The organism is Streptomyces sp. ISL-1 (assembly GCF_018614585.1).
GTDB classification, from domain to species: Bacteria; Actinomycetota; Actinomycetes; order Streptomycetales; family Streptomycetaceae; genus Streptomyces; species Streptomyces maoxianensis.
Genome location: NZ_JAGGOI010000011.1, coordinates 1 through 56,699 on the forward strand (window position 1 = coordinate 1; position 56,699 = coordinate 56,699).

The following is a 56,699-nucleotide window of genomic DNA, read 5'->3' on the forward strand; positions in this document are numbered from 1 at the left end:
CGATCGACATCCCGCCCACCACAGTGGTCATCCGCAGCTTCAGCGACCGGGCATACGGAGTCAGCGCGTCGGTGACCTGCTGCGCAAGCTCCCGCGTGGGAACCAGGACCAGAGCCAGCGGCTGACGCGGCTCCGCCCGCCGGCCCGCGGTACGCGCCAGCAGCGCCAGACCGAAAGCGAGGGTCTTGCCCGACCCCGTACGGCCGCGGCCCAGCACGTCCCGGCCTGCCAGCGTGTTCGGCAGGGTTGCGGCCTGGATCGGGAACGGTACAGTCACGCCCTCGATGCGCAGCGCCGCCAGCAGGGGCGCGGGCATGTCCAGATCGGCGAATGCCTCGACGGCGGGGAGGGCCGGGGTGATGGTGACGGGCAGGGCGAATTCGCCCTGCAGCGCGGCGGGACGGCGTCCGTAGCCGCCGGAGCGGCTGGGGGCACCCGAGCGGCCCTGGGCGCCTTGGCGTCCCTGCGACTGCGAACGGAAGCCGCCGCCCCTGCCGGATCCGGCGGTGCCGCCGTTGCGGGTGCGGGAGTAGCGGTCGTTCGTGCGAGCTGTGCGGTTCATGCAAAACCTTCCTCGATGCGGCACGCATCCAGGAATTCTCGGCAGCAATGAGCGGCGTTGAGAATTGCAAGAACGAGCCGAAGTGAGAACGAAGACGAAGTCCGGGCCGTCGCAAAGGCGGGGCCGACACGTCAGAATGACTGGCAAGCGCCGGAGTGGCTGGGATGCCGAATCATGGAGGATTGGGCGGACCTGTGTCCGGCGCGAGCCGTGGGGAATATGTCCGCCGTGCGATGAGAAAAAGTACTGCCGCTCGCCGCAGGGTGAACCAGCTGCGGCTGTGGCCAAAATCTGGAAAAGCAAGGAGCTGGGACCCGCACCCCAAGGTACGGGCCCCAGCTACCTACGTCGTGCGTGTCAGCGTCAGGCGGGAACGATGTTCTCGGCCTGCGGGCCCTTCTGGCCCTGCGTGACGTCGAAGTTCACCTTCTGGCCCTCCTGCAGCTCACGGAAGCCCTGGGCGGCGATGTTCGAGTAGTGGGCGAAGACGTCAGCGCCGCCACCATCCTGCTCGATGAAGCCGAAACCCTTTTCCGCGTTGAACCACTTCACGGTGCCAGTAGCCATGTCATATCTCCTTGGGGCAGTGCTCGGTGCCCGCACTGTGCGAGCTCCGCGTCGCCGCGATGATTGCCCCGTCCGGAAAACATCCGGAAATACAGAAGTGCTCGCTCCGGCGGTTACGTCGGCACGGGCACTTGAAGTCTTTGGGAACCACAACTGCAACTGAGAACAACGGTAGCACGGCGCAAGCAGCTGGGCGCGGCGAGTAATATCACTCAGCCCGCCGCGCCATAAACCCTCATCGAGCATGGCCCGAATATCTATGCCTGTGACAATAGATATTCGAGTGCGCGGAGATCATCTGAGCGGAACGGGCTGCGATGCGACGTGGCGTCGGGTACGCGAAAGCGCCCTGTTCGCCGGGCGGGCGGGCGAACGCCGGGCCTGTCCGGGCGTCCCGTGGCCCGGGGCGAGACTTCGCCGATGCTCAGGCATCAGTCAGGAGGCGGCGGCTCCGCCCGAGTCTGCTGTGGGCCGGCGCAGTTCCTCGTTGATTCGCAGGGCTTCCTCGAGCTGGTCTTCCAGAATGACGATGCGGCAGGCTGCGTCGACCGGCGTGCCGCCGTCGACCAGTTCGCGTGCGCGGGCGGCGATGCGCAGTTGGTAGCGGGAGTAACGGCGATGGCCGCCTTCGGACCGCAACGGGGTGATCAGCCGGGCTTCGCCGACGGCCCGGAGGAAGCCGGGCGTAGCGCCGATCATCTCGGCGGCTCGCCCCATTGTGTAGGCGGGGTAGTCGTCATCATCGAATCGATCGGCGGCGTTTGGCGGGGTTTCTGGGGGCATTTGCACCTCTGTCTGGAACGCGTCGAGGGGCCCCGGTGCGTACACACCGGGGCCCCGAGGGGTATCAACACCATCTGCCGGCGCTGCGCGCTGGCTTTCGTATTCCGCGCGTCCGAACCTGAGGCCGGAAGTGCGGGGATCGCGGATGCGTGACCGGGGACCACCTTCCAATCGGGGCCTGCGGCACCCGGGCGAACTGGCACTTCGCCCGGGCGATCCTGATGGCGTCTGCTCCTCTCTGTTCATCGGGTTGTACTGCTCTGAAACTTTGCGATGCTGCACGGCGGTCCCGAGGACCGCCCGGCCCGGCCACCAGACCTGGGATCTTCTTGCACCTCCTGACCCCAGCACTCCATGCCCGTGCCGTTAATGCTCGCGCCGGTTCATGTCCGGCGCGGATCGCTGACTTCGTCGGCTACAGAAGAAACCCTAACCATGCGACGGCGCAATTTCTACCTCTGACACGACAGATTTTTCGAGTCCAGGAGTGAAAATATCTCTGCACTTGCCGCAGCTCTCCGCAGCCGGGGCCACCGCTTCGCGACGTGCTCCCGCTGCGGGCTGCCAGGTCAGGGCCTGTCGAACCCGCTCGACGCGGTTTTTGGGGACCCGGACATCGGTCGACGCGAGGCGCATCAGGCTGTGCAGCCGCGGCGCCTGGAGCGAGTCGTGGCTTGCTGCAGCCCGGATGGCGCGCCTCAGGCCGGCTTCCCGGCTGTGGCTGAGGAAGCGGCGGAGCCTTGACTTGCTTCAGCCGATCAGGCCGCCGCTGCAGCCAACCGGCGCAGCCTGATCGTTCAGACAGGTCTGGAAACCGGGGCGCTGGGGCGGCCCGGAACTTCTGGCGGGAGAAGGCCAGGTCGTCGACCCGTGAATGAACCCGGCGGGCCGGACCGGCTCGGACGGGCGGACGTCCGGCTCGGCGGGATCCGCTCGAGAAACGGCCTCGAGCGGGGGCAGTGTTCCCCCGCTACCGCCACCCGTCCAGGCCGTGCGCACTGCGCAGGTTTCGCACAACCGTTGTGAGGCGGCGGCAGGCGGTACGTAACTACTAGCTACTGCTACTGCGCGGCGAGTTCACGCACCGTGGCCATGTCGCTGAACGCCAGCAGCTGTTCGCCGACGATCTGGTACGGCTCACTCCCCTTTCCGGCGACGAGGACGATGTCGTCCCCTCCGGCGGCCGAGAGAGCGAAGGCGATGGCCTTGCGGCGGTCCGCGCACCGCTCGAAGCGGGTGCCGGTCGCCAGCACGCCGGGAGTGATCTGGTCCAGGATCGCCTCTGGGTCTTCATGGCGCGGGTTGTCGGAGGTGAGCACAACCAGGTCGGAGAGAGTCCCGGCGATCTCCCCCATCTGTGCCCGCTTGGTGGTGTCCCTGTCGCCCCCGCAGCCGAAGACGGTGATGACCTCTCCGGTGGCGAATTCGCGGATGGCGGTGAGGACCTTCTCCAGAGAGTCGGGGGAGTGGGCGTAATCCACGATCACCGACGTGCCGCGGGCGGTCTGGAATCGTTCGAACCGCCCAGGGACGGGCGGCATCTGGGCGAGCGCGGCGACCAGTCCGGCAAGGTCGTGTCCCAGAAGGTGGCAGGCCGCCACGGTGGCCAGCGCGTTGGCCACCGAGAACCGTCCCGGTACGGGGATCGCCGCCGGGTACTTCTGTCCGGCGTGCTGGAGGGTGAAGCGCGTACCGAAGGCGTCCATGCTCAGGTCGCTCGCCCGGTAGTCGGCCTCGGCGTCGAGGGCGTAGGTCGTGACCGCGCCGGGCATCATCGCGCCGATTCCCGCTCCCACCGGGTCGTCCGCATTGACGACCGCGCGCCGGCACAGCCCCTGGAACAGGCGGAGCTTGGCATCCCGGTAGTTCTCCATGGTGCCGTGGTCGTCCAGGTGGTCCTGGGTGAGGTTGGTGAAGATGCCGACGTCGATGAAGGCGTGGTCCACCCGGTGGGTCAGCAGGCCCATCGACGTGGCCTCCAGGACTACGGTGCTCACCTCGCGGTCGCGCATGTGTCCCAGCAGGTACTGGAAGTCGGGTGACTCCGGTGTGGTCAGCACTGATCTCGGCATGGGGATCAGTTCATCGCCGATCCGGCTGCCGGCTGTCCCGATCACGCCCACCCGCGCGCGTTCGGCGATCCGCAGCACGGACTCGACCATGTACGACACAGAGGTCTTCCCGTTGGTGCCGGTGACGGCCACCATGTTCATCTCGCGCCCGGGCTCCCCGTAATAGCGGGAGGTGACGACCGCGGCCGCCCTACGTGTATCGGGGACCCGTACGACGCACATTCCGGCTTCCGCTGCCCGCAGCGCCGTCGGCAGGTCGGCCATCGACGCGTCGACGAGTACTGCCACGGCGCCGCGCGCCATGGCGGGGCCGACGGCTTCAGGGCCGCCTTCATCGTGACCGGGCACCGCGATGAACAGGGACCCCGGCATGACGCGGTGGGCGTCGAAGCATGTTCCCGCGGTGATGCGCGTCTCCGCATCGCCCAGAAGGACCTCGTGGTCGTGCCCGGCCAGCAATTCGCTCAACTTCACAGAGGGTCCTCTCGGGGTGCGGACAGGCCGGATGTCGGTCGTCGCCGGAACGCGGCGACGGCGCGTCGAGCAGCCGCGGGAGTGGTGCAGGGATGCGGGGGTGGTGAGGGGTAGGCAGTGGCCCGGGTGATTCCAGGAAGCCGGAAGAACCGCAGAAAGATCAGGAAGGAAGCGGCGGCGAGTGGTGCCGGAAGGCTCCGCGGGCGCAGAAGAGGACGGGGCCCGGTCCGTCAGGAAGTGGTTAGCCGTGGCCGTGCAACGCGCGGCAGCGAGTCCTGGGCGCGGTGGGGCACAGCGCGCGGGGGGCCCCTCGCAGGCACTCCCTCATCGCTTGTATGCAACCCATGGGTGGAGTGTACGTCGCACTGAGCGGCCCCGATCCCGCCCGCGGGCAACGTGCGCGCAAGCGCACCGTCGCGACTTTCGGCCCCTGCTCTTCGCGAGCCCTGCGGCCGACTGCCCACGGCGGGGGAGCGGTTCCTCCGTAAGGGGATCACGAGCAGGCGTGCACTCCGGCGCGCAGACCGCGGGCTGCCCTGATGGTCACGTCGGTACGGATGGATCTTGCGAGCGGTTTGAATATTTATGTGTGAGATGTCATAGTTTTGCTATGCGTAGCCCTCTACCCGAGGAACATGACTTGATGACCACTGGAGCCCACCCCCACGCTCCTGCCCCCCACGCTCCTGCCCCCCACGCGAACATCGACCTGGCTCGCTACTGCGACGAGTGCCGCGGCTGGGGGAGCGTGGTGAACGACGGCCGCTACGAGCTCTGCCCCGTCTGCCAGACCCCTGAGTGACTGACCGACCCTTACCGGGTTACCGCTGCCGGGTTGGCGGGGGCGGAGTAGGGCCGGGCTGCGGGCCGTAGGCGTTCAGGAAGCGGTCGCGGAAGGTGTCCATCCGCCATACCGGGGCCTTCGGACCGGGCTTCAGGCCGTCGTGCCACCCCCAGCCGGAGATCCGGTCCAGCACGGCCGGGTCGTGGGCGACGATCGCGATGGGGACGTCCCGGCCGGCGTTGTCGCCGGTGACGATCGGGGCGGGTTGGTGGTCGCCGAGGAAGACGAGCACCGTGTTCTTGTCGCCGTACTTCTCCACGTAGGAGATGAGGCTGTTCAGCGAGTACTCGATGGAGCGCCGGTACTCGGTGCGCACCTGGCTGGGGTCCTTCCACACCTCTTTGGGGTCCTTGCCCGCCTTGTTGATGGCGTCGTAGACCGAGCCGTCACCGAGCTCGTCCCAGCCGATCATCTTGGGGATGGGCGCCCATGGGTTGTGGCTGGAGACGAGGATGATCTCCGCCATCAACGGCCCGCGCCCCGGCTTGCCGTTCTCGAGGCGTTCGAAGGCCGACAGGCTGTACTGGTCGGGCACGGGCGCCCAGCTGAAGTTCGGGCCGTTGTACCCGAGGTGCCGGGAGTCGTAGATGTTGCTGAGGCCGTAGAACCGCCCCTCCGGCCAGGCACGGGTGACGCCCGGCATGATGCCGACCGTCCGCCATGCGTTGGCGCGCTGGAAGGCGCCGGTGAGGCTCAGGCGGTCGCTCGAGGTGACGCTGGTGTAGCGCTCCTGGTTCTTGATCCACAAGCCCGACATCAAAGTGGAGTGGGCCAGCCAGCTGCCGCCGCCCGCAGTCGGTGAGGTGAGGAAAGCGCTCCGGGAGGAGAACCCGGCCGCCCGCAGCCGGCTGTTCCCGTCCGCGAGCACAGCGCCGACCTGCGACGCCATCGCCGGGTCCTGGACCGCGCTGCGGCCGTAACTCTCGATGAAGGCGAAGATGACGTCCTTGCCGCGCAGCCCGGTCAGTAGCCGGTCGGCCGGGGTGTCGCGGAAGTCGTCGACGGCGGCCTCCTTCGCGAACTCCCGCTCGTCCTTCAGGCCCGCGTGCACCTGGCGCGCACGGTCCTGGACGAGCGTGGCCGTGCTCCTGGCAGCGACCGGCACGCCGGCGATCTGCACGCCGAGCGCCACGCAGGTGATCCAGGCGGTCGCGAGTACCACGGTGGTACGGGTCGCCGCGGTGCTGTGCCCCACCATGAGGCGGCTCAGCCGGACGACCGCCAGCGTCATGAGGAGGAGCAGGGCGAGGACGAGGACCACGACCCCGATCACGGCACCGATCGCGCCGGCCTCGCCGACCGAGTCCCTCAGGAACGCACCGGCGTCGTCGAACAGGATCCAGTCGAGCACCGGGTCGAAGGGTCGGTCGAGAGCCGAGTAGAAGCCCATGTCGAGGAAGTTCAGGATGGTCAGCAGGCCGAGGAGGACGCCGAAGAGCACCGCCACCACGCGCCTCGCCCTGGGCGGCAGTACGAGCAGGACGGCGGCGCCGAATATCCCCTCCACCGGGATGCGCGCGAACGCGCTGGGCGTAAGGCGGGAGAGTTCGTTCGGCAGGAGGAGGGCGAAGAGCACAAGCACGGCGGCCAGGGCAGTGGTCACCCGCGCCACGACCCGTGCCGCGGCCGGGTGTTGGTCCCGCCAGCCGCTTCCGGTGACGGCCTCGTCCGGTTCGCCACTGGTGGCGTCACCCGCGCCGGCTTCCTCCCGGACGGCGGTGCCGTCACTTGCGGCGGCGTTCTGACCCGCGGTGGTCTCGTCCGTACTGTGCTCCGGTGGGCCGTCCGGGGTCAGGCCCTCCTCCGTGGTCGCCTTGTCCGTATTCGGCAGCTGACGAGAGCGCGTCCAGAGCGACAACCCGAAGGTCCTTCCGTGCGAAGCCCGGTGGTGGCAAGGCGGACCGGGCCCGGAGGTCGGATCCGCCGCCTATCTGTACGGCTTGCCGACGGCTTCAGTTCAATCACCAGGGTCTTGCCGCGCGGGAAGCGTACGCCGGTGGTGGTGAACTGGTTTGGCAGGGTCGGCTTTTGGGCGGGAACTCGCTCGGTGGCCTGACACTACGGCGCCGCTTCCGGGCATGCTGGAACTTCACTGCCAGGTGCTCCATGGCCTCGACCAGTCCCGGGTTCTGCCCGTCTGCACGGTGGTCCCGGTCGGCGAAAGCTACGAGAGACTGCAACTGCTGTCCGTGATCGGCGACCAGTCCCTCAAAGCCTGGATGGGTGCTCTTGCGGCCGGCGTGCCCAAGTCGCCTCAGCTCACGCGTCTCTCAAGCATGTCGGAAACTCGGTTGCTCTCTCTGAACGCCGCTGTCAGGGTCCTTCTCCATGCCTTCCTTGCCTTCCTTCTCCGCGCATGACGGGACGACGCTTGCCTACCGCGTGTTCGGAGAAGGCCCTCCCGTGGTCTGCCTTCCCGGCGGACCGATGCAGGACTCCCTGTACCTCGGAGACCTCGGCGGCCTCTCCGCCCACCGACAGTTGATCATGCTGGACCTTCGGGGAACCGGCGAGTCGGCGATACCGGAGGACGCTGCCTCCTACCGCTGCGACCGACTCGTCGACGACGTGGACTGCCTGCGCGAGCACCTCGGCCTGGACCGGATGGACCTGCTGGCGCACTCCGCCGGGGCGAATCTGGCCGCGCTGTATGTGGGGCAACGTCCGGAACGCGTCGGCAAGCTCGCGCTGATCACGCCGAGCGTGATGGCCGTCGGCATCACGATCACAGGAGACGTCCGGCGCGGGACGGCGCAGCTCCGCCGGGACGAGCCGTGGTTCCCGACGGCGTCCGCGGCCCTGGAAGCGATCGTCGCCGGCAAGGCAACCACCGACTCCTTCCAGGCCGTCGCCCCGTTCTTCTATGGCTGCTGGGACGAGGCGGCTCGGGCCCATCGGGCCGCGGAGGACGGGCAGAAGAACAAGGAGGCCGCGGCTGTCTTCGGTGCCGAGGGTGCTTTCGACCCGGACACCACCCGTGCGGCGCTCGCACGGTTCGCGTCGCAGGTCCTCCTGCTGGCCGGGGAGGTCGATCTGAATTCTCCACCTCGCGCGGTGGCCGAGTTCGCTGAGCTGTTTCCGCACGCCAAGCTGGTCATTCAGCCCCGGGCCGGGCACTTCCCGTGGCTCGACGATCCCGACGGGTTCGTGGCGACAACCGCGGCGTACCTGGAATGAACGACCGCCCGGTCGCCTGGCCAACGCTGCGGGTGATCAGGCCGCTCGCGCGAGCGAGGGCGTCGTCACGGCCAACGGCGGGGCGGTATCTCGTCCAGGAAGAAGGTCCCCCCGGGCTGTGAACCGCAGCCGCCCTCGATGGGTTTGAGGCTTGTGCCCCCGTTTCGCCGCAAGCGTCCAGGAAGCAGTGAGCCCTGCTCACACGACCGGCTGTCCGACGCCCAGCATGTTCCCCTCGCTGTCGCGGAACCAGGCGCCGCGTTCACCCCTTGCCCCCTTGCTCGGGTAGTTCCCGTCGATCTCGGCGATCCCGTCCCTGGTCCGCAGCCCGGGCAGGTCGACCTCCTCGAACACCACACCGCGCCGTTCGAGTTCCGACACGACCGCCTCGATGTCGTCGACCTCCCACCCCATCTGAGTGAAGGTGCCGGGTGACTCTCCCGCGGACTGGAACAGGGCGAAGTCCGCGCCTCCGCAGCGATACAGCAGCCCACCGGGCCGCTCGTCGACCGGCTCGAGACCGAGCTGTTCGGAGTAGAACCGCCGGGCTCGGTCCAGGTCCTGGGCGGGGAGCCTGGTCGCCACGCGCGCGTTGTCCAAAATGCCTTTGTCGTCTGCGTTCATATCCTTACTGTGCCGTGAGCAATGGCGAAAGCGCTGGAAGCGAAGGGGCGCGTGCCACGATCTTTGGCCCCTTGAAGGGGTTGCGAGTGAAGGCCGCTCGCTTGGAGCTGCGACTACCCGACGAAGACGGGCCGGCGGAGCCGGCCGACCTGGTGGCGCGGGAAGTTCATCTGCCGGGCGGCAGGCCGTTCCTGACGCCCTGGACGGAAATACCTCCTGCCTGGCGAGCACGAAACTTGGTGCGAAGCCACTGGCGCCGATTCGGCGCATGGACCCCTGAGGACTGGGCGCTCGAACTCGCGGTCTTCGGGTCTGGCGACCATTAATCGAAGTGATGGGAATTCATGTTCATGTCCCAGGTCGCCCACCTGGTGACCGTGCTCAGCTACGAAGCCACGGGTGGGTGCAGGCTCGCACGTCCGCATATCGCCTGAGGTCGCCGAGCTCAACGACGGTGCTATGCCGGGTTCTACCGTTACGCACCGCCTCAACTTCGGTGGCGTCCACGGCAACCAGAGTTCCTGGATTTCAGCCCTTGGGGCTGTCTGTGCTCATTGGCGGAGTCGGCGAGTGTTGTCGAGCACCTCGCCCGCGTCGGCCGTTCGAAGTCCATAGGTGAGTGGGAATTGATTCATGACCGGCAGTTTCCGTACGAGCGGCGGCTCGCCCCGAGAAGCCCCATTTGTCACTAAACGGACATAAGTAACGTAAAGGGTTCATTAATGTATGAAATTTCGACCTCGGGGTGGGTTGCAGGGCATCCACTTGGCCCGCCAGGGGCCACTGGGCCCACGGCTTTGACCGAGTCGGCGCTCCAGAAATGCAAGCTGTGCCCGAAAGTGCCCAGCATGGGCAATTCCATCTCCATGCTCCCTGATGTCCGAATTAACGATACTTGCGCTGATTAGATCCCTCTCGCTCACCGTCCCAAAGCACCCCGTTCCCCCTCATCTGCGGTGATGTGCGTCACGTCTGCGGCGATAGGTGGATGGCGCTGCCGAGCTCAGTCCCGTTCTACAGAAAGCCAGTTGATTTCCCGCCCGGCGTGGACGACGGCACTTTCCCCGGCCGGAGCTTCCTCTCGGATTGCGCTGTTGAATTCGGGTCTTGTTCCATCCCACCCATTTCGATTACGGTCACCGTTAATCCGGGTGGACCGCCGAATCCTGCCGCTATCCGGAAACCGCACTCACACACGTACGGCAGGAGCGGGGGACCCAGGAACGCTGCCGATCCGGAAATCCGGAACGGCTCGGGGTGAAGTCGCATTCACACTGCGGCCGGCCATCTCCAGGCCGAACCCGACAGCTCACCTCGCAGGCGACGGAGAGGAAATCGTCATGCCCGCAAAGGGTAAGCACCGTCGCCCCAAGTCCAGTTCGCTCACCCGGGGTCTCATTGCCGCGGGTACGGGTGGAGCCGCACTCGTCCTGCCGGTGATCGGCGCAACCGCTGCCGGCGCGGCGCAGACGGCGACGCAGCCCGTTCTCGCCAAAAAGGCCGTGGCACCTGCTTTCGCGGCCACCACGCCAGTCCTCGCGAAGAAGGCCAAGCCCACGACCTACACCGTTGTCGGGGGCGACTCCCTTTACCGGATCGCAGTCGATCACACCCTGAGCGGCGGCTGGAAGAAGCTGTACAAGGACAACCGGCTGGCCGTTGGTGACAACCCGGCGCTGATTCATCCCGGCCTCAAGCTGACGGTCGGTAAGAAGGCCGAGGCAAAGGCGCCGGCGGCGTCCGCCGACCGCCCGTCGTCATCGGCTTCCGCCAAGGCGTCGCCCTCTTCCGACCGGGCCGACCGCTCGAAGCGGCAGAACACACCGTCGAGCGACAACGTGGCCGCCGCCCCGAAGCCCGCGGCCTATTCCAATGACCTCGACGGCTGGATCAAGGAGTCGCTCGACGTCATGGCCAAGCACGGCATACCCGGCACCTACGACGGCATCCACCGAAACATCATGCGCGAGTCCTCGGGCAACCCGCTGGCCATCAACAACTGGGACTCCAACGCAGTGGCCGGAACCCCGTCCAAGGGACTCCTTCAGGTCATCGAGCCAACATTCCTGGCCTATCACGTGCCCGGCACGGCGATGGACAGCTATGACCCAGTCGCGAACATCACCGCCGCGTGCAACTACGCCGCCGACAAGTACGGCTCGATCGACAATGTAAACGGCCCTTACTGACAGGCGCTCCCCGCGGTAGCGCATTGCTGCTCTCGTCTCGATGCCGTGAAACTGACGCCTGGATTGCTGGATGGTGCGGCGGCTCGATGCAGTCGACCGGGCGTGTTTCGGGGGCGCGGCGAAATGAAGGCATCAACAGCCCTATGGACCAGAGCCGATAGGGCACCCCCAGGGTCGTACGCTCAGCGCACGACCCTGGGGGGTTTGTGCCCTACGGGAGAGCGTTACGGTGCTGGGCTTGAGGTGCGACGGGCGTTGGCACACCTCACACCTCCAGTCGACGGCATCGATCAGAGCCGCGCGCTCGCGGGCGACGAGTGCCGCGAACTTCCCCGTACCGCACCCCAGATCCAGCACGCGCAGGCTCGCGATGTCGCCAAGGACCTCAAGGCCCGGGCCTGTACCCCACAACCCGAAGTCGAGCCGCTCCGGATCCGGGACGAGCGTTCCGCGCTGCAGATGGTGCGTTCCGTAGGCGGTCCACGCCTCGGCGTTCTCCTGCTCGCTGTCCACGTTCACGGTGCCCCCCTTGTCGTCGGAAGGGATGCCCGGACCCGCATGGCCACGAACCACCCCGAGCAATCGGGCGGGGACCGCTCCGAAGCGCCGGAGGAATGACGTGGGCACCGCGTGGCCGCGCGGGGCGGAGCGGGTGTTTCTTCGCGTCGGAGTGGCTCCGGTGTGCGTTCCTGTGACCACGGGTGTCAGGATGGAGCCATGAGTAACGTGTTCTTCGACATCACCATCAACGACGAGCCCGCCGGCCGGATCGTCTTCGCGCTGTTCGATGACGTGGTCCCCAAGACCGCCAAGAACTTCCGCGAGCTCGCCACGGGCGAGCACGGCTTCGGCTACGAGGGCTCCTCCTTCCACCGTGTCATCCCGGATTTCATGCTCCAGGGCGGCGACTTCACCGCCGGTAACGGCACGGGCGGCAAGAGCATCTACGGCGAGAAGTTCGCCGACGAGAACTTCCAGATCAAGCACACCAAGCCGGGCCTGCTGTCCATGGCCAACGCGGGCCCGAACACCAACGGCTCGCAGTTCTTCATCACCACCGTCGTCACCGACTGGCTGGACAACAAGCACGTCGTCTTCGGCGAGGTAGTCGAGGGCCTGGACGTCGTGAGGCAGATCGAGGGCCTGGGCTCGCGTAACGGTGCCACCAAGGCGAAGGTCACGATCGCCAAGTCGGGCGTCGTCGAGGGCTGATTCCGTCCGCGCGGCGTCCGCCGCGCGACGTCCGGGGCCGGGCGAACCGTCTCTGCGACGGGCGCCCGGCCTTTGGCGTACCACCGCGAGCCGCCGTCCGCGGCCCGTTGCGGTCAGTGCGCGGCTGACTCCGGCCGGTGCCGCAGCTGCTGCCGGACGATGTCGTTATCGCCGCGCGCGGGAAGATCAGGTTGTGGCTCCAGCCCCGTCGCCGTCCGACAGTAGGGCCAGGAGCTGTTTCGTGTGGCCGGGCAGCTCCACTCCTGCGAGGCCGGTGATGAGGTCCCTCAGCGGCACGGGCTGATCGACCAGGACTGCTGCAGGTAGCGGCGCAGGGCCTGGGGGAGATGTACTTCCGCGCCAACAACACCCGCGCCCAGGGCCTGAGCGTGGAGTTCACCGGCGTGGAGGATCTCGACGTCTCGCTGCAGTTCAGGACCGTTTCCAGCGGAACGCCTCGTCTCTGTGCCTGAGCGCCCCATCTGGCGGCATTCGCAAACTGAAGCGCTCAGCCCGCGCCGCCGGCATGCGGCAATGCGGCACATGCCGGTTCCGGCTGAGCCTCACCGATGCGCCCATGGGCCGTAGAACGCCGAGCCCTGCGGTCCTGACCTGCCGCGGCTCGATCGCTCAGCCGCGAGATGGAGTGCTCAGTCAGGCTGGCGTGGGGCGCCTCGGCGAGTTTGGGCCAGCCACTCCTGTGCCGGCTCGGCGTCGCCGTATTCGTCGTGCCAGTTCCACCATTCGTACGGTGGGGTTTGGGGATAGCCCTCGGGCGAGTCCTCCCATGACTCCTGCCGCCCGAGCGCGGTGATGTCGAGGTAGCTCCAGCTGCCCCCCATCGCTTCGTCGCCACGGGCGTTGACGAAGTAGGTGCGGAACACACGGTCGCCATCGCGGATGAATGCGTTCGTGCCGTGCCACTCGTCCACACCGAAGTCGACGTCGAAATCGTCGGTGACGGTGTACCAGGGCATCGTCCAGCCCATCCGCGCCTTCACACGCTCGATCTCCGGCTGCGGCGCGCGCGACACGAAGACGAAAGTGGTGTCGCGGGCGTTCAGATGGGCGAGGTGGCCGACGTGGTCGGCCACCATGGAGCAGCCGCGGCAGGCGTGGTCGGGCCAGCCGAACACGCCGGGCTCGAAGAAGGCGCGGTAGATGATCAGCTGACGACGACTCTCGAACAGGTCGAGCAGACTCGCCTTACCCTCGGGTCCCTCGAACTCGTACTCCTTCTCCACCGCCAGCCACGGCATCCGGCGACGCTTGGCGGCCATTGCGTCGCGGGCGCGAGTCAACTTCTTCTCTTCCACGAGCAGCTGCTGGCGCGCAGCCTCCCACTCTTGCAGCGAAACGATCGGGGGTGTCTTCATCGTGAGGTTCACCTTCCAGTTCGGTCCGAGCTCATGGGCCAGGCCAGGGGTGTGAGCTGGGCGCCGCTCAGCAGGACCCCCTGCGTCCAGGGTCGGCCGTCACCGACACGGGCGCACGCCTATGCGCGATAAATCAAACATAAGTTCAAATAAATGCATGGCTCCGACGTGGTGCACTGTGACGCCGACCGATAGTTGGCCATCGCCCCGTTTCGACTGCCCAAGACAGGCCCAAGCGCCTGTCGCAGGCTCGGCCGCTCGTCTTAGTTCGGTGACCCGCGTCACACCCGGCTCCTGTCAGCAATCGGGGCGCCGTCTCGTTCAAAGGGCACGCGAACGAGACAGGAGCAACGCCATGAAGCACCGCATCGTCGTACTCGGCGCCGGATATGCCGGGGCCTTCGCCGCCGGAAACCTGGTTCGCCGGCTCTCCCCCGCCGACACCGAGATCACCGTCGTCAACGCCGTGCCCGACTTCGTTGAGCGGATGAGGCTCCACCAGCTCGCGATCGGCCAGGACCTCGCGTTCCGCAAGCTCGCCGACGTATTCGCGGGCACCGGGGTGCGGCTGCGCCTGGCGCGCGTCACCGGCGTCGACCCCGAGCGCCGGACCGTCGCCGTGACCGGCGAGGACGGCGACGGCGAGCTCGCGTACGACACGCTTCTCTACGCGCTCGGCAGCTCCGTAGCCCACCATGGCGTCCCCGGCGTGGCCGAGTACGCCTTCGATGTGACCGGCCGGTCCTCGGCGCTGCGTCTGCGCGAGCGCCTGGCCGGCCTGGGCGAGGGCGGCACCGTGCTGGTCGTCGGTGAGGGGCTGACCGGCATCGAGACCGCCACCGAGTTCGCCGAGTCCCGGCCCGACCTCTCGGTCGCACTCGCCGCCCGCGGCGAGCTGGGCGCCTGGCTCTCCCCGAAGGCCCGCCGTCACCTGCGCCAGGCCTTCGACCGGCTCGGCATCACCGTCCACGAGCACACCGGCATCGAAGCCGTCGGGCCGACACGGGCGATCGCCGACCGCGTCAACGGGTCGTCCATCCCGGCCGACGTGACCGTGTGGTCGGCCGGGTTCGCCGTGCACCCCATCGCGGCCGCCAGCGGCCTGGAGGTCGCCGAGACCGGCCAGATCGTCGTCGACCGCACCATGCGCTCGGTCTCGCACCCGGACGTCTACGCCGCCGGTGACTGCGCCTACGCGATCGGCGAGAACGGCCGGCCGCTGCCGATGTCCTGCGCCTCGGCCGGCTTCACCAACATGCAGGCGACCGCCGCGATCATCGCGCGCCTGACGGGCAGCGAGGTCCCGACCACCGGGCTGAAGTACCACGGCAACCACATCAGCCTCGGGCGGCGGGACGCGATCTTCCAGATGGTCGACGGGGACGTTCGGTCGAAGTCCTGGTACCTGGGCGGCCGGACCGCCGCGCGGCTCAAGTCGGGCGTGCTCAAGGGGGCCGGGTGGGGCATCGCCCACCCGACCTTCGGCATGCCGAAGCGCAAGCGCCGCCTGGCCACCGCGCCTGACCGGACCGGTGTGAGGGTCGCCGCATAGGTTGTTCCGCATGGACAGCGCAGCCATCGATCGGTTCGAGGCCAGCCGGGGCCGGCTGGCCTCGCTCGCGTACCGTCTGCTCGGCTCGGCAGCCGATGCCGAGGACGCCGTGCAGGACACGTTCCTGCGCTGGCAGGCCGCAGACCGCGAACGGGTCGAGGTGCCGGAAGCGTGGCTGACCAAGGTCGTCACCAATCTCTGCCTCGACCGGCTCCGCTCGGCGCAGGCGCGCCACGAGCGAGCGGCCGGTGCCTGGCTGCCCGAGCCGCTCCTCGAGGGCGACCCGATGCTCGGCCCGGCCGACACCTTCGAGCAGCGCGAATCGGTGTCCTTGGCCGTACTGACCATCTTGGAGCGCCTCTCGCCGGTCGAGCGGGCCGTCTACGTCCTGCGTGAGGCCTTCTCGTACAGCCACGCCGAGATCGCCGGGATCCTCGGCATCACCGAGTCCGCGAGCCAGCAGCATGTCCACCGGGCCCGGATCCGGGTCGCCGCCGAGCGCCGCCGCGGCGGTGAGGCCGACCCCGTGTCCGCGCGCCGGGTCGTCGAGGAGTTCCTCGCCGCCGCCACGTCGGGGCGCACCGAACGGCTGGTGGCGCTGCTCACCGACGACGTGACGGCGGTCTCGGACGGCGCCGGACTGGGCAAGCGGCTGTTGCGGTACAAGACGCGCGAGCGGGTCGCCTCCTACGTGCGGGCCGGCTTCAAGCCCACGCCGGCGAAGCGGCGGCTGGCCGGCGGCTCGCCCGCGATCCATATCGCGCTGGTCAACGGCTCCCCGGCCGTCCTCGCCGTGGTCGACGGCCGGGTCGTGGGCGCCGTGGCGTTCGAAGTCAGCGACGGCAAGGTCGCGTCCCTGCGCGGCATCGCCGCCGCGGACCGGCTCGCGCGCCTCAACGAGGCCTGGCGGCAGCACGAACCCGAGGCGCCGGTCATCAACGTATGGTGACCAGAGCCACCGGAGCGGGGGCCGACTGTCAGCCCGCGGCGGCGGCCTTCCGCCTGGGGCGGCGCGGCGCGGGAATCTCGGCGTCCTTGAGGCCCTCCGCCCACAGGGAGCGCACATGGCCCAGGTGCCGGGTCATACACGCCTCGGCGCCCTCCGAGTCACCGGCCAGCATCAGATCGAGGAGCTCCAGGTGCTCCTCGGCAGACGGCAGCAACTGGTCGCGTTCGTCCAGCGCAGTCAGTCCGTAGAGGCGGGAGCGCTTGCGCAGATCGCCGACTGTTTCGACGAGACGCTCGTTGCCCGTGAGGCCGAGCAGGGTGAGATGGAACTGGCGGTCGGCCTCCAGATAGCCGATCAGGTCGTGCTCGCGGGCGGCGCGGACGATCTCATCGGCCACCGGCCGCAGCGCCTCCAGGTCTTTGCGGGAGGCGCTGCGGGTGATCCGGCCGACCATCGGGACCTCGATCAGGGTGCGGATCTCGGTGTACTGGTCGAGATCGCGCTCATTGACTTCGGTGACTCTGAACCCTTTGTTCCGTACCGGTTCGACGAGACCTTCGCGGGCCAGGTCGAGCATCGCCTCACGCACCGGGGTGGCGGAGACGCCGAAGTCCTCCGCGAGCCCTGGCGCCGAGTAGACCTCGCCCGGGCGGAGTTCGCCGGAGATGAGCGCGGCCCGCAGAGCATGAGCCACCTGGTCGCGCAGCCGCTCGCGGGCCGTGACGAGGTTGCGCTGCTTCAGGTGTCCCATGGTGCTCCGTCCGTGCCGCCGCGGATCATCAGGGTACAATGTCACGTTGCTTTCGTGGGTGCGAGGCTGCGGTGCGGTGCGGTGCGGTGAGTGGAACTCCAGGGCTGCGCGGCCCAGTTCGCACGGGCCCGCGGGTGGAGCGCGGTCGCCCGGCGGCGGTCAGCCGTCGAGGAGTTCGCCGGCCACCCCCGCGGATGCATGAACGGGGCGGCGGGCAGAAGGAGTTCACCGGGCAGCGGGCCGGGCCCCAGCCGCAGGGTGAATGACCTCGGCGTAAGGCGTCAGGTCGTGACATCCCGTGTGGAGCCCTTCGCAACGCCAATCGGCCGCGCCGCCTGTTCGGTTATCGGAGCCGACTCCCACAGGCAAGGTTTCACAAAGTGGGCTGTGCTGAGGGGTTGTCAGTGCAATGTCACATTACTACGTTACGCATCACATGGCGGCTCGTTGGACCGTGACGTCAACGGCCGTCTGTGGCACGGCACTTCATCCCTTCGACCCCCCACTCAGGAGACATCGTGTCTCGAGACGGATACACACCCAGACCCCTGCTGGCCGCGGTATTAGCGGCCGCGGCGCTGCTGGCCTCCCTCGCACCACTCGGCCAGGCCTCGGCGGCGCCCGCGCAGCCGGAGCCGGCCGCCGCTCACGCCGGGCCCGTCGACCGCCACAACCCGCACGACGAAGTGGAACGCCTCGCCGCAGCACCCAAGTTCACGGCCCGTACCGCGCCCGCCCCCGGCGGACTGCCGCAGGGCCGTACCCCCGGCGCCCGTACGGCGAAAGCGAGCGCCAAGGAAGCCGACTCTTCCGCAGTTCCTTGCACGCTGGACGGCATCACCCCTCTGGGCCCCGAGCAGTTCGCTGACTTCCTCGCCGATCCGGCCGTCACTGCTGACGGTTGTCTGCGCGACATCCTCTGGACCTGGGACGCCCGCCTCACCCCCGTCATGTCCGACGCACACGTCCAGGCCGTCTCCCGCCGGATATCCACGCTCTCCGCGGCCCACGACGGCAAGAACGGCAGCCATCTGCTGGAGATGCTCACCTACCTCCACGCCGTGGTCTACCACGACTTCTCACGCAGCGAGATCGACGTCACCGACGCCCCCACCAGCGAGGCCATGCGCCGCGCCATCAACGCCTTCGGAACGGCGGCCCGCTCCTTCACCCCGACGCGAACCAACGCCGAAACCCTGCGCGAAGCCCTCTACGCCGGCAGCGGCACCGGGCTGCGCCACTCCCAACTCGGCCTGATCCAAAAGGTGCTGGCGACCCTGGACCAGTACCACACCACCACCTACAAGGACCCCGCCTGGGGCGGCGCCGCGCTCGCCGGGCTCTCCGTCAACTACCTGGGCGTGTACCCGGGCAACAACGACACCACCTTCCGCACGCTGGTCACCCGGAACTCGACGTACCGCAACGCCTTCAAGAAGTTCGCCGCATACACCCACCTCAAGGGCACGGCGAACGAGTGGGCCGTACGGGACGCGCTCGGCGAGTACGGCCGCTTCGGCCAGATCGAGGCAGTGAAGTCCGAGACCGTCTCCGGCCTGGGCGCGCTGCTGCCGGTCACCACGCGGAACTTCGGAGAGGGCAGCCGGCCCTGGGCCAAGGTGGCGAGCTGGCTCAACTTCTACGAGGCATGCAAGCCGTACGAGGTGTGCAAGGACGACATCGAGCGCCGCATCTTCCCGTACACGTTCATCTACGACAACGGCGCCATGAAGGTCCGCACCGGGCTGGACCGGGTGGTCGTCGACCAGCTCTACTACGCGAGCAAGCAGGTCAAGGCGCAGTTCCACCGCGTCCTCGGCACCGATGCGCCGCTGACCGGCGACACGAACACCTCGCTGAACGTCGTGCTCTACGCCTCGCGCGCCGACTACGAGACGTACCACCCGCTGCTCACCGGGATGGACACCAACAACGGCGGCGTCTACATCGAACGCGGCGCGACCTTCTACACCTACCAGCGACGCGTTCCGCAGGACTCCTCGCTCACCCTGGAGGAACTCTTCCGCCACGAGTACACGCACTATCTCAACGGCCGCTGGGCGGTGCCGGGATACTTCGGTGAGGGCCCGTGGTACCAGGGGGACCGCACGACCGCGATGGACGAGGGCTCGGCCGAGTTCTTCGACGGCGCCACCCGCGACGAAGGCATCGCCGTGCGTAAGTCGCTGGTGCAGGGCGTCATCGATGACACGGCGGGCGGCGGGCCGCGCATGACCGTGAACCAGTTGCTGCACGCCACCTACGACGGCGACGGCTTCCGCTTCTACGACTACGCGGGCACCTTCTTCGAGTTCCTGTGGACCGAACGCCCCTCGCTGATCCACGAGATGTACGGGTATCTGCGCGCCGACGACCCTGCCGCCTTCGACGCCTGGCGCAACCGCCTCGGCACGGACGCCGCGACGCAGCGCGCGTACGACAACTTCCTGGACACACAGATCGCCCGGGTCGACGAACTCTTCGTACCGAACACCACGTTCAATCCGAACGACCGGCTACGGGACTCCTCGGCCGAAGCGGTCCGCGACTCGTTCGCGACCGCCACCCAGCTCGGCCCCGCCTGCGCGACCGCCCCGGATCCGACGATGCGCCGCTTCATCTGCACCGGCCGGATCACCGCCAACCTCACCGACGCATCGAGCCCCGACCGTATCTTCAAGGACATTTCCGAGACGGTCGACTACTTCATCCTGGACCGGGCCCGCCCCGCGTCCACCAATCTGACCGACATGAACTGCCACTTCGGCAAGGTCGACGTCTGGACGGGTGGCCGCGCCGGCACTGCCGGCTACACCTGCGAAGGCCCGCTGCGCAGCTGATCGCATACGGCCCCGGGTCGTACGGTGCGTGGCACGAGCGCCGTACGGCCCGGGAGGCGTCGGCTTGACTCCGAGCGCGCCCCGGGCGGCACCCTGCCTGTCCTGGGCGGCTCGGCGAGACGGCCGGGCGAGATCGAACCGCCCTGACAGGGGCGGTAGTTGAAGGAACGTTTGGGACAGGACCGGCATCGGCCGACGGAGCCGCCGCGCCGTCGGTGTGGCCGGAGCGGAACAGAGCCCCGGCTGTACGGGGGAGACCAGCCAGGGCGGTAGAGGGTGCTTACGGAGAGCGGTCGCCTCTCGGTGAAAGGCGACAAGATCACCAAAGCTTGGCGGGGCTTCGGTCGGCAGATAGGTTAGCCTGACCATTTGCTTGGATCTCGGCCCGCTTCGACTGTGCACTCCAGGCAGACGGGTCTGGCGCGCGCAGACGTCGCGCCGCCGTCCGGAGTGCATGGGAGCCCGGGCTGGAGGCTGAAAGGGAGCAACCACCGTGACAGACCGCTGGGTCAGGCTGGAACTCGACGTGAACGCCTTCGACGCGGCCCGCTTCGAGAAGTACATGGAGCGTTGCCGGGTCGCGGGCATCCGTTTGACCACGTTGGCCGAGTTGGGGGACACCCCACGTCACCGACGCGCACTCTACGAGCTCAACAAGGAATGCTCGGCCGACATCCCTGACCGCGGCGAGTTCTACACTTTCGACGAGTACCTCGAGCGCAGGATCGAGGTCCCGTCCTACGACCCGCGTGGCGTCGTGATCGCGCTCGATGACGACGTATGGTGCGGGCTCGCCGCGACATCAGACCGGCGATCTGCCGGCTTCGTCTGCAACGAGATGACCGGAGTCAAGGCCGCCTACCGTGGCCGGGGTATCTCTATCGCGATGAAGACATTTGGCATCGGATTCGCCGACCTGTGCGGCGTGGACAAGATTCGAACGGTCCACCACCCGGCGAACACGAGCGCCATCGAGATGAACCGGCGACTCGGTTTCGTCGACGCTGAATGGGACTGACTCCGAGCCGCCCGGCTGCGTCAAGCTGGCTGATCTGCGGTACGGCTGCGGCGGCGTTGACGGCGACGCACCAGCGTCGGCAACCATGGCGCAGCGCCGAAAACGACCAGTACCGAAAGCAGCGGCATCCGCCACCACCACGTGATACTCGCCGGTGGCGGGGACGGCGTTTGTTCCACCCATGGGCGTGCGGTCTTCGACCATGCCAGGAACGCGTCACCGATCGGGAGCAGGCCGAAGGCGTACCGCTTGGTCCACGGGGTGTCGACCGGTAGGCCGGCGAACTCGCTGTAGTTGGCCATCGCAGTGGCGAGCCGGGTGTCGCCGTGGACTTGGGCCGCGCCGATGGTGACGACCGTCGCCGACAGACTCACACCGAGGGGCAGCGGGCCGGAGTCGACGTCGGCCGGACCGTCCACGCCGCCGGGGTACTCCCGTACGGTCGGCCCGAGGCCGAGAGGCGAGACGATATAGCGGTCACGGAAGCGCAGGTACTGCTCGCCGGCGAAGACCGGGTCGATGTCGACAAGGAAACGTTGAATGATGCTCTGCGAGGTGCCCCTGGCCACCTCGACCGGGTCGCCGGTGCCGGGGTCGACTCGGTGCGGGAGCAGCCCGGTGCGCGGATCAAGCCGCTGGCGTACCCCGTCCAGCCAACGCTCGACAGTGCCGGCGAACCGGGTCGGCAGCAGCGTGTCGTGCAGCCGCAGCGAAGCTATCGCCACGGTGGAGTCGACCGGCCATGCCTGCCCCGGGTACGCCGCCAAGTAGGGCGACTTCGAGGCGTCGAACGCCGCGCCCAGCGCGGCGGAATCGTCGGCGAACCGGTGCAGTTCGTCGGGATCGCGTTGCGCGGGCGATTGCAGGGTCAGCACTCCACCGCGCAGCCAATTGCTCCAGCCGCGGTAGAAGACGCCGTACGACGGGACGAGGCCCGCGCTGAACGGGGCACGGCCGGGTGGCGAGTCCAGCCGCCCCAACGCCCACCGTGCCTCCCGTAGCGCCGCTGACCGCTCGCCCGCCGGTTCACGCATCCCGATCTCGACCCAGCTCAGGCCGTACAGCGCGTGCATGAAGAAGTACCCCTCCGGGAACAGCCGCTGCGCCTCGTCGTCGGCGTCGTCGTCCAACGCGGCGCGTAGAAACGCCAGTTGCCGCTGGACCCCGGCCGGTTCACCGGTCGCACCCGCCGTGGCGGGCGCTATCAGCCGCACCGCACCCACCAGCGCGCACACGGTGACCACAACGGCGACCACCCGACGCGACCACCGCAGCACCTGACGCGCTGTAGATGGGGGTCCGGACATGCGCTGATAGTACAGTCGGCGCCGATCCGCGCCCGATCACATCCCTCGGTGGCATCTGCGGCAACCGCGTTCCCGTCGCGTGCGGAGGCCGCCTTTCTCGGGGCAGGATTGCTGGGCCTCATCCGCGGAAATCGGCCACGTCGCCTGAGGGCGGTGCGCAGTTCGATGTTGCGGAGTATGCCGTTTTTTCAACTCCTGCTACTCCTGGCCGACTTAGTCCCTATTCTTACTGTCCTACCGGGCCCGATTTGGGGGGTGCCCGGTCCGACCCCGAGGGATGCTCATGTTCCGTACCCGTTCCATGGCCGCTGTCTCGACGATTGCGGCTTTCGCCGGCCTCATAGCCCTGCCTTCCCCTGCGCAGGCAGCCGGCTCGGTCCACCTGTACAAGATCTACTACGACAGCCCCGGCTCCGACCGTGGCGCCAACTCGAGCCTGAACGCGGAGTATGTGCAGATCCGCAACACCACCGGCGCCGCCGTCAGCCTGAAGGGTTGGGTCCTGGTCGACGTGGCCAACCACAAGTACACCTTCGGCACGTTCACGCTCGGCCGGGGCAAGACGGTGACGGTGCGCACCGGCAAGGGCACCAACACAAGCGCCAACCGCTACCAGGGGCGGGCGTGGTACGTGTGGAACAACGACAAGGACACCGCCACCCTGAAGAGGGCGAACGGGACCAGGGTCGACACCTGCTCGTACAACTCGACCCGCGTCGACTACAAGATGTGCTGAACCGGCAGTCCCGGTCGCGGCAGACCCTGTGAGCCACGCCCATGAGGGCCGATGGCCTGTGCCGCTCGGCACGGCTGCCCTCGCCGTATGGCCGTGCCCAGGTTCACCAAGGGACTGCAGGAGAGCATTCACCGTTCCCGGAAAATCGACCACGAGATCGAGTTCCAGCCGATCCTGGATCAGCTCGTGCCCCGGGACCGCGTGCGTGACGAGGAGACTGAGTCGAAGTACCCGTAGATCATCGGCGGGCCCGGCCTGGCGCTCGCCCAGGCGTTCAAGATCGTCCACCCGGACCTCACGAACCCGCACACCCACCACTGGGACCAGATCCGGGCCATCTTCGATCTTCTGCTCTGAGTCCCGAACCGTTGCCGGCCGTCAGTGCTCGTACTGGCGGCCGGCGAGTGTGCGGTCCGAGGTCTCCTGCCCGCCCGTTCGACGGGCGTCTGATCGGCGCGGAGAATGAGCCGTGAATGAGTGGGGCAGGATGCCGCTTCGGTAGCGCGCGGCCAACGTCGATGAGGCGGTGGCGACCTGCCGGCAAGGTGGTGGTGATGCCGACTTGGCGTTTGCGGGACTTCCGCGACGACGATCTGGACCGCGCCATCCAGATATGGGATCAGGACCGGCAGGCGGACGATTCGCCCCCCGTGTTCCTCGTCTCCGAGGTGATGGCCGCGGCCCGGACCGGCAGTCCCGCCGTGGTCGCGGTGGTGGGCGACGACATGGTGGGCATGGCAGTGGCGCAGGCCCAGGATGAGCGGGGCTGGATCACGCTGGTGGCGCTTGCCGCGACGTGGCGTAACCGCGGGATCGGCAGCGCCCTGATCGGCGAGCTCGAGCGGCGCCTGCGGGTGCACGGGGTGCGCCGGATCGGTGCGCTGCTCGCCCCGGGGGCCACCGGAACGACGGCCCTGGAGAACTCCGGCTACCGGGCCCGCGACGGATTGATCTTCTACGAGAAGGTGGAGCATCTCGGCGCGAGCGATGCGGGCCTGCTCGCGGAGCTCGGCGGGAGGGTGCTGCCGCAAGGGCTGTGGCGTGCCCTCGCGGGGATGGAGCGTGAGAAGGAAGCCATCGAGCGGCGGATCGTGCTGCCGGTGGCCGAGCCGGCGCTGGCCGACCGGTACGGGGTGACGCCGCCGAAGGCAGTCATCCTCTTCGGCCCGCCGGGCACGGGCAAGACCAGCTTCGCCAAAGCCGTCGCCTCCCGGCTGGAGTGGCCGTTCGTGGAGCTTTTTCCCTCCCGGCTCGCGGCGGCAGCCGCCGGGGGGCTGGCCACCTCGCTACGGGACACGTTCGCCGACCTGGCCGAGCTGGAGACCGTTCTGCTGTTCATCGACGAGGTGGAGGAGATTGCCGGCGTCCGGTCCGGCCTGGCCGTCGATCCCGGCCATGGTGTCACCAACGAACTGCTCAAGCTGATCCCCGGCTTCCGCGATCACGACGACCGTCTGCTGATCTGCGCCACCAACTCCGTTCGCTCCCTCGATCCGGCGTTCCTGCGCCCCGGCCGGTTCGATTACGTCATTCCGGTCGGTCCCCCCGACCCGGTCGCCCGGGCGGCGATCTGGCAGCGCTACCTCGGCCCCGTTGTCGAGGGTGTCGAGCTGCAGCGGCTGGTGGCGGCCAGCGAGATGTTCACACCCGCCGACATCGAGTTCGCCGCACGCAAGGGTGCCCACGCCGCGTTCGAACGCGAAGTGGCCGACCGCCGAGACGCGCCGGCCCGCACCGAGGACTACCTCGCCGCCATCGCTGACACCCGTCCCACACTCACTGATCAGGCGCTGACCGAGTTCCGGGAGGATATCGAGGACTACGCGCGCCTGTGACGCCGACCGGCGTCACGCAGGGGAGCCGACGAGCGTGCGGCGGGCTGCCGTCAGGCGGTCCGGCGGCGGATGGCGATGACGTTGTCGGTGACGGCGGCGGTCTGACCGTGCGGGCCGGTGGCCTGGCGCCAGGGTCGGTCGAGGCGCTCGGCCCGCCAGCGGCCAGGGTCCAGTTCGAGATCACTGAAGACGTCTTCGGGGGTGGGGAAGTTGGTGTCCGGGTCGGGGTTCCAGGCCCAGGGACGGACGGAGCCGTGATCGACGATGAGCAGCAGTCCGCCGGCGGTCAGCGCGTGGGCCGCCTGTTGGAAGACGCGTGCCCGGGGGAATTCCAGGGGCGTGTGCAGGTACTGGGCCGAGACGAGGTCGAATGTGCCGGCCGGGAAGCTGCGGGCCAGGTCGTGCTGTTCGGTCGTGATGAGGTCACCGGCGCGGGCGGCGGCCGCGTGAGCGGCCGTGCGCCGCAAGGCGGTTGCGGAGACATCGACCGCGGTCACCCGCCAGCCGTGGGTGGCAAGCCAGAGTGCGTCGCCTCCCTCCCCGCAGCCCAGGTCCAGCGCGATGCCGGGGGTCAGCGCCTGCGCGCTCTCGACAAGGACGGGGTTCGGGTTGCCCTTCCACACACGTTCCTGGCTGCTGTAGTGGTCCTCCCAGAAGAGTTCGGCTTCACCGGCGCGGTCGGTGTCGGGGGTGCGGTCGGTCATAGCGGGTGCCTTCCTGTTCGTCGAGTGGTGCGGCGGGCGGACTGCGTACGTGCGTCACGAGTTCGTCCCTGTGGCCCGATGGCGGCCTGCGTCCGGGCAGGTTGCTCCGGAGGGCCGGTGACACACCGCCGAGAGTGATCCGTGATGCCATCGAGTTGCAATTTTTCATGCCAGTTCGGCAAGATGCCGGCATGGAAGAGCTGAGCGACGTACTGGCCTCCGTGGGACCTCGGCTGCGAGAACTCCGACGACAGCGCAGCGTCACCCTGGCCAACTTGGCGGAGACGACCGGCATTTCGGAGAGCACGCTCTCGCGACTGGAGAGCGGCGGACGGCGGCCCAACCTGGAACTGCTGCTACCGCTGGCCCGCGCATACGGCGTCCCGCTCGACGAGCTCGTCGGGGCACCGCACACCGGCGACCCACGCGTGCACCTGCGCCCGGTACGCCGCCACGGGATGACGTATGTGCCGCTGTCCCGCCGAGCAGGCGGAATGCAGGCGCACAAACTGGTGATCCCAGCCAGGAGCGCAGACGTCGATCCCGACCTGAAGGTGCACGAGGGGTACGAGTGGCTCTACGTCCTCAACGGTCGGCTGAGACTGCTTCTCGGAGACCAGGACCTGGTCCTGAAGCCCGGCGAGGTGGCGGAGTTCGACACCCACGTACCGCACTGGCTGGGAGCTGCCGGCGCCGAACCGGTCGAGCTGCTCGTCCTGTTCGGCCAGCAGGGGGAACGTGCCCATCTGCGCGCCCGCTCGACCTGACCCATCCCGGAAGCCTGCGCCTGCGCACCAGGCGGAAGTGGACTTCAACCCGCCGCTGAGCAGGCCGGGATGCTCGGCGTCCAGGAAGCGCCCATCAGTGAGCGGACCACGAGTGTCACTGCCCTGAAGGCCGGCCAAGAGGGAACAGCGTGTCGAGCCCGTGGGCGCGGTCTCCCAGAATCCGCTCGCAGTTCGCGGACTCCGCGGCCGGGCTGAAGGCGCCGGCGAGCCGAGTCGCCTTCCGGCGGGCCACCGCCGCGTCCGTGTCCGCGGCCACGAGGTCGGCGTTGATCGCTGCCGCAGCCTGCATTCCAGAGGCCGCGGAGGCGGGGACCCCGCCCATGAGGTCGGTGACGTTGCCGGCGGCCCACACCCCGGCGGCACCGGTGAGACCGCTCGCGTCCGATTCCACGTAACTCCCCACGCCCCAAGGGTGCTCCACCGCCGTCAGGCCGAGGCCGGCGAGCACCCCACTGCGGGCCTCGAAGCGAGGTCCCACCGCCAGGGCCCGCACCGGCACCCGCTGACCGGAAGCCAGCCGCACGCCCGAGAGGCGGTCATCGCTGATTTCAAGAGCGACGACCTCTCCATCGACCACTGCGACGCCGCGGGCGGCCAGCTGTTCCCACTGCTCCTCGCCCGGGTCGTCCGCGGTGTGGAGGAAGAAGGTCACCTCCGGCGACAACTGGCGGAACAGCAGCGCCTGGTGCACCGCCCGCGGACCGCCGGCCAGCACCCCGATCGGCTCGTCGCGCACCTCCCACCCATGGCAGTACGGGCAGTGCAGCACGTCGCGACCCCATCGCTCGCGCAGACCGGGGATGTCGGGTAGCACGTCGACCAGTCCGGTCGTCACCAGCAGCCGCCGTGCCGTATAGCTCCGGCCACCCGCGGTGTCCACGATGAACCGTTCGCCGTCACGGCGCGCCGCCACCGCGCGGTCCGGGACGATCCGCCCGCCGTACCCCGTGACCTCCTCACTGCCCGCCCGCAAGAGCTCACGCGGCGCGACTCCGTCGCGGGACAGGAACCCATGGACCCCGGAAGCGGGAGCGTTGCGCGGCTCCCCGGAGTCGACCACCAGTACCGAACGCCGGGAGCGGGCCAAGGTCAGCGCACCGGACAAGCCGGCGACCCCGCCCCCGACGATCACCACATCCACATCCACATCCACATCCACTTCAGCGAGGTTCTTCTTTACCGTCTCAGTCATACGGACACCTTGCGAGCTACTTGAGCGTAGCCGCAAACCCCTTTGCCGCTTTGGCAACTTTCTGCATGGTGCTGGAGGCTTCACGCCCTTCCCGCAGTTCAGGAGGCTCACTTCCGGGACGTATAGATCACGGCGATAAGGACCAGGAGGACTACGGCAAGATTCCTGACCTCAACCGGTTGCCATCCGGACTGGATCGCCAGTGTGAAGACGACGTAGGGCCAGCTCGGCCGGCGCGTGTTCGGGGCAGTCATCTTGGCCTTCGCTTTCTGCTGTGCCGATATGGCGAAGCGGATTGAAGGCCGAGTCTCGGAGCTGATCTGATTGACCATCTGTTCCCGGGACGAGGGGGCAGGTGAAGTCCGGACAATGCCGGATTGGCCGCAGACAACAGGGGACTTGATGAGCAAGGCGGGGCGGCCGCGGGAGTTCCAGGGCGGGCCCAGGGCGAACGAGTTGGCGCGCTTCCTGTGCGAGCTGGCCGGCCGGCACAGCCTGACGACCAGAACCTTGTCGACGCGCTTCAAGGGCAGTGCCAGCAGTTCGACCTGGGCGCTCTACCTCAACGGCACGAAGCTCATCCCGGCCGAGGTGCTGGGCAGGATCGTGCGGACGCTGTTCTCGCACGACCCGCGTGCCCAGGAGTTCTACGTGACCGAGGCCAAGCGGCTGTGGAAGGCGGCGGAGGCCGAGACCGAAGCCGGGCCGGTGCAGGACGGCGGGCCGCAGACCGAGATCGTGCGGCTGTACGAGCGGCTCAACGAGGCCACGGAGGGCATGGCCAAGGCAAGGTCGGTGGCTCACGAGTCCGAGCGTGTCGTCGGCATGCTCATCCCGATGGCCGCCCTGCTGCAGTCCCGGATCGAGACACTCACCGGCGAGCTTAGCCGTGCGCTGGAACGCGAGCGGGCGTTGGCCGAGCTCCACCTCGCCCAGGCCCGGCTCCGGCTGGAGCGGACCGGACCGAACTGGCCAGAGCGCAGAGCAACCGCTACAGCGCGGAGCATGCCCAACAAGCCCTGGCGAAGGAGGCACTGGAAGCCCGCAAGGAGATCGAACGGTTGCGGCAGCAGGTCGCGGACCTGGTCTCGCCGAAGGCGGAGGAGCGGGCCATGCCGGCGGTCCAGCCCCCGCCGGAACCCACCATGGACATGATCGACGAAGAGCTCGACCGCGTCAGCACCGATCGCCGGGAGCAGGAGGTGGCCCTCGCCGCGGTCCTGGAGCAGGCGGGAATCGAGCCGTCCCCGGACGCAGGGACGCGGATTGTCGCCGGCACCGTCGTGGACGACATGGACAACTGCCCCGTAGCCACAACGGCGGACACGGCTGGGCACCGTAGCGGCCGTGCCGTGCCCCCGCCATTGTCCAGGACAACCCAGGACAACACCGCGACCAGTGAACTGCCAACTCGTGAGCCGGCCGTTTCCGTCACCGCTCCGGGCCACGCCCTTCCCGGGGGCCCGGCCGGCCGGAGACGGGCTCGCTCGGGCATCGAGCGCGACATCGACGACGATGCGTTCAACGACATCGTCAACGGCTTCGGTGATCAGACAGCCCCGTCCACTTCCCGGGCACAGCCGAGCGTCGTTCACCGCGTGGCCCGGATCATGGCGGTGTTACTGGGCGTCGGCGGCTTCCTGGGGGCGGCGGCCGCGATGGTCTACTACGACCTCACCCGGGATGTGTCCGAGGGCGTGGCATACGCCTCCGGCGACAAGCCGAGCGAATCCCGCCGCAGCTGCAGCAAGTCCGCATGCGCCGGTATCAACGGTCTGCAATGGGAGTTGCCTGCCGGCCGGTCCGTCACGACCGTGCTCAACCTCGACCAGCCGGGCAACGGCCAAGCTCTGCAAGGAAGCTTCAAGTTGAACGGATTCACTACGCGCTGCACCAATGCCACGGTGCAGTGGAAGATCACCGCCGACATCACCCAGATCGCCTCCGGCACCCTGGCGGCCCCCGACACCACGCCAGAGGGGCGCAAGCTCGCTGAGTCGCTGCCCGCCCAGGCCGACACCGTCACGATCACCGCACAGCGCACCGACGACGAGGCATGCGAAACCCTCCTGCAATGGGAGTCGGCAGGGGTGGCATAGACACCAGGCCGGGCGCGGTCTCGACCGTCCTCTCACTTTGAGGCGACCGCTCTGGCCACGAGGCCGCGCCAAGTGCAGCGGGAAAATCCGAGCGCGACCCGTCAGCGACACCCGCGGGCGTTGAGCCGGGCGGCCTGGCGCGTCAGGTGGTCGCGCTCGGCGAGGTTGGGTGCCTTTTGGGCCGCCTCGGCGTACAGCCGTGCCGCCGTCGCCAGGTCGCCGTCGCGCTCGTGGAGGTACGCAGCCACCGCAGCGCGGCGGGGGATGGGGTATCCCCTGCTCGAAGAGCTTGGGGAGGAGTCGTCCAGCGCCGCGAGCGCCGCCAGGCCGGCGCGCGGTCCGTCGGCCTCGCCGACGGCCACCGCGCGGTTGAGCCGGACGACCGGGCTGTCGGTCAGGCGCGCCAGCTCGTCGTACCACTCGACGATCTGCACCCAGTCGGTCTCCTCGGCGGTGGGCGCGTCAGCGTGGAGTGCCGCGATGGCGGCCTGGGCCTGGAACTCGCCCAGCCGGCCGCGGGCGAGGGCCGCCTGGAGGATCTCGACGCCCTCGGCGATCGACTCGGTGTCCCACCGGCCGCGGTCCTGCTCGGCGAGCGGCACCAGGCTGCCGTCGGGCGCGGTCCGGGCGGCGCGCCGGGCGTGGTGGAGCAGCATGAGGGCGAGCAGCCCCGCCACCTCGGGGTGGTCGATCGCGGCCGCGAGCTGCCGGGTGAGCCGGATGGCCTCGGCGGCGAGGTCGACGTCGCCGGAGTAGCCCTCGTTGAAGACCAAGTAGAGAACGCGCAGCACGGTGGCGACATCGCCGGGCCGGTCGAACCGCACGCCGGAGACGGTGCGCTTGGCCCGGCTGATGCGCTGCGCCATGGTGGCCTCGGGCACCAGGTAGGCCTGGGCGATCTGGCGGGTGGTCAGCCCGCCGACGGCGCGCAGTGTGAGCGCGACCGCGGACGACGGCGTCAGCGACGGGTGGGCGCACAGGAAGTAGAGCTGGAGCGTGTCGTCCACCGTGGGCGCTGGCCCTGGCGCCGGCTCCTCGTAGACGAGATCCTCACGCCGGCGCCGGGCGGCGTCCGCCCGGGTCGCATCGAGGAACCGGCGCCAGGCCACGGTGACCAGCCAGCCCTTCGGGTCCCGCGGGGGGTCGGCCGGCCAGACGCGGACCGCCTCGACCAGCGCGTCCTGCACGGCGTCCTCGGCCGCCGCGAAGTCGGCTCCGCGGCGGACGAGGATCCCGAGCACGCTCGGCGCGAGGCTACGGAGCAGGACCTCGTTCACTTCAGAGGTCACTCCGTGATGCAGGGCTTCGCGGCCAGGAACGGTCGCAGCTCGAGCCACTCGTGGATCGGCTTCCCGCCCGCCCCGGGGGCGGCCGACAGCTCCCCGGCCAGCTCGACGGCGCGCTCGTAGCTGTCGACGTCGATCACCATCCAGCCGGCGATGAGGTCCTTGGTCTCGGCGAACGGGCCGTCGGTGACCGGCGGGCGCCCCTCACCGTCGTAGCGGACCCACGCTCCCTCGGGGGCGAGCGCCTGACCGTCGACGAACTCGCCGGTCTTCTCGAGCCGGGCCGCGAAGTCGTTCATGTACTGGACGTGGGCCGAGATCTCCTCCGGCGCCCACTGCGCCATCGGCACGTCGTTGACCGCAGCCGGGGCGCCCCGGTAGTGCTTGAGCAGCAAGTACTTGGCCATCGTGGTTCTCCTCGGTGCTGGTGCGACCCATTGTGGTCGCGTTCACTGCAGGGACGGAGCCAGTCACGGGTTCTCGACATCGCCGTCCGATTTTTTGGTTCTCGTAGATGAGCCTGGGTGAGCCCTCTCGCGGTGTCCGGGTCCACGGCGTGGCGCGAGGGCGAGACGGAGCGAGGCCTTCCAAGATCAGCACGACCATGCAACTGAATCAAGAGAGGGCCTCGCGTGCGTCACTACGTGTGGTCCTGGGGCGTCGTGGTGTGCTCGGACCGATGAGTCGTTCGGCGTGGAGGGCATGCACGTCCTCGACGTCACCCGCGATCCCGACGTCGGCGGTCGCCAGGGTCTGGTGGTGCTGGACGTCGAGTCCGACGCCGATCTGACCGGGCTGTCCGGACTGCGGGGTGGTCGCGGTCGGCCACGGCCGGCACCTCTACACAGGTCTGCCCCCGGCCTTGCAGGTGGTCAAGCCCCAACGGACTCCGACCGGCTGTCTGTCTTGGTGGGCTTGAGAGGGGTGAGTTGGCGCAGGGCGAGCAGCCCGCCGATGCCGGGCAGCAGCGACAGGGCGATGGCCCGCGGGGTGCGCTGCGGGTCGCGCAGGACGGCGACGAAGCTGAACAGGTATGCGCAGCCGTGCGTGGGTCCGGCCGGCGAAGAGATGGCGGGCAGGTGCACCGTGAACAGGTTGGCCAGCATCACCACGAGGGTGGCCAGTTCGACCGTGCTCGCGATGCGCAGTGGTTGCCGGGTGCCTTCCATCGTCAGGCTCCCGTCGTCGAGCCGGGGCGGATGATCATCAGGACGGTCACCACGGCCCACAGCAGGTTGAAGATTCCGGTGAACATGGCCAGCCGCGCGGTGTGGCTCCGCTCAACAGGGGCAGTTGCCCCGTCGAGTTGTTCCAGCAGGGCGTCCTGACGGGGCAGGACCAGCAGCGCCAGTACACCCGCCGCGCCGGCGGTCAGCGCGATCGAGATGATGAGCCAGGTGTCGCCCAGAACACCGAGGCTGCTGGCGGTGGCGAACCCGAACACCGGTACGGCCAGACCGATTCCGGCGTAGACGCGGCAGATGCGGTGTAGAAGCCGGACCGTTCCCAGTGTTGCGGCATCGGGCCCGGCGGTCTGGGCGCGGCGGGCGGCGGGCGGGAACATGCTGGCGGCGACCGTCACGGGGCCGATGGCGATGATGGCGGCCAGGACGTGGAGGGAGAGGAGGAACTTCGTCATCGCAGGGTGCCGGGTTCCGCTTCGGTTTCGGTGACGCGATTGCCGCTGACCTTGCTGCCGGGCAGCCGGCCGGCTTTGGCCTTGCCGCTGAGCCGGTCTCCGTCGACGGTGAGGTCGAAGACGAGGTGGAGCCGCATGGGCTTGGTGATCGACTGGCGGTAGGCCACCGCGTCGCCTCGGACGGTGACGTCGGTCAGCGGGACCAGCTCTCCGGACTTGAGGTCCACGGCGGTGCCGTGCCAGGCGCCGTCGGGCTGCACGGTCAATTGCACGCGGGCCTGCTGTTTGCCCAGCGGTGTGTCGATGGTCAGGCTCCAGGTGCCTTCGGCAGACATGGTGCGGGGACCTTTCGGTAGCGGGAGGTCAGAAGGCGAGAGCGGGGGCGGCGCCGCGGCGGGACCAGACGGTGCCGCGGCGCTCGTGCTCGAAGAGCTTCTCCACTTTGTGTGCGACCCGGGGGCCGACCTCGCGCTCCAGGATGTAGAGCCCGACGTCCAGGCCCGAGGTCACGCCGCCGCCGGTGATCAGGTCGCCGTCGTCCACGACGCGGGCATCGACGGCGATGGTGCCGGTGGCGCCGAGCACATCGAGCCCGAGGTGGTGCGTGGTGGCGGGCCGGCCCTCGGTGAGCCCGGCCATGGCGAGGATCAACGAGCCGCCGCAGACGGTGGCCACGAGGGTGTCCTCGCGCTCGAGCGCCTCCTTGGCCAGGCGCGGGAGATCAGTTTCGAGCGTGCGGCCGAGGATCGCCGGGATGGCGTTCGCCTGCTCGTCCTCGCTCAGCTCAGCTGGGTCGCGTACGTCGCCCGCGGCGCCCGGCAGGACGATGACGTCGGCCCGCTCGGGGTCCAGGAGGGCGGTGGCCTTCAGGCTCAGCGGCGGAAGTCCGCTGGGCACGTCGCGCGGTCCCTCCGCGGAGACGAGCTCCACCTGCACGGCGCCCTCGGTGAGCATCCCCGCGGAGTGGAGCACCTCGTAGGGGGCGATGACATCCAGCGGGTCGAAGCCGTCGAAAAGTACGAACTGGGCGAGCATCGGCAGTCTCTCTTTCGTCGCAATCAGCGTTGCGACGACAACGCTAGGCGGACGATCAAGCAGTGCCCACCGGCATTAATGACAACCTCCCACGGATTCTCGCCAAGACCTCTGGAGTGCGACTTTGTGAATGTCTCCCGTCACAGACGCCCTGTGTCGCCTGGCGGGAACCTGTCTATCGTGTTGTCCATGCATACGGTGGCAGTTCTGGCTCTGGACCATGTGGTGGCGTTCGACATGGCCACACCCATCGAGGTGTTCGGACGAACACGGCTCCCGGACGGACGCCGCCCCTACCGGGTGCGCGTCTGTTCCCCCACCCCTGAGGTGAAGACCGAGGCCTTCGCCCTGCAGGTCTCCTGGGGTCTGGAGGCATTGGCGGAGGCGGACACGATCATCGTGCCGGGCTGCTCGGAGCAGGCACCGCCCCCCTCCCAAGAGGTCCTGGAGGCGCTGCGCGCCGCGGCGGCGGCAGGCACCCGCATCGCCTCGGTGTGCGCGGGCGCCTTCATCCTGGCCGCCACCGGCTTGCTGGACGGCCTCAGAGCCACCACCCACTGGATCGCCGCGGACCAACTGGCACGACAGTTCCCGCTGATCGATGTGCAGCCCGACGTCCTCTACATCGACAACGGGCAGATCCTCACCTCAGCCGGCGCCGCCGCAAGCCTGGACCTGTGCCTGCACATGGTCCGCCGTGATCTCGGTTCCGCCGTTGCCGCCGATGCCGCGCGCCTTTCGGTCATGCCCTTGGAACGCGAGGGCGGTCAGGCCCAGTTCATCGTCCACGAGCAGCCGCCCGTCCCCCAGGGGTCAACCCTTCAGTCCGTGCTGGACTGGATCGACGACAACCTCGCCCAGGAGCTGACCCTGGATGCCATGGCCGAACGCTCCGGAATGAGCGGTCGCACGTTCAGCCGCCGCTTCCGCGAACAGCTGGGCACCACACCCCTGCAATGGCTGCTGCGGGCCCGCGTACGGCGCGCGCAGTATCTGCTGGAGAACAGCGACTACCCCGTCGAACGCATCGCCCAGCAGGCCGGATTCGGATCACCGACCGCCTTCAGGGAACGCTTCCGGCGGGTCGTGGGCATCACTCCGCACGCGTACCGCTCCGCCTTCCACGGACGCCGATCCACGCAGCCGCTCACCGCAATGACAAGCACGTAACCACGCTTGGGACAACGGGTATGGCGGCGACCCTCGGATCCGACATCAAGACGATCTCACTCATGACGCGATCATCCCGCAGAGCTCAACCCGGCGAACCTTGACGGTCGGAGCATCGGACTTCTGCACCGTGTCGCGCGCCTCAGGGGAGCGTGACGGACGGGTAATCCTCGGCGTAGGACTCGCCGTTGGCGCCGTAGTAGGTGCAGGTGTGGGCGGAGGTGTCGACGTCGTACCAGATGATGCCCGCGTTCCAGCAGCCGCGGACGAACTCGGGGAACGCTGTCTCACCGGCCTGATCCGCCCGCAGGGCGTCGATCAAGGCCGTCCGGTCGAACTGCGGCGCGGCTGCGAAGCCGGTGACCAGCGGCTCGCCCTGGACCACGACGTCGCCGTGCTCGGTCAGGTACAGGAAGACGTTGGCCGGGACGGCCATGCGGCAATGAGTCACGCCGGCCTGGCGCAGGCTCTCGGCGAGGTAAGGAAAGCCACCGGCCTTCGGGCGGGCGGCCGCACCGCGTTCCATGGCGGCCTGAAGGCGGCTGATCGCGTCGGTGGTCATGTCGGTGGTCATGGTGTCTCCCTGATGGTTCCGGTGGTGCGCGCGTACGCCTTGGAGGTGACGCGCCGATATGACATCATGGTGCCATAGTGGCAACATGTTGTCTGAATGAGAAGTGGAACCACAGCATGGCGGAGCACCTGGCACTCCTCGTGGCCGACGTCTTCGAGGCCGCAGGCGCACTGCGTCGCGCAGGCGAGGCACTGGCGGCAGAAGAAGGGCAGACACAGGCCCGCTGGCAGCTGATGAGCGTGGTCAGCGAGGCCCCCCTGTCCGTGGCGCGTGCCGCGCGCCGTCTCGGAGTCGCCCGCCAGGGCGTGCAGCGCATCGCCAACGAGCTCGTCCGCGACGGCCTCGCGGAGTTCCGGGGCAACCCCGACCACCGCACCTCACCCCTGCTCGCCCTGACCGCTGCCGGGCAGCGGGCGCTGAGGGCCATCACCGCCCGGGCCGCCTCCGCGAACCAGGCGATGAGTGAGGGCATTTCGGAGTACGACCTGGCAGCCGTACGCGCCCTGCTGCAACGGCTGACCCGGCAGACAGACGACTGGACGGAAGCCGCGAGCCCGGCGCGCAGTGCGCGCCCGCACGCCGGGACCGCGAGCACGCGCGAGGAGGACGCATGAAAGCGGATGACACCGCATCGGGCAGCCCGGTCGAAGACCTCCGCGCCGTGTCGTGCGCGCCGGCCGACCCTGTCCGGGCCGACCAACACGCGCATACCTGCACAGCGACCCGAACCACCTCGGGGTCCGTGTGCCGGACCTGCGTCGCTGCGTCAGCGAAACCCGCCGGAGGCCGGGCGCCCGGCCCGGCTCGGACGTACTGGCTCTCCCACAGGATCTATGGTCCGCACAGGAGGGCCTCGCGAAACGAGGTCTGCCTCTGACCGAACGCGGCGTACGGTGATGCCGCTCGCATGTCCGTCCGCGGCGTCGACAAAGGGAGTCCGCCGAGCATGTCGCAACCAACTCCGCCCAGGGCGGACCACCCCCCTGTCGTCGTCGGCAACGCCGTCGGCTCCTTCGCCTGGGGCGTACTCCATGACCGGCACCCCGCGCTGGTCGAGCGCGTACGCCAGGCGACCGCCTATCCCGCGGAACAGCAGCACGCTCTCGATGCCCTGCTGCGCGAGATCGCCGAGGGAGGTGTCATCGAGCCTCTCAACGACACCGAACCGGGCGCAGCTCAGTGGCGGCTGTGGGCCAAGGACCACATCGGGCGCTGCTGGGCAGATGTGCCGTTCCTATGGGCGGAGAGCTACTTCTACCGGAAACTGCTGGCCGCGCTCGGCTACTTCGCACCGGGACCGTGGCAGGGCATCGACCCGTTCGCGCCTTTCAAACGAGCCGAACTCATGGGCACGACCGTGGATTCGGAGCTCGCCGTCCTCGACGAGATCCCCCGTCTCCCGGCACCGCAGCAGGACACCACGCTTCTGCACGCGTCACTGTGGGGGAACAGGGCCGACCTCGGTTTTCAACTCTCAACCGGGGACTCCGGTCTGGGCGAGCGTGTTACAGGGCTCGTCGTGGACGACACGGCAGCGCTCTGGGACCTGCTGACAGACCGACCGCCGGGAAAGGTGTGCCTCGTCGCCGACAACGCGGGGCCGGAGTTGCTGCCCGATCTGGTTCTCGCCGACCATCTGCTCACCGCGGACCGCGCCTCGTCCGTGAGCCTGCACATCAAGCCGTATCCGTACTACGTCTCCGACGCCACCACTTCTGACGTGCTCGACTGCCTGGCACGCATGTCCGCGGCTTCCGGACGAGCCGCGGAGATCGGTAAGCGGCTGCGGCAGGCCGTGACCGGTGGACGCCTCGTCCTGCGCACCTATCCCTTCGCGTGCGCCCCATTCCCGTACGAGGACATGCCGGACGAGATCCGGGAGGAATTCGCCTCCGCCACTTTGACCGTCATGAAGGGCGACCTGAACTACCGCCGACTGGTCGGCGATCGCCACTGGCCCGCCACCGCGCCATTCTCGGCGGTCACCGCGTACTTCCCCGGACCGGTCGCTGCGCTGCGGACATTGAAGTCCGACGTCATCACCGGTCTCGCCCCACACACCCTGACGGAGCTGGAAGCGACCGGCAACGCCTGGCGGACCAGCGGCACACACGCACTCGTCCAAGTCAGGACATGAGCGTGCGCCGCCTCGGCCCCTTCCTGGTCGCCGCTCCAGCCGTCACAGCTTTGTTCACCGGGCCTCGAACGACCGGATTTCATCGGCGCGGTGGCTCTCCTGACCTGGTCAGGCATTCTTCGCCCGCCGCCTGCGGGAAGAGCGCACTCAGCTCGGGTCGGTGGCCCGAGGTGGACAGTAAGTGGCGCTTCGGCCGCTGCCGCAGCGGCTCATCCGGCCATGCCAGGGGCCTGGACGGGCGGCTGGATTCGCGTCGCCTCGCCCGGCACAAGGCGCCGGCAGATCACGGGCGGCCAGCCGTAGCCGGATCGCGGCGACTGTGAAGGTGCCGTAGAAGAAGTAGGCCTGTGATGCCCCAGTTCGGCGTGGCAGGACAAAGTCGGCACCGGCTACATCGCCGACTCCCTGCGCTGGGCGCATGCCGTACTCCCGTACGACGCGAAGTACTCGGCGAAGCCCTCGTACACCTGCCTGGGGGACGGCTGAATCCGGCCGGCTGGAGTGGTCCCGGCCGGCGACCCACTGAACACGCGCCCCAAACTCACCAGTAGGCAACCTTCGCAGAAGCGGCACAAGAGCTACGCGCAGCCTTCGACAGGTGCCGCTAGCGTTACTGTCCGCTCGATCCCGCGTGCGAACTTGAAACAGGCCACCGGCGTCCCCGGCAGCGCAGTCAGCACAGAAAGATCACTGATGGACTACTGCTCCTCATGCCGTCGAACCCTCAACGGGGCGCTGGTTTGCCCCGGGTGCGGCGCATACGCCCCGGACATCGCCCCGCCTGCACCTCGGCTCAATGACGCGGAGGCAGGGACCGCGGTGACGTGGAGGACATGGAGCACGGAGGAGTTCCCGGCCTCGGAGACCTACCACGACCCCCGCTTCTCCGATTTCGCACCGATCGGTACCGAGACGTCCAAGGACGCGATGGCGGACGCATCGGACGCCGGGCACTCCAGTGGCTCGCAGCAGGTGGCTCCCGCGGTGCAGGGCCGTGCGGTACGGCGTCGCCAAATGGCGATGTGGAAGAAGAAGCGGCGTCGGGCCGCGATCGTGTCGGCGGTCGCGCTCGTCGGCGGTGGACTGACCGTCGCCGCGCTGCCTGACGGACCTTCGACCGGCCGCGCAGAGGCAGCCTCGGCGCCGGAGCCCGAAACGTCGGCCACGCCCCGGACGCACATCACCGGCTCGTCGCCGGAGGAGACTGACGCCCCCGTTTCGCAGGATCACGACACCAGTACCAAACCGCCCAAGACCGCCGGCGCACCGCGGAACGCCACGGGCACCGTGGCCACTGCTCCGGCGAAGCGTCAGCCGCAGAACACCACCGTCGCCGCCCGCCCCACCGCGACGACGAGCCCGCAGGTCCATACCCCACCCGTGGCCGGCAACGGAGTGTCCGGCTCCCAAGCCCACTCGCCGGCCCCTCGGACGACCCCGCCCCCGTCCGCACCCGCCGGCACTGGCGCGGGGGACACGTCCACTGCGAGCCCTGCGCCAACAGCGACGTCACCGGGGCAGGTCTGCGTGCTTGTCCTGTGCCTCGGCTGATTACGTCGCGCCATGGCCATCGCGCCGGGCGTCCGCTCCGCTGATCTCGCCGACACGGGCGGCGTGGGCCCTCACCGGGTCGACGGCGCCCCGGACGAAGGCGCATCTGTTCGGCGCGGCCTGAACGTGCTGGCGGTCCGGTCAGTTGTGAGGGCAGGCGTCGGCCCTCCCGGGGGGAGGCCGGGAGGGACGGCAGGGGTCAGACACTCCGCCTGAACGGCGGGGTGGCTGTCCGGACAGAGCATGGCACCAGATCCAGCCATGGGACAGGCTTGTGACCGGAAATCGTCGCCCGGCACAGGTGCGGCTTCAGTGGCAGCCGGCTCGCCTGACTCCTCCGTCCCTGCACACCCGGATGGGCGCCTCGACGGCCGCCGCATGTTCACCATCAGCACCGGGTCTGGGATGGCGGCCATTCGAGCCCCCACCGTTTGTCGGATGCTCCGCCAGCCGTCACGGCCCCGCACGGCTCTGGTCGTTGAAGCGAGGTGACGCATCGTCTGGGCGAAGGACGACGTAAACCCCGCGCGCGACGGGGACAGACACCTCCGGCAGGGCAGCGAAGGGCACGAAGCCAACGAAGCCTGCTTCCACGACCCGTGACCGGACTCGGACGTACACCCTGGCGATGACCAACAGACTTGGAGAGCTTGCACGCCCCTCGGGAGGTGCCGGCCGTTGGGACTCCTTGACCGTGCACCTGGCTGCGGTCACCAGGGAATCGGTCGTCCAGCTTCGGTGAGGACGAGTGTCAGGCAACCCAGCCACACGCCGTCGACTGGGTACTCCCAGTTCTCCGCGTCTGCCAGCACTGCAGGAAGGTCTTGTTGCGGGATGGGAGGACCGGGCTGCTCGCCGAGGGTTCCATCGGGAGCGACCCAGGGAATGACGCGGCATACCTCAATCCATCCCCTGTCGATGAGAGAGAGAAGAATCGCGGCAAGATCTGTGGCAGGCGTGGAGGCAAGCGGCTCGGCCAGATCACTCCGGACGCCGGGGAGGATGTCGATCTCGATCGCGTTGATCATGAATGCGCGGTCTGCGGACGACAGTTCGTCTGTCGCGGAGTATCTCACTGAGAGATGGTCGCAGCTCCAGTTCCTGCCCGGGAAGACTGAGGTACAGCGGGCGGGGTGCAGGTGACCTTGTCACGAGGCGTGTAGTGGGTCTTGAAGTCTTCGTGCTTGACGTTTTGGCCGTCCTGCACGAAGAAGCGGCCGACGGAGACGTCGAAGCCTTCGAGTGGGGTCTGGACCTCGCACTTCGGGCCGCTGCCCGTTCGCGTGCCCGGCTGCTTGATGTTGGTTCGCGGCCCCTGGGTCGCGCGTATCTCGTCGTACTTCTTCGTGCCGAGGAAGGTTATGGTCACCGAGGTACTGGTGGATTCCGCCTGGATGTAAAGGGCGTTGCCCAAGTCGTTGGTCCAGCGCAGGTCGAGAGTGCCCCACGCGACCGTGGCTTCGCGGCCTTCGGGGTACCGCTCGATGTAGAAGGAGTGAGCGCCGTGCTCCACGGGCTTGACTCCCGCAAAGAACATGGCGTTGAACATGGTCGTGGCGACTGCGGAGACGCCGCCGCCGGGAGACTTCACGTACTGACCGTTGTTGATCATGAGGCCGTCGACAAAGCCGTTCTCCTTGCTGCGCTCGCCGACTGTTCGGTTGAAGCTCCACTCCCGTCCGGGCAGTACGATCGAGCCGTTGATGAGCTCCACGGCGCGGCCGATATTGGTGCTGCGGTAGGGGGCGGCCGGGAAAGCGACGGTGAAGGAGGAGACCTTCTCCGTTATGCCGAGCCGCCGTGCCGAGGCGCTCGTGAACTTGGGCGGGACCACGGTGGAGGCGATCTCGCCGGTCCGGGCCGCGCCGGAGCGGGTCAGCAGGGGTAGGACGGCCTCGCCGAGAGCCTTCTCGGTGACCTGCCGCCCCACGCGGCTTTCCTTCGCCACTACTACGCGATCGTCGCCGTCGAGCCGGAGGGTGGCATCCCGAGGGCCTTGGGCGGCTTTCCGCATCGGCCGGGAGACAGCGGGGTCCGCGAGCAGACCCTTGGAGTCAAGGACAGGCACAAGGCGTTTTTGGGTGTCGGGCTTCATCGTCAGATGCCTGCCGACAGCGGAGGGGCCGATGGATATGCGTTTCCCGGCAAGGGTGAGCGTGACCGGGCCGGACATCGCGGGCTGCGCGAACTCCTTCATGGCTCGCTCCGTTTCCGGCGAGCCGATCCGCGGCTGTGTCTGCCTCACCGGCAGCACGGCGGGGCCGGCATCCGTCGGGTATGCGTCGCGAATGGTGTCCATGGCCCGGTCTGTGATCAGGGCGACGCCGGTGACTGGAGCGATGGCCTGCGCTGCGCCCTTCTCGAACGAAATCGCTCCGTCGCGGACCTGCCGCTTGGCGGCCGCACCGATTCGGTCGATTTCGGCCCGGCTCTTCTGCTCGTTCACGTGTATCACCGGCTCGACGTCCCGGTCGTCGGAGGCGAAGAGCCTGCCGATCACACTGAACGGATCGGATCCCGCACTTGCGGCACGGTCGGCGGACGCGGCGGTGTCGAGGGACAGCCCGAGCGCTCCGGGATCGGCCTTCTCGGTGTGGTCGCCGATCTTCAACGCGATCGGCGCCGCGAAGGCCGGGCCGAGCTTTCGGTCCAGGACGCGCTGTGCGTCTGCTCGGCTCATCCCGCCAATGTCGACCCCGCGCACCCGTGTGCCCTCGGCGATGTCGTCGCCGACCACCAGCTCGATGCCGTAGAGGCCGCTCAGCGCTAGTACGACAGCCCCGCCTGCGGCGGACAGAATGATCCGCCAGTTGCCCGTTATGGGGGCACGTCCCATGTCTCTCCCTGTGGCGCAGACCGGCCGGAATGCGCTTTGGGCCGCCAGAGCGGCTCGATATACGTGGATTAACAGCAAATGATTCACTAAAACAGGTGAAATGCGGCATAAATGTAATTGTTGTCACGCTGGAAGAGCTCTCCGGGGGGACCTGGAGCGCTCGGTCGATCACACCCGTATCGCCGCCACAGCCGGTGGCTGTTCAGCAGATCCGTAGGCGGCAAATCCGGCCTGCTGATGCCTGGGAACGTGCTCCCTCTGCACTCTCGTGCGGTCGAATCGGCTGCCCGGCTCGAGCTCGTTCTCCAGCAGCGGCCGCCATGCGGTGGTGCGTCGGCGAGCGCAGTGCGGATCTGAGCACCGGCCCGAGACGAGAGTGGCCGTTCAAGCATGTCGGCACAGGCTGGGGAAGCCGACTTGCTGCGGTTGCCCCAGATCTCCCTCGGCAATCCCCGTGGCTGCGCGGCGTCCCGCAGGATCCGGCGCTGTGGGCCTCGCTCAGGCTGATCGGCAGCTGACGTGAGTGTCGGCCGGAGCCGGTTGAGACCGTCGACAAGCCGGCGCACGGGCACTCGGACGGACAGGTTCGGCGGTCCGTGCGTGCGACGACCGCGACCAGGTCGATACCGGCTCCGCGACGGGCCCGGTCGTCGGCCCCGAACGCTCGCTTCCGACGTCCGGGAAAACATACTCAAACGCGTCGCCGCAGCCTCCTTGCGACGACGAACACGATCACGCCCAGCCCTGTCGCCCCGATGGCGGCGAGTGCGACGGGAAGGGGCGCGCCCGTCCCGGTTGCCGCGAGGTCACCGGAGCCGCCGGTGGTCACGCTCTGCGTGCCCCCGGCCGTGCCGGAGCCTTTGGACGGCTGCCCCGTACCCCCTCCGACGGTGCCGCCGGCGGCCGCGGTGGCGGTGACCGTCAGGAAGCCGAGGTTGTTCCGACCGGGAGCCGCCCTCCCCTCACTGAGGAACACCACTCCCCGCGCTTCGCCGAGCGTCCGGGTCGCCGTGAGCGTGAAGCCGAGTACGGGCTTGATGCCAGGCAACAGCTCTCCGGGCACCCTGCACCGGTACAGCGCGCCCGTCGGGACGGGGGCGTCATCCTCGGGACCGTCACCGAACGTGGGATCCGTGTAGTTCTCCCAGTGCGTGGTGTTGGGCGTCGCCTTGCACCGCTTGTCGAACCCCAGCACCTTCAATCCGCGCGGGATCTCGACCATCACGGCCACCCCGGGGCCGCGATACGCAGCCCGGCCCCGGTTGGTCACTCCGACGACGGCGGTGAACCGCTCGCCGACGCGCGTCTTCACAGTCGCGCCCGCAGCCGCCAGATCGGCCACCTGGCCCGTGTCGAACCCGACGATCACGGAGTTGTCGGAGCCGTCGACCTCGCGGGGCGGCGGCGCGGCCTGCGCCGCCTCCTTCTGCTGCGGCATGGGCGCGAGCTTCAGCACGCCCGAGGTGCCACGCACGCCGCGGGGCTGCTCCGGGATACTCGGCAGCACCATGTACTCCAGCCTGCTGAACTGCTCGTACTTGCCCATTGCGACTTTCAGCGGCGGGGACAGCACGTGCCGCGCCGAGTCGGCCGGGAGCGGGGTGTCCAGCAGGCACACGGCGCCGACCTTCGGGGACTTGGCGTTCTTCGGATCGCGGGTCTGGTACCAGCAGTTGGTGTAGCTGCCGAGCAGCTCCGCCCGGTCGTCGCCGTCGAAGCCCCAGATCCGCAGGTAGGTGCGCGGCACGGTCCGACTTCCCGCATTGGACACCTCCAGCGGCAGTGGGACGCTCCCGCCGGCGGGCACCCGGATCCGGTACTGCGCCGGCGGAGTCAGCACCAGGTCGGCGGCCTCGGTGACCGTGACGGCTGTCGTGAGCTCGCTCTCCTTGCCGAGCGGGGTGTTGGCGGAGCGGGCGGTGTATCTGACCTGTCCCGTGGCGCCGTTGGCCGCGCCCGCCTTGGCGCGGACCTTGTAGGCGTACGTGACGTTGGGCTCGGCGTTCCAGCGCACTTCGACGTCGCCGACCGGGCAGGTGGCGACCGCCCCCGCCACAGCGCAGTCCGCCGCGAAGCGGAACTCCGCTACCTCCTTGGCTCCGGTGGTGTCGATCACCAGCTCGACGTCCTCCACCAGATCCTGCTGGGGACGGGCGTTGACGAACTGGATCTGGACATCCTTGAACCGGGCGTCATTGGGTACCTGGCCCGCGCGGGCCACCTCGTGCTTCGGCGGCGCGTAGACCGCGAAGTAGCCTGCCGGTGCCGGTGCCGGTGCCGGTGCGGGGTCGGCGGCGGAGGGCGGCGCGGCGGCCAGGCCGAGGCCCAGCACCATCGCGGCGCAAAAGGCCAGCGCGGCGCGCGCTGCCCCGGCGGTCAGTCTCGGTCTCATGCTCGGCCTCTCCGATGGCGCCGGGCCCGTGACCTCGACCGATCGCCTCCTGTGGAGGCGGGCGTGCAGGTGGCGGCCCGTCAGACGCTGGTCCTCGCATATTGGACTCTCCGTCAGGCCGTGAGGTTGTACGCACGGAAGGCCGGGGACAAGTCCCACCCCCGGCGGGCCGGTCAACGCCACGCGCGGCGGCACCAATGCCGTCAGGGGAGCGCGCGGTGCTGGACGGCGGACGGGCTCGCCGCTCAAGGGCGGTCACGGTCTCGCCCGGCGCCCGTACGAATCGCTCGGCGTGCCGCACATGGGGGACGGTCGGCCTTGTAGTGCATGCACAGGTAGCAGCCCCGCGCGGCGGATCGAGGTGTCGTTGCGAGTCGCGACGACCCGATCATCCGGCGGCTACGACAGGGGCGGCCGAAAGCACCCCATGGCGCAGGGATGGGGAATAACGCTGCCGGGGTGTCCGGCTGTCGTCAGCATGAGCACTCTTGGACTGATCGGCAGCGGACACATCGGCAGCACGCTCGCGAGGCTCGCAGTAGCCGCCGGGCTCGATGTGGTCCTGAGCAACTCACGCGGACCTGAGACCCTCACCGACCTGGTGGCGGAGCTGGGCCCCGGCGCGCGGGCCGCGACACCCGCCGAGGCGGCGGCCGCCGGCGACTGGGTCGTGGTCACCGTCCCGCTGAAGAACTACCGCCAGGTGCCGGTGGCGCCGCTGGCGGGGAAGGTCGTTCTCGACACGAACAACTACTACCCCGAGCGAGACGGACACATCGCCGAACTGGACTCGGAAGAGACCACCACCAGCGAACTCCTCCGGCGGCATCTGCCGGACGCCAAGGTCGTCAAGGCGTTCAACAACATCTTCTTCGCGCATCTGGCCGCGCTGGCCCGGCCCTCGGGCGCTCCCGACCGCTCGGCGCTGCCCATCGCCGGCGATGACCCCGAGGCGAAGGAGGCCGCCACCAGGCTGCTCGATCTCCTCGGATTCGACGCCGTGGACGCGGGGCGCCTCGCCGACAGCTGGCGTTTCCAGCGCGACACGCCGGCGTATGTCGTTCCGTACGCGAAGAACCCGCAGGGTCTGGGCATCTCCATGGACGACCCGGGAGCGAGCGCGGACGCCGCGACGCTGCGCGCGGCCCTGGCAGCGGCCCGGCGGGGCTGAGGAGCGACCGAGCTGGGCTGAGGTTGTCCTGCCTTCCTGGGCGCACGCCTGAGGCGGTCATTCGTAACCCAGGTGGTTGCGGGGCGGCTCGACTCCGGCGAGTCAACACCAATCCTCACGCGGCTCGACGACGACAGCGGGCCGTCGTCGAGTCCGCGACGATCTCATCGTGCGACGCCGCCTTCGGGGTCGGCGCGCATTTCAGCGCCGATCACTTCCGAAGGAGCAGACCGCACCACTGCCGGGGGTTGTCGCGGTCGATCCGTGCTCCCTCGGCATTGTCGAGGCTAAAAGTCAGGAACGCGGCGGGCGGGGTTGATCTTCTCGCTCCGCGTTCTTCTCCTTGATGCGCACCGCTTCCTTCCGGACCTCGGCCTGGGTGGCGCGTTCCTTCTCCAGCCACTCGGGACTGTCCTTCTTCAGCGCGTCGATCTGCTCAGTCGTGAGGGCGTCTGTGATGCCGCCACGTGCGAGACCTGCGATGGAGATGCCCAGCCTGGCCGCGACCACCGGCCGGGGATGCGGGCCGTTGCGTCGCAGTTCCAGCAGCCACTCGGGCGGATCGGCCTGCAGCGCACTCAACTCGGTGCGCGAGACGACACCCTCCTGGAACTCGGCGGGGGTGGCCTCGAGGTACACACCCAGCTTCTTTGCCGCGGTAGCGGGCTTCATGGTCTGGGTGGTCTTGTGCGACGTCATGGTGTCCAGGGTATCGAGCGTGTGCGCTACCTCTGACCATGGCCGGTAACCTGGCGGAGTGACAGGCTCGGAAGTGTCCCCTTCGTTCCGGCTCGCGTATGTCCCGGGTGTGACGCCGACCAAGTGGGTGCGGATCTGGAACGAGCGGCTTCCCGGAGTACCACTGACTCTCATCGCGGTGTCCGCCGCCGAAGCATTTGACGTGTTGCGGGGCGGCGGCGCCGACGCCGGTTTCGTGCGGTTGCCGGTCGACCGGACGGACCTGAGCGCGATCCCCCTCTATACCGAGACGACGGTGGTCGTGGTCCCGAAGGACCACGTCGTGGCCGCGGTCGACGAGGTGTCCGCCGAGGATCTTGCCGACGACGTCGTCCTGCATCCTCTCGACGACACCCTCGACTGGGAGCGCCGCCCGGGACGGACCGCGAACGAGCGCCCCGCCACGACGGCGGACGCCGTCGAACTGGTGGCGGCAGGAGTGGGACTACTCGTCGCCCCGCAGTCAATCGCCCGCCTGCACCACCGCAAGGACCTCACGTACAGGCCGGTCTCGGACGCCCCCGAGTCGCGCATCGCGCTCTCGTGGCCGCAGGACGAAACCACCGAACTGGTGGAGCAATTCATCGGGATCGTCCGCGGGCGGACCGTCAACAGCTCTCGAGGTCGCCCGACCCCGGCACAGCCGAAGCACAAGCGCCCCGATACCGGTGGCGGAGGGCGGAAGCCCGCAGCCGGCAAGTCGACCGGCAAGAGCCCCCGGAGTGGTTCCGGCGGGCCCAAAGGCGGCAAACGCGGTAAGCCTCGGCGCCGGTCGTAGGCGTGAAGGCCTGAAGCAACGGCAAGATCAGCAGGTAGCGCCAGGTCCTGTCGAGCGCCTCGGGCGCCTCGGGCGCCTTCTTGGCCTCGGGATCGAATCTGGCGTCGCCGCGAGCAGATCGTCAGCGGCTGATGGCCCGTCGTAGGGTGACGCCGTGATGACAGAGGCGGGTGCGGGTGAGGATCGGCTGCTTTACGGGTGCATGGGACTCGGCGGGAGTTGGGATACCAAGCCCTACGGCGCGCAGGAGATCGTCCAGGCCGAGGCAGTGATCGAGGCGGCGCTGGACAGCGGCATCACCACCTTCGACCATGCGGACATCTACCGGCACGGAAAGGCCGAAGCCGTCTTCGGCGAGGTCCTGGCCCGGGCGCCACACTTGCGCGAGCGGATCGTTGTGCAGACCAAGTGCGGTATCCGCCTCGCGGAGGGGGATCGGCCCGGCATCTACGACCTGCGCGGCGAGACCATCATCCGGCGGGCCCGGGAGAGCCTGAACCGCCTGCGTACCGACTTCCTCGATGTGCTGCTGCTGCACCGTCCGGATCCCCTGGCGGACCCCGACGACATAGCCGAGGCGCTGATGTCTCTGCACCGGCAGGGCATGGTGCGCCGGTTCGGCGTGTCGAACATGGGGGCGGCGCAGATCGCGCATCTGCAGGCGCGTCTCGATGTCCCGCTGACGGCCAACCAGTTGGAGATGAGCCTGCACCAGCGGGACTGGCTCGAGGCCGGGGTCCTGGTGAACACTCCCGCCGCGGCGACGAACGGCTTCCCGTTCGGGACGATCGAGTTCTGTCGGGCGAACGGCCTGCGTCTGCAGGCGTGGGGCGCGCTCGCGCAGGGCCGATTCACCGGTCGGCAGGCGACCGCGGACGAGCAGGCGACCGCACAGCTCGTCACGTCGCTCGCCGCTGCCAAGGGCACGACGCCGGAAACGATCCTGCTGTGGTGGCTGCAGCGGCATCCCGCGCGGATCGCACCAGTTGTGGGGAGCACGCGTCCCGAACGTATACGTGCCTGCAGCGATGCCGCGCAACGGGAACCGGATCTCAGCCACGAAGAGTGGTACGACCTCTGGCTCACAGCCCGCGGCGCGCCTCTGCCCTGAATTTGATCGCGCCCCCGCGACGGTCAACGCCGCGGGGGTGTTCCGGCAGCGGCACGTTGAATGGGGCGCGGATGCGAGCCTCCACCTGCTCCTACAGCGCCGGGCTTCACGTTGGCTGCGGCTCGAAGTCCCAGTACGGCCGCTCTCCCCGCCGTACGGCTGCCGTCTGCGGGCTGTGTTCGCCCAGCGTGCCGGTCAGGCGCGTCAGCGCCTCCTGCTGGAGCTGGTCGGCTTCGGTTTCCCGGCGCAGCGCGCGCAGATCCTGCGCGAGTGCCGCCTGGCAGGCCAGGGTGAGGGGGTGGCTGCGGCCGACGGTGTTCGTAACCCGTTCCAGGGTTTGCGCGCTGAGGTCGGCGGCCCCCTCCGCGTCACCGCTGCGGCTGCGCGCGGAGGCTGCGTTGAGGGCGCACCCGATGGTCCACGGGTGGTCCGCGCCCATCGATGCCGTCATACCGTGCAGGGCGCGTTCGGCGACACGTCGTGCTTCGTCGCGGTCTCCCGAGTCCTGCAGGACGAGGCCGATGTTGCCGGCCGTGCCGATCGAGTAGGGGTGGGCGTCGCCGAGGAGGTCGGCGTATCCGCGGGCGGCGGCCGTGGCCAGGTCCCACGACTGGTCCAGGCTGTGGTCCTCGCGGAGCAAGGACGCGTAGTCGGCGGCGACGAAGAGCGCTTCGGGGTGGTGCGGGCCCTGGATCTGGCGGGCGCGTTCCACGAGCTCGCGCATCAGGTCGCGGGCCGGTGTGAGGTCGCCGACCCGGCGCAGGCACTGGGCGAGGTTGTGTTCGGCGACCATGGTCGTCACCGTGTACCGGCCCATGAGGCGGCGGTAGTCCTGGACGTTGGCATCCTGGCGGCCGAGCGCGTACGCGTAACGGCCGAGCAGACGCAGAGTCCATGCCTGCCGGTGTGCGGTGTAGAGAGTGAAGGCGTGGTGCGGCCCGAGTTGCCGTGAGCGGACGGCGAGCACTGCCGCGGACAGATCCAGGGCTTCCTGGTAGCGGCCGAGCAGTGACAGCACGATGGACAGGTTGGTGCGCGCCTGTTGGGTGGCCAGCGCTTCCTCGCCCAGCGTTGCCGCGGTGATCTGCGCGGTCCGGTCGTAGAGTTCGTGGGCTTCCTGGTAGGCGCCGAGGGCGACCAGGGTTCCCCCGAGGTTGTTCCTGGCGCGCTGCAGATCCTGGTGGTCGGCAGGTCTGGCTGCGGCGAGTCGGTCGACGACGGCCCGTCCTACGGACTCGGCCTCCTGGTAGCGGCCGGCTCTGCGCAGCATGTTGGCGTGCTGGTAGGTGACGATGAGCATGTCGGGGTCGTCGAAGGGGCGGTGTCCGCGCCAGCGTTCCTTCGCCTGCTCGCACAGCCGCAGCCCGGCGTGCGCTTCGCCGCGGGTGCGGAGGTACTCGATGCAGTTCAGGACGAGACGGGCGCCGATGCCGCCCCGGTCCAGCGAGCCGGAGATCTCCAGGTGCGGAATCAGTTCGGCGTATCGGGGCCACAAGGCGGCGTCCTGGGGCCGTTGGGGATCCGCTCCCGCCAGGATTTCGCAAGCGGTACGGGACAGCCGCTCGCGCCGTTCGTCGGAGAGCTGCTCGCGCAGGAGCGTGTGATACAGACGCGGCATCGTTGCCCGCTCCACCCCGCTGTCGCCGAACTCGAGCCTGACGGCTGGGCTTTGCGAGAGCTGTCGCATCGTCGTGTCCCAGGCCGCGGGGTCGGTGGCGGCGGCGGCGATGCGCCGCGGGAGGACGCCTGCGTCGGCGTACTGCAGCAGCCGAACGGGGATGGCCTCGGGCGAGAAGTGGGTGAAAAGGTCGAGGAGTTCGACGACCACGGGACTGCGTTCCCGCAGCGACGCCAGAGTGATCGTCCAACTGCTCTCCAGGGCGCGGGGGTATTGCGTCGCATGGCCGTTCGACGGTCGCTCGGGAGGGTGGGAGCGGACAAGGTCGATGTACTCGGGGACGGGCATCGGATTGGCGTCGAGCCAGGCCGCGGTGTGCGAGAGCAGGAGAGGGAAGTCCTGCACCGCCTCGGCGAGCCGGTCGGCCTCGAGGGCCGTGAGGCGGGGGGCCCTGGCGCGTATGTAGGCGACCGACTCGTTTCTCGGGTAGGGCGGCACGTCGATGGCCTGGACATGCTCGTCGTCCGCCCAGGCCGGGTTACGAGAAGTGATCAGGATGTGTCCCGAGCCCTCGGGCAGCAGGTCCTCGATCTCCCGCAGGTCGTCGGCGCTGTCGAGTACGAGTAACCAGCGGTGAAAGGGCAGGCCCACGCGCAGGGCCTCCTGCACGGCGCGGATGCGGTTGCCGATGCCCTGTCCTGCGGCGAGGTCGAGGCGGGGCGCGAGCTCGGCGAGCTGTTCCCGGGCTGTTCCCTGGAAAGCGGCGCTGATCCACCAGAGGATGTCGTATTCGTTGCCGTACCGGTGGGCGTACTCGGTGACCAACTGGCTCTTGCCGATTCCGGAGGCACCGAGGAGTACGCAGCGGTGCTGTCCGGCCCGGGCGGTCCCCGGTTCAGGGGCCGCCAGAAGAGCCCGGCGCATGTGGTCCAAAAGCGTCTCGCGGCCGCTGAAACGGGGGTTGCGTCGGGGGGTGTTCGACACAGCGGGCGGGGTGTCCGGGAACCTCATGGTCAGTCCGGACGCCTCGCGGGCGGGCCGGGACAGGGAGACGCCGAGCAGGTCGAACAGGCGGTGCCTGGCCTCCTGTTCGCCGGTGCCCCGGAGGTCCGCCATGGGCAGTGCCGTTGCCGCCGCGGGCGGCTCCCCGTTGTCGACGATCACGGTGGCCAGGCGCTCGGAGTGGTGCGCGGCGCACGCGGTGAGCGCCGAGTCCCACTCCTGCGCGGTGCGTCCGCCGAGCCCGCAGTACGTCGGCCCGATCAGGAGCAGCGCCCTGTCCGAGGTGTCGAGCAGGTCGTCCAGTAGTTCGGTCAGCGGCCGCGACGAGTCAGGGTTCCACAGTCGGGATGTGACACGGTGTCCGGCCGGCTGGAGCTGATCGGTGATCCACGCCGCCCATGACCGGTCGAAGCCGGCGTGGCTGAGCACGATGTGCCGGCCGGGCGCTGCGCCGCGCCGCGGAGCTGTCCCTCGTGGGCGGAGGTCGAGAGCAGGAGCAGGGAGTTCGTAGACCGCGCCGTCGGCGGCGAGCAGCCGCACCGGCCCCCAGCCGACGGTCTCCGCAACCGTCTCGGCCTTTCTCACCTGAAGCGTCCGTGGCACGGGCTGGTCGAGCAGTTCCAGTACCTGTGGATCGGTGTCGGGTACTTGCAGGACGAAGCTACCGGTGTCGTCGGCGCCTTCGCCGAGGACCAGCAGCGGCCCCACACGCCGGCCGTGCAGCTCGGTGCGCGGCAGCAGAGCGGCGATGAGTCCGACGTCGGTGACGCTGAGCCGCTGGGGCGGTTCGGGCTGCAGCACCGCGTCGGCGAGCCTGGCCCTGGCGACCGTGGCGAGTTGCCAGGCGGTGGTGGTCCGGCGGACCGGGTCGGGGAACCGCTGCCAGGCGCCCGAGAACCAGCGCGCGACCCCTTCCCGGGCCTCCTCGACCAGCGCCCGCAGTGCCGGCCGCAGTGCGTGCTCGATGTCCGCTTCCGCTTCGGTGCCGCCGCTGACGGCGTGCCAGGTGGCGAGCTCCTCCGCGAACAGAGCGGGAGAACCATTGCGATGCATGCGCTCGATGACCGACCACAGGCCGTGCAGGGGCGCTGCGGTCGGAGAGTTCTTGAGCCGCTCGGTGAGTTCGGCGCGCAGTTGCGGCAGCAGATCGCTGCGCAGGACGATGTAGCCGAAACCGCGTCGCTCGACGAGGTCACCGAACCACAGGTCCGTCTCGGCCGAGACGTCCAGCAGGGGTGCCACTGAGACCCGTACGGCCCGCATCAGTTCCGGTTCGATGCGGGTGGCGACGCTGAGGAGGACGGCGAGTTCGTGTCCCTGCCGGGGGCGGGGCCCGGCGGCGGTGGTCATCGCAGTTCCCCGACGACCCGGCCCACGGTGGTGCCTCGGTCCCAGACGACGGCGTGCAGCCGAGAGCGCCACCAGGTGGGCCACAGGCGCTCCGGCAGAGGTACGAGGGCGACGGCTTCGCAGCCGTGCTGCCGGATGCGCAGCAGTGTCTCGCGCCACTCGCGTTCGGTCGCGCGGTGCGGGTCGAAGGGCGGTCCGATGGAGCCGAGCCCCGACAGCAGCAGAATGCGCGTGCCCGGCTGAGGGGGGCGGTACGGTCCCCAGGTGCCGCGAGGGCCGGTGCCCACTCCGCGCAACGGGCAGTCGGCGAACCGGAGCACGGTTGTTCTCGCCACGCCGACCAGGCTGCGTACCTGGTCGATGACGCCTTCGACGTCCTGCGCGAAGGGCTCCATGGCGGCGGAGATATCGGCGAGGATCTGTACCCCGTAGCGCAGGGTCGGCAGCGGTCGCCGCGGTATCTCGTGCAGAGGAAGCCCGCGGGCGAGGTGATCGGCAGCCCGCTCCACGTCCAGGTCACCTTCGTGGGCGACCCTTGCCAGGGCCGCGTGCAGGACCGCGGCGGTGGAGCGGGGCGCGAGCAGTGGTACGTGGAGTCTGCCGCGGCCGGCGGCGGTTCTGGGGGAGGGAAGGGATTCGACGGTCCAGCCGGTCCTGCGCGGCGTTCGATGCTCGGTGGGGGTCAGCGGGGTGTGCGCGGTCGCGAACGGCGGATGGCGGGGCGTGCCGTTCGGTGAAGGCTCCGGCAGGGGCATGCCGAGGCTTTGCGGTTCTTCCGGCCCGGGCAGCGGGGTGGGGCTGTGCGCAGCGACGACGTCGGGGGAGGGGTCGAAGGCGGGTGCCGGCATGCTTCCGGGGCCGAGGCCGAGCAGCGACGCGATCCGTTGCCACGCCGAGGGATCCGAGGCGCCGAGGGCCGTTGCGGCGCGCGCCACGTCGCCCAGCCAGATCTCGCGGTGGCGCATCTGATCACCACCCGTCTCCGTAGATCTGCTGGCGCTTGACCAGCACGCAGTTCTTCAGCCACTCCCAGCGTTCGGATCCCAGACCGATCCCGAGGGTGACGCAGGCACGCAGTGCGTCGAGGTACTCCGCGGTGCTGGGTCCTCGCACGCCCTGTGCGGCTGCCTGTTCGGTCACCCGGCCCAGCTCGACGGCCATTGCCTCGGCCAGTCGAAGGTGCCCGGCGCCGCCCGCGCCGTGCCAGCTGCGCATGTGTTCCTCGGCGATGCGGACCAGGCTGCGCACGTCGTGATCGGGGAGGGTGACGACGACGCAGCGGCGCAGGAACGCCTGGGGGAGTTCCCGCTCGTCGTTGGTGGTGATGACCACGAGTTGGCGGGAGAAAAGCGGGTCCGTGGGGCCCGTCGGCGGCTCGGTCCACACCTCGGTGTCGGTCTCGACGACGGTGAAGCGCTGCGATCCGAGTGGTACGAGCAGGCTGTTGGGCACGTCCGGGTCGGCCTTGTCGATCTCGTCGATGAGGACGACGGCGTGATCGATGCTGCGGTCGCCGTTGACGCCGGCGAACGGGTCCTCGATGCCCTCGGCGGGGGGTTCGTCCTCAGCGGCGGCTCGGCCTCTGCGCCGGGCCGAGCGCGGGGCGAGGGCCCACCACAGCACGCCGGGCTGCAAGTAGGAGAAGTCGTCCAGCGGGGGCGACTCCTGGCGGTGCACCTGGGCGTCGGCGAGGCGGCGGACGCTGTCGAAGCGCCACAGCAGGTCTCGCGACCGGGTGCCGTAGGTGATGACGTGTTCGTAGTAGCGCCAGCCTCTGCGCCGTGCGACGTAGGGGGCGAGCGAGGACTTGCCGGATCCGGGGCTGCCGCGCAGCAGCAGCGGTCTGCCGGTGGCCAGAGCCACGTTCACCGCTTCGTCGATCTCCTGGGACATGACGTAGATCTCGCCGTCGCCGCGGTCCGGATTGCGGAACCACTCATTGGGCGTGCTGTTTCCACCCTCGGTGATCGCCATCGGGTGGTTCACCCCCTCGCGTTGGTGCGGTTGATCCGGCTCATCCAGGCGTCGTCGCCGATGTGGGGGATGCCCCAGTCGTTGAGCATCCCGTACGCGACCCTGATCGCCACTCGTTCGTCGTCGGCGCCGAACGGCGGGGTGAGGAGGGCGGCCTGGGAGAGTCGGCCGGGCAGTGCGGAGTCGTCGGGGAGTTGCTCGCCCGGGATCAGCAGGATGTGCACCCAGGGGATGTGCTCGTGCAGCCAGTCGACGACCCGTTCGGCCTGGGGGAGGGTGCAGTGCTCGGCATGGATGACGACGTACGTGTCGCAGTCCCGGAGCCGTGGGGCGCCGGCCAGGGGCTCGCGGGAGCTCATCCCGAACCGGGACCTGATGTGCTGCTCGCAGGCGAGCCGCAGCTCGTCCTCCGGGTCTTCCTCTCCCGGCGGCGGTGCACTGACGGATATGCAGCAGTACCGGCTGACGTCCATGCAGAAGGCGCGGCCCAGGTAGTACTGCCCCGTCTCGGGTCTGTGGACGTTCAGGACGACTGCCTGGCGCTCCAGGCCCTCTTCCGGCAGTACGCGCCGGGCTGAGGCCGCGTCGATCCACACCGGCAGGACCAGGCGGACGAGCTCGTTCAGTGCGGTGCTGTCCATGTGCCGGGCGACTTCCCCGACGGCGCTGCGCAGCCGCGGCGCGTCATGGGTGTGAAGCATCTGAGCGGCCAGGAATCCGCAGCTGACGTCGGTGACGGGAGAGCTCGCGAGATGCCGGTCGTGGAGCCCGAGGGCGCGTCCCATGCGGGCGAGCCGGCTCATCGTGCGGACCTGACTGAGCTGTGCGGTGATGTCCTCCGCCCAGCGCTGCACCGGATCGTCGTCCGTGGGAGCCGGAAGCGGCGGAAACGCACGTACGATCGCCTCCGCCGCCTCGGCCGCGTCCGGGACGTCGCCCTTGCAGACGGTGGCGATACGGCGCACCAGCTGCAACGACATCAGGTCCTCGAAGCCGGCGGCAGCCATGTCCTCGGGGGTCACGTCGCCGACCGGGGCGGGTAGCACGAGAAAGGAGTGGTTGAAGTGGTGGCGCCACATGAGGATGTCGACTTCCCTGTGGACCCATGTCGAGGTAAGCGCCGCACGGTTGACGAGCACCACCGCGGCCCGGCACTCCAGGAGCCACTCGTACAACCGGGGGTGCCACTTCTCCCCGGGTAGGAGTCTCTCGGCGTCGACGAGGACGTCGTACCCGCGTTCCCGCAGCCCCTGGATGACATGGCCGCGCACTTCGCCGCCGTACGGGTCCTCGCGCGTGCTGTGACTGATGAACACCTTGTTCAAGCCCCCGCCTTCCCAAGTGCCCTTCTCTAACGAGAGTTTGACGGCACCTCAGTCACGGGGCAATTGGGCCTCGAGCAGGAACGGCCGCAGACGGTCCGCGATGTGCCTGATCAGCCGGTCGAGGTCGGCGCAGTGGACGGACGGATTTCTGAAGCCGTTGCGGGCGTCGAACCGGTGGGCGTAGTTCCCGCCGCCGCAGATCGCGACGACCGGGCAGGACAGGCACTGATCGGAGAGGGCGGCGGCGCCGATCTGGCGGGCGGCGATCCCTGGATGGTCGAGAGCCTCGTTGAAGGTGTGGTGGAGGACGTTGAGCCCGGTCTCGGGGGCGCCCGAGTAAGCGGTCTTGAGTGAGTCGACCTGTTCGATGGCACCATCGGTGTCCACGACGACGGCGACGACGGGGGAGGACCCCACGGATTCGGTGCCGCTTTCCTCACCGGTCAGCAGGCCGATGATCTCTGTGAACAGCCGGATGGTGGTTTGGGGCGACTCCGCGTGGAACCAGCGGTCGAAAACGGCGGCGAGCCAGTCGCCGTACGGGGTGCCGGTTTTCTGGTCGAGGGAGGACCAGTTGGCGTGCGGCAGCAGCAGATCCATGCTCGGCGGCTCGAATGCGAGGAGCGATTCGTAGACTTCGATGGGATCGGATGCCGGGTCGATGGTGCACAGGATGCCACCGTAGGCATCCGGGTTACGGGCCAGCACCCGTAGTCCCCGCGCCGCGGCCGGCCAGCCGGGGCGCCCGCGATGGTTGACCCTGTGCCGGTTGTGCCGGGCCAGCCCGCCGTCGAGGCTTACCCCGATCCTCAGCCCGGCCGCGGCCAGTTCGGTGACGACGGCTTCCGTGAGCCTGCTTCCATTGGTCTGCACAGTGGCCTGCACCCGGCAGGATCCGGGCCCCACGGCCGCATCGATGGCCTCCCGGACTGCGGTGACGTAGCCGATGGGTGCCTCAGCTCCGGTCAGCAGCGGCTCACCGCCGTGCACGTTCAGATGGACCTCCGACAGCATGTGCGTCTCCACATGCTCGGCGATCCGGGCCGCAGTCGCAGTCACGACTGTCGCGGACGCCGTGGCAGGTCGCTCACGCCAGCTCTGGTCCGGCCCCGAATAGACGTAGCAATACGTACAGGCGAAATTGCAGCGACTGTGCATCTTCAGCACGAACTGCTGGAACGGTACTGCCTGATAACCCGCGGCCCGAGCGGCGACGACATCGAGTCCCTGCAGAGGCCATAGGGCCGACGTGCTGTGTCGGTGGCCCGCCTCAGTAGGTGACGCAGGGGCTGTCGTCATAGAAAGCCACTGCATTGCTACGAGAACCGGCCCGGGCCAGCAGGCCGGTCACCACGGCGGCG

General features: G+C 68.9%; 50 protein-coding genes, 1 pseudogene and 1 riboswitch (1 of these 52 running past the window's edge). Of the genes and pseudogenes, 22 read left to right on the forward strand and 29 right to left on the reverse strand.

The window, feature by feature from the left end; all coding sequences use genetic code 11:
• From J7E87_RS09825 to J7E87_RS09840, 4 genes are all read right to left on the reverse strand, one after another.
• The coding region (locus J7E87_RS09825) for a DEAD/DEAH box helicase (protein WP_215092166.1) at window positions 1-562 on the reverse strand (562 nt) is incomplete at its 3' end.
• Between the two features lie 363 nt (window positions 563-925).
• Complete coding sequence (locus J7E87_RS09830) at window positions 926-1,129, reverse strand: cold-shock protein (RefSeq protein ID WP_069775160.1); 204 nt, start codon at window positions 1,127-1,129, stop codon at window positions 926-928.
• A 435-nt stretch (window positions 1,130-1,564) separates the two neighbouring features.
• Complete coding sequence (locus J7E87_RS09835) at window positions 1,565-1,912, reverse strand: MerR family transcriptional regulator (RefSeq protein WP_215092168.1); 348 nt, start codon at window positions 1,910-1,912, stop codon at window positions 1,565-1,567.
• Window positions 1,913-2,973: 1,061 nt separating this feature from the next.
• Window positions 2,974-4,458, reverse strand: a complete 1,485-nt coding sequence (locus J7E87_RS09840) for a UDP-N-acetylmuramoyl-L-alanyl-D-glutamate--2,6-diaminopimelate ligase (protein WP_215092170.1) — start codon at window positions 4,456-4,458, stop codon at window positions 2,974-2,976.
• 643 nt (window positions 4,459-5,101) lie between these two features.
• Here J7E87_RS09840 and J7E87_RS09845 point away from each other — a divergent pair.
• Window positions 5,102-5,260, forward strand: a complete 159-nt coding sequence (locus J7E87_RS09845; protein WP_215092172.1) for a hypothetical protein — start codon at window positions 5,102-5,104, stop codon at window positions 5,258-5,260.
• Between the two features lie 19 nt (window positions 5,261-5,279).
• On the opposite strand, the gene J7E87_RS09850 is transcribed toward J7E87_RS09845, so the two are convergent.
• A complete protein-coding gene (locus tag J7E87_RS09850) occupies window positions 5,280-7,160 on the reverse strand; it encodes a sulfatase (RefSeq protein WP_215092174.1) in 1,881 nt (626 codons plus the stop codon).
• Window positions 7,161-7,639: 479 nt separating this feature from the next.
• On the opposite strand from J7E87_RS09850, the gene J7E87_RS09855 reads away from it, so the two are divergent.
• Window positions 7,640-8,479, forward strand: coding sequence for an alpha/beta fold hydrolase (locus tag J7E87_RS09855; RefSeq protein WP_215092313.1), 840 nt, complete (start codon window positions 7,640-7,642; stop codon window positions 8,477-8,479).
• Between the two features lie 198 nt (window positions 8,480-8,677).
• Here J7E87_RS09855 and J7E87_RS09860 read toward each other — a convergent pair whose 3' ends face one another.
• A complete protein-coding gene (locus J7E87_RS09860; protein ID WP_215092176.1) occupies window positions 8,678-9,103 on the reverse strand; it encodes a VOC family protein in 426 nt (141 codons plus the stop codon).
• A gap of 1,147 nt (window positions 9,104-10,250) precedes the next feature.
• Window positions 10,251-10,439, forward strand: a riboswitch (cyclic di-AMP (ydaO/yuaA leader).
• Window positions 10,440-10,443: 4 nt separating this feature from the next.
• Between J7E87_RS09860 and J7E87_RS09865 the strand changes: the two genes are divergently transcribed.
• The gene (locus J7E87_RS09865; RefSeq protein ID WP_215092315.1) at window positions 10,444-11,292 is read left to right on the forward strand and encodes a transglycosylase SLT domain-containing protein; all 849 of its coding nucleotides are present in this window, start codon (window positions 10,444-10,446) and stop codon (window positions 11,290-11,292) included.
• A gap of 141 nt (window positions 11,293-11,433) precedes the next feature.
• Here J7E87_RS09865 and J7E87_RS09870 read toward each other — a convergent pair whose 3' ends face one another.
• The gene (locus J7E87_RS09870; RefSeq protein WP_215092178.1) at window positions 11,434-11,811 is read right to left on the reverse strand and encodes a class I SAM-dependent methyltransferase; all 378 of its coding nucleotides are present in this window, start codon (window positions 11,809-11,811) and stop codon (window positions 11,434-11,436) included.
• Window positions 11,812-12,009: 198 nt separating this feature from the next.
• On the opposite strand from J7E87_RS09870, the gene J7E87_RS09875 reads away from it, so the two are divergent.
• Together J7E87_RS09875 and J7E87_RS35860 are read left to right on the forward strand one after the other, a co-directional pair.
• The gene (locus J7E87_RS09875; protein ID WP_215092180.1) at window positions 12,010-12,504 is read left to right on the forward strand and encodes a peptidylprolyl isomerase; all 495 of its coding nucleotides are present in this window, start codon (window positions 12,010-12,012) and stop codon (window positions 12,502-12,504) included.
• Between the two features lie 347 nt (window positions 12,505-12,851).
• Entirely contained in the window at window positions 12,852-12,977 is a 126-nt protein-coding gene (locus J7E87_RS35860; protein ID WP_285427314.1) for a hypothetical protein, read from the forward strand.
• A 177-nt stretch (window positions 12,978-13,154) separates the two neighbouring features.
• Here J7E87_RS35860 and J7E87_RS09885 read toward each other — a convergent pair whose 3' ends face one another.
• Window positions 13,155-13,880, reverse strand: a complete 726-nt coding sequence (locus J7E87_RS09885; RefSeq protein ID WP_215092182.1) for a DUF899 domain-containing protein — start codon at window positions 13,878-13,880, stop codon at window positions 13,155-13,157.
• A gap of 355 nt (window positions 13,881-14,235) precedes the next feature.
• On the opposite strand from J7E87_RS09885, the gene J7E87_RS09890 reads away from it, so the two are divergent.
• Complete coding sequence (locus J7E87_RS09890; RefSeq protein ID WP_215092184.1) at window positions 14,236-15,432, forward strand: NAD(P)/FAD-dependent oxidoreductase; 1,197 nt, start codon at window positions 14,236-14,238, stop codon at window positions 15,430-15,432.
• A 10-nt stretch (window positions 15,433-15,442) separates the two neighbouring features.
• A complete protein-coding gene (locus tag J7E87_RS09895; RefSeq protein WP_215092186.1) occupies window positions 15,443-16,381 on the forward strand; it encodes a sigma-70 family RNA polymerase sigma factor in 939 nt (312 codons plus the stop codon).
• Window positions 16,382-16,409: 28 nt separating this feature from the next.
• Here the strand turns inward: J7E87_RS09895 and J7E87_RS09900 are convergent, their stop codons facing one another.
• Window positions 16,410-17,132 carry a GntR family transcriptional regulator gene (locus tag J7E87_RS09900; RefSeq protein ID WP_215092188.1) on the reverse strand — a complete coding sequence of 241 codons (723 nt, stop codon included), beginning with the start codon at window positions 17,130-17,132 and terminating at the stop codon, window positions 16,410-16,412.
• 518 nt (window positions 17,133-17,650) lie between these two features.
• Here J7E87_RS09900 and J7E87_RS09905 point away from each other — a divergent pair.
• Window positions 17,651-19,972 carry a collagenase gene (locus tag J7E87_RS09905; protein ID WP_308312888.1) on the forward strand — a complete coding sequence of 774 codons (2,322 nt, stop codon included), beginning with the start codon at window positions 17,651-17,653 and terminating at the stop codon, window positions 19,970-19,972.
• Between the two features lie 493 nt (window positions 19,973-20,465).
• Complete coding sequence (locus tag J7E87_RS09910) at window positions 20,466-20,990, forward strand: GNAT family N-acetyltransferase (RefSeq protein ID WP_215092190.1); 525 nt, start codon at window positions 20,466-20,468, stop codon at window positions 20,988-20,990.
• A 20-nt stretch (window positions 20,991-21,010) separates the two neighbouring features.
• On the opposite strand, the gene J7E87_RS09915 is transcribed toward J7E87_RS09910, so the two are convergent.
• Window positions 21,011-22,297, reverse strand: coding sequence for a hypothetical protein (locus J7E87_RS09915; RefSeq protein WP_215092192.1), 1,287 nt, complete (start codon window positions 22,295-22,297; stop codon window positions 21,011-21,013).
• Between the two features lie 283 nt (window positions 22,298-22,580).
• Here J7E87_RS09915 and J7E87_RS09920 point away from each other — a divergent pair, with 283 nt between their 5' ends.
• The 3 genes and pseudogenes from J7E87_RS09920 to J7E87_RS09930 all read left to right on the forward strand — a co-directional run bounded on the left by J7E87_RS09920 (window position 22,581) and on the right by J7E87_RS09930 (window position 24,868).
• A complete protein-coding gene (locus J7E87_RS09920; protein WP_215092194.1) occupies window positions 22,581-23,033 on the forward strand; it encodes a lamin tail domain-containing protein in 453 nt (150 codons plus the stop codon).
• 87 nt (window positions 23,034-23,120) lie between these two features.
• Window positions 23,121-23,390, forward strand: a pseudogene (locus J7E87_RS09925) (DUF1931 family protein).
• Between the two features lie 197 nt (window positions 23,391-23,587).
• The gene (locus J7E87_RS09930; protein ID WP_215092196.1) at window positions 23,588-24,868 is read left to right on the forward strand and encodes an ATP-binding protein; all 1,281 of its coding nucleotides are present in this window, start codon (window positions 23,588-23,590) and stop codon (window positions 24,866-24,868) included.
• A gap of 50 nt (window positions 24,869-24,918) precedes the next feature.
• On the opposite strand, the gene J7E87_RS09935 is transcribed toward J7E87_RS09930, so the two are convergent.
• The gene (locus tag J7E87_RS09935; protein ID WP_215092198.1) at window positions 24,919-25,572 is read right to left on the reverse strand and encodes a class I SAM-dependent methyltransferase; all 654 of its coding nucleotides are present in this window, start codon (window positions 25,570-25,572) and stop codon (window positions 24,919-24,921) included.
• A 191-nt stretch (window positions 25,573-25,763) separates the two neighbouring features.
• On the opposite strand from J7E87_RS09935, the gene J7E87_RS09940 reads away from it, so the two are divergent.
• A complete protein-coding gene (locus tag J7E87_RS09940; protein ID WP_215092200.1) occupies window positions 25,764-26,339 on the forward strand; it encodes a helix-turn-helix domain-containing protein in 576 nt (191 codons plus the stop codon).
• A gap of 115 nt (window positions 26,340-26,454) precedes the next feature.
• Here the strand turns inward: J7E87_RS09940 and J7E87_RS09945 are convergent, their stop codons facing one another.
• Window positions 26,455-27,552: an NAD(P)/FAD-dependent oxidoreductase gene (locus tag J7E87_RS09945; RefSeq protein WP_215092202.1), complete on the reverse strand. Its 1,098-nt coding sequence runs from the start codon at window positions 27,550-27,552 to the stop codon at window positions 26,455-26,457.
• Between the two features lie 402 nt (window positions 27,553-27,954).
• Between J7E87_RS09945 and J7E87_RS09950 the strand changes: the two genes are divergently transcribed.
• Together J7E87_RS09950 and J7E87_RS09955 are read left to right on the forward strand one after the other, a co-directional pair.
• Window positions 27,955-28,707: a hypothetical protein gene (locus J7E87_RS09950; RefSeq protein WP_215092204.1), complete on the forward strand. Its 753-nt coding sequence runs from the start codon at window positions 27,955-27,957 to the stop codon at window positions 28,705-28,707.
• Complete coding sequence (locus tag J7E87_RS09955) at window positions 28,614-29,651, forward strand: hypothetical protein (RefSeq protein WP_215092206.1); 1,038 nt, start codon at window positions 28,614-28,616, stop codon at window positions 29,649-29,651. The genes J7E87_RS09950 and J7E87_RS09955 overlap by 94 nt, the downstream gene beginning before the upstream one ends.
• Before the next feature lie 101 nt (window positions 29,652-29,752).
• Here J7E87_RS09955 and J7E87_RS09960 read toward each other — a convergent pair whose 3' ends face one another.
• From J7E87_RS09960 to J7E87_RS09985, 6 genes are all read right to left on the reverse strand, one after another.
• On the reverse strand, window positions 29,753-30,928 hold the full coding sequence (locus tag J7E87_RS09960; protein ID WP_215092318.1) for an RNA polymerase sigma factor: 1,176 nt from the start codon (window positions 30,926-30,928) through the stop codon (window positions 29,753-29,755).
• 8 nt (window positions 30,929-30,936) lie between these two features.
• Window positions 30,937-31,344: a YciI family protein gene (locus J7E87_RS09965; protein WP_215092208.1), complete on the reverse strand. Its 408-nt coding sequence runs from the start codon at window positions 31,342-31,344 to the stop codon at window positions 30,937-30,939.
• A gap of 465 nt (window positions 31,345-31,809) precedes the next feature.
• Window positions 31,810-32,106: a DUF3817 domain-containing protein gene (locus tag J7E87_RS09970; protein ID WP_215092210.1), complete on the reverse strand. Its 297-nt coding sequence runs from the start codon at window positions 32,104-32,106 to the stop codon at window positions 31,810-31,812.
• Between the two features lie 2 nt (window positions 32,107-32,108).
• Window positions 32,109-32,576, reverse strand: a complete 468-nt coding sequence (locus J7E87_RS09975; RefSeq protein WP_215092212.1) for a DUF2269 family protein — start codon at window positions 32,574-32,576, stop codon at window positions 32,109-32,111.
• Window positions 32,573-32,911, reverse strand: a complete 339-nt coding sequence (locus J7E87_RS09980) for a hypothetical protein (protein WP_215092214.1) — start codon at window positions 32,909-32,911, stop codon at window positions 32,573-32,575. The genes J7E87_RS09975 and J7E87_RS09980 overlap by 4 nt, the downstream gene beginning before the upstream one ends.
• Before the next feature lie 28 nt (window positions 32,912-32,939).
• The gene (locus J7E87_RS09985) at window positions 32,940-33,611 is read right to left on the reverse strand and encodes a DJ-1/PfpI family protein (protein WP_215092216.1); all 672 of its coding nucleotides are present in this window, start codon (window positions 33,609-33,611) and stop codon (window positions 32,940-32,942) included.
• Between the two features lie 189 nt (window positions 33,612-33,800).
• On the opposite strand from J7E87_RS09985, the gene J7E87_RS09990 reads away from it, so the two are divergent.
• Window positions 33,801-34,781, forward strand: coding sequence for a GlxA family transcriptional regulator (locus J7E87_RS09990; RefSeq protein ID WP_215092218.1), 981 nt, complete (start codon window positions 33,801-33,803; stop codon window positions 34,779-34,781).
• A gap of 142 nt (window positions 34,782-34,923) precedes the next feature.
• On the opposite strand, the gene J7E87_RS09995 is transcribed toward J7E87_RS09990, so the two are convergent.
• On the reverse strand, window positions 34,924-35,355 hold the full coding sequence (locus J7E87_RS09995) for a DUF1398 family protein (RefSeq protein WP_251017218.1): 432 nt from the start codon (window positions 35,353-35,355) through the stop codon (window positions 34,924-34,926).
• Between the two features lie 116 nt (window positions 35,356-35,471).
• Between J7E87_RS09995 and J7E87_RS10000 the strand changes: the two genes are divergently transcribed.
• The 3 genes from J7E87_RS10000 to J7E87_RS10010 all read left to right on the forward strand — a co-directional run bounded on the left by J7E87_RS10000 (window position 35,472) and on the right by J7E87_RS10010 (window position 39,043).
• Complete coding sequence (locus tag J7E87_RS10000) at window positions 35,472-35,969, forward strand: MarR family winged helix-turn-helix transcriptional regulator (RefSeq protein ID WP_215092220.1); 498 nt, start codon at window positions 35,472-35,474, stop codon at window positions 35,967-35,969.
• A gap of 332 nt (window positions 35,970-36,301) precedes the next feature.
• Window positions 36,302-37,492, forward strand: a complete 1,191-nt coding sequence (locus J7E87_RS10005; RefSeq protein ID WP_215092222.1) for a damage-control phosphatase ARMT1 family protein — start codon at window positions 36,302-36,304, stop codon at window positions 37,490-37,492.
• Between the two features lie 819 nt (window positions 37,493-38,311).
• On the forward strand, window positions 38,312-39,043 hold the full coding sequence (locus tag J7E87_RS10010; RefSeq protein ID WP_215092224.1) for a hypothetical protein: 732 nt from the start codon (window positions 38,312-38,314) through the stop codon (window positions 39,041-39,043).
• Window positions 39,044-39,753: 710 nt separating this feature from the next.
• On the opposite strand, the gene J7E87_RS10015 is transcribed toward J7E87_RS10010, so the two are convergent.
• From J7E87_RS10015 to J7E87_RS10025, 3 genes are all read right to left on the reverse strand, one after another.
• Entirely contained in the window at window positions 39,754-40,071 is a 318-nt protein-coding gene (locus J7E87_RS10015; RefSeq protein ID WP_215092225.1) for a hypothetical protein, read from the reverse strand.
• A 44-nt stretch (window positions 40,072-40,115) separates the two neighbouring features.
• Window positions 40,116-41,879: a VanW family protein gene (locus J7E87_RS10020; RefSeq protein WP_215092227.1), complete on the reverse strand. Its 1,764-nt coding sequence runs from the start codon at window positions 41,877-41,879 to the stop codon at window positions 40,116-40,118.
• Window positions 41,880-42,570: 691 nt separating this feature from the next.
• Entirely contained in the window at window positions 42,571-44,271 is a 1,701-nt protein-coding gene (locus J7E87_RS10025) for a hypothetical protein (protein WP_215092229.1), read from the reverse strand.
• 478 nt (window positions 44,272-44,749) lie between these two features.
• Here J7E87_RS10025 and J7E87_RS10030 point away from each other — a divergent pair, with 478 nt between their 5' ends.
• The gene (locus tag J7E87_RS10030; protein WP_215092232.1) at window positions 44,750-45,442 is read left to right on the forward strand and encodes an NADPH-dependent F420 reductase; all 693 of its coding nucleotides are present in this window, start codon (window positions 44,750-44,752) and stop codon (window positions 45,440-45,442) included.
• 294 nt (window positions 45,443-45,736) lie between these two features.
• Here J7E87_RS10030 and J7E87_RS10035 read toward each other — a convergent pair whose 3' ends face one another.
• On the reverse strand, window positions 45,737-46,141 hold the full coding sequence (locus J7E87_RS10035; protein ID WP_215092233.1) for a DUF5997 family protein: 405 nt from the start codon (window positions 46,139-46,141) through the stop codon (window positions 45,737-45,739).
• Between the two features lie 58 nt (window positions 46,142-46,199).
• Here J7E87_RS10035 and J7E87_RS10040 point away from each other — a divergent pair, with 58 nt between their 5' ends.
• Together J7E87_RS10040 and J7E87_RS10045 are read left to right on the forward strand one after the other, a co-directional pair.
• Complete coding sequence (locus tag J7E87_RS10040; protein WP_215092235.1) at window positions 46,200-46,958, forward strand: LysR substrate-binding domain-containing protein; 759 nt, start codon at window positions 46,200-46,202, stop codon at window positions 46,956-46,958.
• 157 nt (window positions 46,959-47,115) lie between these two features.
• On the forward strand, window positions 47,116-48,069 hold the full coding sequence (locus J7E87_RS10045) for an aldo/keto reductase family oxidoreductase (RefSeq protein ID WP_285427315.1): 954 nt from the start codon (window positions 47,116-47,118) through the stop codon (window positions 48,067-48,069).
• Window positions 48,070-48,175: 106 nt separating this feature from the next.
• Here J7E87_RS10045 and fxsT read toward each other — a convergent pair whose 3' ends face one another.
• The 6 genes in view from fxsT to J7E87_RS10075 are tightly spaced (at most 57 nt apart) and all read right to left on the reverse strand, a layout consistent with a single transcriptional unit that may run on beyond the window.
• A complete protein-coding gene (gene fxsT, locus J7E87_RS10050; RefSeq protein WP_251017219.1) occupies window positions 48,176-52,039 on the reverse strand; it encodes an FxSxx-COOH system tetratricopeptide repeat protein in 3,864 nt (1,287 codons plus the stop codon).
• On the reverse strand, window positions 52,036-53,004 hold the full coding sequence (locus J7E87_RS10055; protein WP_215092237.1) for a hypothetical protein: 969 nt from the start codon (window positions 53,002-53,004) through the stop codon (window positions 52,036-52,038). The genes fxsT and J7E87_RS10055 overlap by 4 nt, the downstream gene beginning before the upstream one ends.
• 4 nt (window positions 53,005-53,008) lie before the next feature.
• Window positions 53,009-54,013 (reverse strand): AAA family ATPase, encoded by a 1,005-nt coding sequence (locus J7E87_RS10060; RefSeq protein ID WP_215092239.1) that lies wholly within the window; start codon window positions 54,011-54,013, stop codon window positions 53,009-53,011.
• Window positions 54,014-54,021: 8 nt separating this feature from the next.
• A complete protein-coding gene (locus tag J7E87_RS10065) occupies window positions 54,022-55,329 on the reverse strand; it encodes a toll/interleukin-1 receptor domain-containing protein (protein ID WP_308312892.1) in 1,308 nt (435 codons plus the stop codon).
• 57 nt (window positions 55,330-55,386) lie between these two features.
• Window positions 55,387-56,637: an FxsB family cyclophane-forming radical SAM/SPASM peptide maturase gene (locus J7E87_RS10070; RefSeq protein WP_215092243.1), complete on the reverse strand. Its 1,251-nt coding sequence runs from the start codon at window positions 56,635-56,637 to the stop codon at window positions 55,387-55,389.
• Window positions 56,609-56,699, reverse strand: partial view of a YxD-tail cyclophane-containing RiPP peptide gene (locus J7E87_RS10075; RefSeq protein ID WP_215092245.1) — the 3' end only. 122 nt of this gene lie beyond the right edge of the window; 91 of the gene's 213 nt are visible here — the last part of the coding sequence; its start codon lies off the right edge, out of view; its stop codon occupies window positions 56,609-56,611. Before J7E87_RS10075 ends, J7E87_RS10070 begins: the two co-directional genes overlap by 29 nt.

Coding starts and splice junctions, on each gene's coding strand:
- J7E87_RS09830 (WP_069775160.1), bottom strand. CDS start 1,129: ATGGCTACTGGCACCGTGAAGTGGTTCAACGCGGAAAAGGGTTTCGGC.
- J7E87_RS09835 (WP_215092168.1), bottom strand. CDS start 1,912: ATGCCCCCAGAAACCCCGCCAAACGCCGCCGATCGATTCGATGATGAC.
- J7E87_RS09845 (WP_215092172.1), top strand. CDS start 5,102: ATGACCACTGGAGCCCACCCCCACGCTCCTGCCCCCCACGCTCCTGCC.
- J7E87_RS09860 (WP_215092176.1), bottom strand. CDS start 9,103: ATGAACGCAGACGACAAAGGCATTTTGGACAACGCGCGCGTGGCGACC.
- J7E87_RS09865 (WP_215092315.1), top strand. CDS start 10,444: ATGCCCGCAAAGGGTAAGCACCGTCGCCCCAAGTCCAGTTCGCTCACC.
- J7E87_RS09875 (WP_215092180.1), top strand. CDS start 12,010: ATGAGTAACGTGTTCTTCGACATCACCATCAACGACGAGCCCGCCGGC.
- J7E87_RS35860 (WP_285427314.1), top strand. CDS start 12,852: ATGTACTTCCGCGCCAACAACACCCGCGCCCAGGGCCTGAGCGTGGAG.
- J7E87_RS09885 (WP_215092182.1), bottom strand. CDS start 13,880: ATGAAGACACCCCCGATCGTTTCGCTGCAAGAGTGGGAGGCTGCGCGC.
- J7E87_RS09890 (WP_215092184.1), top strand. CDS start 14,236: ATGAAGCACCGCATCGTCGTACTCGGCGCCGGATATGCCGGGGCCTTC.
- J7E87_RS09895 (WP_215092186.1), top strand. CDS start 15,443: ATGGACAGCGCAGCCATCGATCGGTTCGAGGCCAGCCGGGGCCGGCTG.
- J7E87_RS09900 (WP_215092188.1), bottom strand. CDS start 17,132: ATGGGACACCTGAAGCAGCGCAACCTCGTCACGGCCCGCGAGCGGCTG.
- J7E87_RS09915 (WP_215092192.1), bottom strand. CDS start 22,297: ATGTCCGGACCCCCATCTACAGCGCGTCAGGTGCTGCGGTGGTCGCGT.
- J7E87_RS09920 (WP_215092194.1), top strand. CDS start 22,581: ATGTTCCGTACCCGTTCCATGGCCGCTGTCTCGACGATTGCGGCTTTC.
- J7E87_RS09930 (WP_215092196.1), top strand. CDS start 23,588: ATGCCGACTTGGCGTTTGCGGGACTTCCGCGACGACGATCTGGACCGC.
- J7E87_RS09935 (WP_215092198.1), bottom strand. CDS start 25,572: ATGACCGACCGCACCCCCGACACCGACCGCGCCGGTGAAGCCGAACTC.
- J7E87_RS09940 (WP_215092200.1), top strand. CDS start 25,764: ATGGAAGAGCTGAGCGACGTACTGGCCTCCGTGGGACCTCGGCTGCGA.
- J7E87_RS09945 (WP_215092202.1), bottom strand. CDS start 27,552: ATGACTGAGACGGTAAAGAAGAACCTCGCTGAAGTGGATGTGGATGTG.
- J7E87_RS09950 (WP_215092204.1), top strand. CDS start 27,955: ATGAGCAAGGCGGGGCGGCCGCGGGAGTTCCAGGGCGGGCCCAGGGCG.
- J7E87_RS09965 (WP_215092208.1), bottom strand. CDS start 31,344: ATGGCCAAGTACTTGCTGCTCAAGCACTACCGGGGCGCCCCGGCTGCG.
- J7E87_RS09970 (WP_215092210.1), bottom strand. CDS start 32,106: ATGGAAGGCACCCGGCAACCACTGCGCATCGCGAGCACGGTCGAACTG.
- J7E87_RS09975 (WP_215092212.1), bottom strand. CDS start 32,576: ATGACGAAGTTCCTCCTCTCCCTCCACGTCCTGGCCGCCATCATCGCC.
- J7E87_RS09980 (WP_215092214.1), bottom strand. CDS start 32,911: ATGTCTGCCGAAGGCACCTGGAGCCTGACCATCGACACACCGCTGGGC.
- J7E87_RS09985 (WP_215092216.1), bottom strand. CDS start 33,611: ATGCTCGCCCAGTTCGTACTTTTCGACGGCTTCGACCCGCTGGATGTC.
- J7E87_RS09990 (WP_215092218.1), top strand. CDS start 33,801: ATGCATACGGTGGCAGTTCTGGCTCTGGACCATGTGGTGGCGTTCGAC.
- J7E87_RS09995 (WP_251017218.1), bottom strand. CDS start 35,355: ATGACCACCGACATGACCACCGACGCGATCAGCCGCCTTCAGGCCGCC.
- J7E87_RS10000 (WP_215092220.1), top strand. CDS start 35,472: ATGGCGGAGCACCTGGCACTCCTCGTGGCCGACGTCTTCGAGGCCGCA.
- J7E87_RS10005 (WP_215092222.1), top strand. CDS start 36,302: ATGTCGCAACCAACTCCGCCCAGGGCGGACCACCCCCCTGTCGTCGTC.
- J7E87_RS10015 (WP_215092225.1), bottom strand. CDS start 40,071: ATGATCAACGCGATCGAGATCGACATCCTCCCCGGCGTCCGGAGTGAT.
- J7E87_RS10020 (WP_215092227.1), bottom strand. CDS start 41,879: ATGGGACGTGCCCCCATAACGGGCAACTGGCGGATCATTCTGTCCGCC.
- J7E87_RS10025 (WP_215092229.1), bottom strand. CDS start 44,271: ATGAGACCGAGACTGACCGCCGGGGCAGCGCGCGCCGCGCTGGCCTTT.
- J7E87_RS10030 (WP_215092232.1), top strand. CDS start 44,750: ATGAGCACTCTTGGACTGATCGGCAGCGGACACATCGGCAGCACGCTC.
- J7E87_RS10035 (WP_215092233.1), bottom strand. CDS start 46,141: ATGACGTCGCACAAGACCACCCAGACCATGAAGCCCGCTACCGCGGCA.
- J7E87_RS10045 (WP_285427315.1), top strand. CDS start 47,116: ATGACAGAGGCGGGTGCGGGTGAGGATCGGCTGCTTTACGGGTGCATG.
- fxsT (WP_251017219.1), bottom strand. CDS start 52,039: ATGACCACCGCCGCCGGGCCCCGCCCCCGGCAGGGACACGAACTCGCC.
- J7E87_RS10055 (WP_215092237.1), bottom strand. CDS start 53,004: ATGCGCCACCGCGAGATCTGGCTGGGCGACGTGGCGCGCGCCGCAACG.
- J7E87_RS10060 (WP_215092239.1), bottom strand. CDS start 54,013: ATGGCGATCACCGAGGGTGGAAACAGCACGCCCAATGAGTGGTTCCGC.
- J7E87_RS10070 (WP_215092243.1), bottom strand. CDS start 56,637: ATGACGACAGCCCCTGCGTCACCTACTGAGGCGGGCCACCGACACAGC.